Origin of the sequence: Variovorax sp. LjRoot175 (genome assembly GCF_964253805.1) — a bacterium.
GTDB lineage: Bacteria > Pseudomonadota > Gammaproteobacteria > Burkholderiales > Burkholderiaceae_C > Variovorax.
The window spans coordinates 390416-446160 of record NZ_CAXURY020000002.1; the positions used below are offsets into that span (position 1 = coordinate 390416).

The 55745-nt window shown below is 65.9% G+C and carries 55 protein-coding genes and 1 pseudogene (2 of these 56 running past the window's edge); 23 read left to right on the plus strand and 33 right to left on the minus strand.

Translation table 11 applies throughout. From position 1 onward, the window contains the following. From ACSQ89_RS31815 to ACSQ89_RS31855, 9 genes are all read left to right on the plus strand, one after another. On the plus strand, positions 1–1325 hold the 3' portion of the coding sequence (locus ACSQ89_RS31815; protein ID WP_436294355.1) for a heavy metal translocating P-type ATPase. The gene continues 1006 nt to the left of window position 1, outside the view; 1325 of the gene's 2331 nt are visible here — the last part of the coding sequence; its start codon lies beyond the left edge, outside the window; it ends in the stop codon at positions 1323–1325. Next, a complete protein-coding gene (gene ccoS, locus ACSQ89_RS31820) occupies positions 1325–1462 on the plus strand; it encodes a cbb3-type cytochrome oxidase assembly protein CcoS (RefSeq protein ID WP_093110219.1) in 138 nt (45 codons plus the stop codon). Before ACSQ89_RS31815 ends, ccoS begins: the two co-directional genes overlap by 1 nt. Before the next feature lie 65 nt (positions 1463–1527). Then, on the plus strand, positions 1528–2967 hold the full coding sequence (ccoN, locus tag ACSQ89_RS31825) for a cytochrome-c oxidase, cbb3-type subunit I (RefSeq protein WP_093110218.1): 1440 nt from the start codon (positions 1528–1530) through the stop codon (positions 2965–2967). Between the two features lie 11 nt (positions 2968–2978). After that, positions 2979–3605 (plus strand): cytochrome-c oxidase, cbb3-type subunit II, encoded by a 627-nt coding sequence (gene ccoO / locus ACSQ89_RS31830; RefSeq protein WP_436294357.1) that lies wholly within the window; start codon positions 2979–2981, stop codon positions 3603–3605. Positions 3606–3615: 10 nt separating this feature from the next. Further along, entirely contained in the window at positions 3616–3753 is a 138-nt protein-coding gene (locus ACSQ89_RS31835; RefSeq protein ID WP_093110216.1) for a cbb3-type cytochrome oxidase subunit 3, read from the plus strand. A 9-nt stretch (positions 3754–3762) separates the two neighbouring features. After that, a complete protein-coding gene (gene ccoP / locus ACSQ89_RS31840; protein ID WP_436294358.1) occupies positions 3763–4677 on the plus strand; it encodes a cytochrome-c oxidase, cbb3-type subunit III in 915 nt (304 codons plus the stop codon). Between the two features lie 7 nt (positions 4678–4684). Beyond that, positions 4685–6124: a cytochrome c oxidase accessory protein CcoG gene (gene ccoG, locus ACSQ89_RS31845; protein WP_436294359.1), complete on the plus strand. Its 1440-nt coding sequence runs from the start codon at positions 4685–4687 to the stop codon at positions 6122–6124. A gap of 20 nt (positions 6125–6144) precedes the next feature. Then, entirely contained in the window at positions 6145–6420 is a 276-nt protein-coding gene (locus ACSQ89_RS31850) for a FixH family protein (RefSeq protein WP_436294360.1), read from the plus strand. A gap of 5 nt (positions 6421–6425) precedes the next feature. Further along, positions 6426–6671, plus strand: a complete 246-nt coding sequence (locus ACSQ89_RS31855; protein WP_436294361.1) for a hypothetical protein — start codon at positions 6426–6428, stop codon at positions 6669–6671. Here the strand turns inward: ACSQ89_RS31855 and fnr are convergent. Further along, positions 6652–7368, minus strand: coding sequence for a fumarate/nitrate reduction transcriptional regulator Fnr (gene fnr, locus ACSQ89_RS31860; RefSeq protein ID WP_093110211.1), 717 nt, complete (start codon positions 7366–7368; stop codon positions 6652–6654). The genes ACSQ89_RS31855 and fnr overlap by 20 nt on opposite strands. Before the next feature lie 212 nt (positions 7369–7580). Between fnr and ACSQ89_RS31865 the strand changes: the two genes are divergently transcribed. Then, a complete protein-coding gene (locus ACSQ89_RS31865; RefSeq protein ID WP_436294362.1) occupies positions 7581–8294 on the plus strand; it encodes a sulfite exporter TauE/SafE family protein in 714 nt (237 codons plus the stop codon). A gap of 122 nt (positions 8295–8416) precedes the next feature. Beyond that, complete coding sequence (locus ACSQ89_RS31870; protein ID WP_436296820.1) at positions 8417–8914, plus strand: hypothetical protein; 498 nt, start codon at positions 8417–8419, stop codon at positions 8912–8914. Positions 8915–9466: 552 nt separating this feature from the next. Here the strand turns inward: ACSQ89_RS31870 and ACSQ89_RS31875 are convergent. Together ACSQ89_RS31875 and ACSQ89_RS31880 are read right to left on the minus strand one after the other, a co-directional pair. Then, the gene (locus tag ACSQ89_RS31875) at positions 9467–9682 is read right to left on the minus strand and encodes a YgaP family membrane protein (protein WP_436294364.1); all 216 of its coding nucleotides are present in this window, start codon (positions 9680–9682) and stop codon (positions 9467–9469) included. 69 nt (positions 9683–9751) lie between these two features. Next, the gene (locus tag ACSQ89_RS31880; RefSeq protein ID WP_436294365.1) at positions 9752–12430 is read right to left on the minus strand and encodes a bifunctional acetate--CoA ligase family protein/GNAT family N-acetyltransferase; all 2679 of its coding nucleotides are present in this window, start codon (positions 12428–12430) and stop codon (positions 9752–9754) included. Positions 12431–12542: 112 nt separating this feature from the next. Between ACSQ89_RS31880 and ACSQ89_RS31885 the strand changes: the two genes are divergently transcribed. Both ACSQ89_RS31885 and ACSQ89_RS31890 read left to right on the plus strand, forming a co-directional pair. Further along, the gene (locus tag ACSQ89_RS31885; RefSeq protein ID WP_436294366.1) at positions 12543–13895 is read left to right on the plus strand and encodes an MBL fold metallo-hydrolase RNA specificity domain-containing protein; all 1353 of its coding nucleotides are present in this window, start codon (positions 12543–12545) and stop codon (positions 13893–13895) included. A gap of 15 nt (positions 13896–13910) precedes the next feature. Then, positions 13911–15416 (plus strand): thymidine phosphorylase family protein, encoded by a 1506-nt coding sequence (locus tag ACSQ89_RS31890; RefSeq protein WP_436294367.1) that lies wholly within the window; start codon positions 13911–13913, stop codon positions 15414–15416. Between the two features lie 256 nt (positions 15417–15672). On the opposite strand, the gene ACSQ89_RS31895 is transcribed toward ACSQ89_RS31890, so the two are convergent. Beyond that, positions 15673–16380, minus strand: a complete 708-nt coding sequence (locus tag ACSQ89_RS31895) for a hypothetical protein (RefSeq protein ID WP_436294368.1) — start codon at positions 16378–16380, stop codon at positions 15673–15675. Between the two features lie 217 nt (positions 16381–16597). On the opposite strand from ACSQ89_RS31895, the gene ACSQ89_RS31900 reads away from it, so the two are divergent. Continuing rightward, positions 16598–17326, plus strand: coding sequence for a Crp/Fnr family transcriptional regulator (locus ACSQ89_RS31900; RefSeq protein WP_436294369.1), 729 nt, complete (start codon positions 16598–16600; stop codon positions 17324–17326). Here the strand turns inward: ACSQ89_RS31900 and ACSQ89_RS31905 are convergent. Beyond that, positions 17320–19365: a PAS domain S-box protein gene (locus ACSQ89_RS31905; RefSeq protein ID WP_436294370.1), complete on the minus strand. Its 2046-nt coding sequence runs from the start codon at positions 19363–19365 to the stop codon at positions 17320–17322. The genes ACSQ89_RS31900 and ACSQ89_RS31905 overlap by 7 nt on opposite strands. Continuing rightward, the gene (locus ACSQ89_RS31910; RefSeq protein ID WP_436294371.1) at positions 19365–20129 is read right to left on the minus strand and encodes a winged helix-turn-helix domain-containing protein; all 765 of its coding nucleotides are present in this window, start codon (positions 20127–20129) and stop codon (positions 19365–19367) included. The genes ACSQ89_RS31905 and ACSQ89_RS31910 overlap by 1 nt, the downstream gene beginning before the upstream one ends. Positions 20130–20207: 78 nt before the next feature. On the opposite strand from ACSQ89_RS31910, the gene ACSQ89_RS31915 reads away from it, so the two are divergent. Continuing rightward, positions 20208–20882: a response regulator gene (locus ACSQ89_RS31915; protein WP_436294372.1), complete on the plus strand. Its 675-nt coding sequence runs from the start codon at positions 20208–20210 to the stop codon at positions 20880–20882. Then, positions 20879–22219 (plus strand): ATP-binding protein, encoded by a 1341-nt coding sequence (locus ACSQ89_RS31920; RefSeq protein ID WP_436296821.1) that lies wholly within the window; start codon positions 20879–20881, stop codon positions 22217–22219. Before ACSQ89_RS31915 ends, ACSQ89_RS31920 begins: the two co-directional genes overlap by 4 nt. Positions 22220–22223: 4 nt before the next feature. Here the strand turns inward: ACSQ89_RS31920 and ACSQ89_RS31925 are convergent, their stop codons facing one another. The 8 genes from ACSQ89_RS31925 to ACSQ89_RS31960 form a co-directional block, all read right to left on the minus strand. Beyond that, positions 22224–22907: a tetratricopeptide repeat protein gene (locus ACSQ89_RS31925; protein WP_436294374.1), complete on the minus strand. Its 684-nt coding sequence runs from the start codon at positions 22905–22907 to the stop codon at positions 22224–22226. Between the two features lie 10 nt (positions 22908–22917). Beyond that, a complete protein-coding gene (locus tag ACSQ89_RS31930; RefSeq protein ID WP_436294375.1) occupies positions 22918–23760 on the minus strand; it encodes an SDR family oxidoreductase in 843 nt (280 codons plus the stop codon). Beyond that, positions 23757–24455: a TenA family transcriptional regulator gene (locus tag ACSQ89_RS31935; RefSeq protein ID WP_436294376.1), complete on the minus strand. Its 699-nt coding sequence runs from the start codon at positions 24453–24455 to the stop codon at positions 23757–23759. The genes ACSQ89_RS31930 and ACSQ89_RS31935 overlap by 4 nt, the downstream gene beginning before the upstream one ends. Further along, on the minus strand, positions 24452–25912 hold the full coding sequence (locus tag ACSQ89_RS31940) for an AMP-binding protein (protein ID WP_436294377.1): 1461 nt from the start codon (positions 25910–25912) through the stop codon (positions 24452–24454). Before ACSQ89_RS31940 ends, ACSQ89_RS31935 begins: the two co-directional genes overlap by 4 nt. Next, entirely contained in the window at positions 25909–26553 is a 645-nt protein-coding gene (locus ACSQ89_RS31945; protein WP_436294378.1) for a thermostable hemolysin, read from the minus strand. Before ACSQ89_RS31945 ends, ACSQ89_RS31940 begins: the two co-directional genes overlap by 4 nt. 286 nt (positions 26554–26839) lie before the next feature. Next, positions 26840–27958, minus strand: coding sequence for an IS110 family transposase (locus ACSQ89_RS31950; RefSeq protein ID WP_436296809.1), 1119 nt, complete (start codon positions 27956–27958; stop codon positions 26840–26842). Positions 27959–28171: 213 nt separating this feature from the next. Continuing rightward, entirely contained in the window at positions 28172–28594 is a 423-nt protein-coding gene (locus ACSQ89_RS31955; protein WP_436296822.1) for an Hsp20/alpha crystallin family protein, read from the minus strand. A gap of 519 nt (positions 28595–29113) precedes the next feature. Then, on the minus strand, positions 29114–29953 hold the full coding sequence (locus ACSQ89_RS31960) for a universal stress protein (protein ID WP_436294380.1): 840 nt from the start codon (positions 29951–29953) through the stop codon (positions 29114–29116). Positions 29954–30171: 218 nt separating this feature from the next. On the opposite strand from ACSQ89_RS31960, the gene ACSQ89_RS31965 reads away from it, so the two are divergent. Together ACSQ89_RS31965 and ACSQ89_RS31970 are read left to right on the plus strand one after the other, a co-directional pair. Beyond that, positions 30172–30492: an HPF/RaiA family ribosome-associated protein gene (locus tag ACSQ89_RS31965; RefSeq protein WP_436294381.1), complete on the plus strand. Its 321-nt coding sequence runs from the start codon at positions 30172–30174 to the stop codon at positions 30490–30492. A 136-nt stretch (positions 30493–30628) separates the two neighbouring features. Continuing rightward, a complete protein-coding gene (locus ACSQ89_RS31970) occupies positions 30629–30769 on the plus strand; it encodes a hypothetical protein (RefSeq protein WP_436294382.1) in 141 nt (46 codons plus the stop codon). Here ACSQ89_RS31970 and ACSQ89_RS31975 read toward each other — a convergent pair. The 14 genes and pseudogenes from ACSQ89_RS31975 to ACSQ89_RS32040 form a co-directional block, all read right to left on the minus strand. Next, complete coding sequence (locus ACSQ89_RS31975) at positions 30766–31113, minus strand: TraR/DksA family transcriptional regulator (protein ID WP_436296823.1); 348 nt, start codon at positions 31111–31113, stop codon at positions 30766–30768. The two genes, ACSQ89_RS31970 and ACSQ89_RS31975, sit on opposite strands and share 4 nt — an antisense overlap. A gap of 264 nt (positions 31114–31377) precedes the next feature. Further along, positions 31378–34035, minus strand: coding sequence for a magnesium-translocating P-type ATPase (gene mgtA / locus ACSQ89_RS31980; protein WP_436294384.1), 2658 nt, complete (start codon positions 34033–34035; stop codon positions 31378–31380). Positions 34036–34081: 46 nt separating this feature from the next. Then, positions 34082–34297: a hypothetical protein gene (locus ACSQ89_RS31985; RefSeq protein ID WP_436294385.1), complete on the minus strand. Its 216-nt coding sequence runs from the start codon at positions 34295–34297 to the stop codon at positions 34082–34084. A 161-nt stretch (positions 34298–34458) separates the two neighbouring features. After that, complete coding sequence (locus ACSQ89_RS31990) at positions 34459–35283, minus strand: formate/nitrite transporter family protein (protein WP_436294386.1); 825 nt, start codon at positions 35281–35283, stop codon at positions 34459–34461. A 306-nt stretch (positions 35284–35589) separates the two neighbouring features. Next, positions 35590–36276 (minus strand): acyl carrier protein, encoded by a 687-nt coding sequence (locus ACSQ89_RS31995; RefSeq protein ID WP_436296824.1) that lies wholly within the window; start codon positions 36274–36276, stop codon positions 35590–35592. A gap of 436 nt (positions 36277–36712) precedes the next feature. Next, complete coding sequence (locus ACSQ89_RS32000; RefSeq protein ID WP_436294388.1) at positions 36713–36943, minus strand: hypothetical protein; 231 nt, start codon at positions 36941–36943, stop codon at positions 36713–36715. 34 nt (positions 36944–36977) lie between these two features. Continuing rightward, positions 36978–37502, minus strand: coding sequence for a CBS domain-containing protein (locus tag ACSQ89_RS32005; protein ID WP_436294389.1), 525 nt, complete (start codon positions 37500–37502; stop codon positions 36978–36980). Between the two features lie 52 nt (positions 37503–37554). After that, entirely contained in the window at positions 37555–37977 is a 423-nt protein-coding gene (locus ACSQ89_RS32010; protein ID WP_436294390.1) for a hypothetical protein, read from the minus strand. 236 nt (positions 37978–38213) lie between these two features. Further along, a complete protein-coding gene (locus tag ACSQ89_RS32015) occupies positions 38214–38411 on the minus strand; it encodes a hypothetical protein (RefSeq protein ID WP_436294391.1) in 198 nt (65 codons plus the stop codon). Positions 38412–38454: 43 nt separating this feature from the next. Further along, positions 38455–39743: pseudogene (groEL, locus tag ACSQ89_RS32020) on the minus strand (chaperonin GroEL); the annotation flags it as partial. Positions 39744–39804: 61 nt separating this feature from the next. Then, positions 39805–40143: a hypothetical protein gene (locus tag ACSQ89_RS32025; protein WP_436294393.1), complete on the minus strand. Its 339-nt coding sequence runs from the start codon at positions 40141–40143 to the stop codon at positions 39805–39807. A 20-nt stretch (positions 40144–40163) separates the two neighbouring features. Then, positions 40164–40394 (minus strand): BON domain-containing protein, encoded by a 231-nt coding sequence (locus ACSQ89_RS32030; RefSeq protein WP_436296825.1) that lies wholly within the window; start codon positions 40392–40394, stop codon positions 40164–40166. A 445-nt stretch (positions 40395–40839) separates the two neighbouring features. Next, positions 40840–41157 carry a hypothetical protein gene (locus ACSQ89_RS32035; RefSeq protein ID WP_436294395.1) on the minus strand — a complete coding sequence of 106 codons (318 nt, stop codon included), beginning with the start codon at positions 41155–41157 and terminating at the stop codon, positions 40840–40842. 171 nt (positions 41158–41328) lie between these two features. Then, entirely contained in the window at positions 41329–41535 is a 207-nt protein-coding gene (locus ACSQ89_RS32040) for a hypothetical protein (protein WP_436294396.1), read from the minus strand. 373 nt (positions 41536–41908) lie between these two features. Here ACSQ89_RS32040 and ACSQ89_RS32045 point away from each other — a divergent pair, with 373 nt between their 5' ends. Further along, on the plus strand, positions 41909–43477 hold the full coding sequence (locus tag ACSQ89_RS32045) for a phospholipase D family protein (protein WP_436294397.1): 1569 nt from the start codon (positions 41909–41911) through the stop codon (positions 43475–43477). A gap of 20 nt (positions 43478–43497) precedes the next feature. On the opposite strand, the gene ACSQ89_RS32050 is transcribed toward ACSQ89_RS32045, so the two are convergent. The 5 genes from ACSQ89_RS32050 to ACSQ89_RS32070 all read right to left on the minus strand — a co-directional run bounded on the left by ACSQ89_RS32050 (position 43498) and on the right by ACSQ89_RS32070 (position 50963). After that, on the minus strand, positions 43498–43890 hold the full coding sequence (locus tag ACSQ89_RS32050; RefSeq protein ID WP_436294398.1) for a CBS domain-containing protein: 393 nt from the start codon (positions 43888–43890) through the stop codon (positions 43498–43500). Beyond that, complete coding sequence (gene ppsA, locus ACSQ89_RS32055) at positions 43887–46331, minus strand: phosphoenolpyruvate synthase (RefSeq protein ID WP_436296826.1); 2445 nt, start codon at positions 46329–46331, stop codon at positions 43887–43889. The genes ACSQ89_RS32050 and ppsA overlap by 4 nt, the downstream gene beginning before the upstream one ends. 224 nt (positions 46332–46555) lie before the next feature. Continuing rightward, positions 46556–49177, minus strand: coding sequence for an ATP-dependent chaperone ClpB (gene clpB / locus ACSQ89_RS32060; RefSeq protein ID WP_436296827.1), 2622 nt, complete (start codon positions 49175–49177; stop codon positions 46556–46558). Positions 49178–49187: 10 nt separating this feature from the next. Next, positions 49188–50360, minus strand: coding sequence for an IS4 family transposase (locus tag ACSQ89_RS32065; RefSeq protein WP_436296828.1), 1173 nt, complete (start codon positions 50358–50360; stop codon positions 49188–49190). Positions 50361–50723: 363 nt separating this feature from the next. After that, positions 50724–50963 carry a hypothetical protein gene (locus ACSQ89_RS32070; RefSeq protein WP_436295885.1) on the minus strand — a complete coding sequence of 80 codons (240 nt, stop codon included), beginning with the start codon at positions 50961–50963 and terminating at the stop codon, positions 50724–50726. Between the two features lie 214 nt (positions 50964–51177). On the opposite strand from ACSQ89_RS32070, the gene ACSQ89_RS32075 reads away from it, so the two are divergent. The 4 genes from ACSQ89_RS32075 to ACSQ89_RS32090 form a co-directional block, all read left to right on the plus strand. Then, complete coding sequence (locus tag ACSQ89_RS32075; RefSeq protein ID WP_436295884.1) at positions 51178–51387, plus strand: hypothetical protein; 210 nt, start codon at positions 51178–51180, stop codon at positions 51385–51387. 451 nt (positions 51388–51838) lie between these two features. Next, positions 51839–52504: a DUF6064 family protein gene (locus ACSQ89_RS32080; RefSeq protein WP_436295883.1), complete on the plus strand. Its 666-nt coding sequence runs from the start codon at positions 51839–51841 to the stop codon at positions 52502–52504. A gap of 165 nt (positions 52505–52669) precedes the next feature. Continuing rightward, positions 52670–53389, plus strand: a complete 720-nt coding sequence (locus ACSQ89_RS32085; RefSeq protein WP_436295882.1) for an ABC transporter ATP-binding protein — start codon at positions 52670–52672, stop codon at positions 53387–53389. A 7-nt stretch (positions 53390–53396) separates the two neighbouring features. Next, positions 53397–55745 carry the 5' portion of an ABC transporter permease gene (locus ACSQ89_RS32090; RefSeq protein ID WP_436295881.1) on the plus strand. It continues 42 nt past the right edge of the window, so the window shows 2349 of its 2391 coding nt (coding positions 1–2349); it begins with the start codon at positions 53397–53399; its stop codon lies off the right edge, out of view.

A 55745-nucleotide genomic window follows, 5' to 3' on the forward strand; every position in this document is an offset into this window, starting at 1 on the left:
CCTGCGGCGCTCGCGTGTTGGCCGGCAGTCACAACCTGTCGTCGGCGGTGCAGATGCAGGTCGAATCGCTGGGCCAGAACACGCGCTTCGCGCAGATCATGGCGCTGATGGAGAGCGCGTCGCTGCAGAAGCCGCGGCTCGCTCGGCTCGCGGATCGCGCGGCGCGGCCCTTCCTGGTGGCGGTTCTGACTGCCGCCGTCCTTGCCGCAGCGTTCTGGTGGCCGGTCGATTCGGGCAGGGCGTTGATGGTCGCGGTGGCGGTGCTGATCGTGACCTGCCCCTGCGCATTGTCGCTCGCCACGCCGGCGGCGATGCTCGCGAGTGCGGGCTTCCTGGCCCGTCGTGGCGTTGTGGTGCGCAATCTGCAGGCGCTCGAGGCGCTCGCCTCGGTCGACACCGCGGTCTTCGACAAGACCGGCACGCTCACGCGCGATGTGCCCCGACTCGAGCGCGCCTATTGCCGGCAAGGCCTGCGCCCGGGCGACGCGGTGGAACTCGCCGCGGCGATCGCCGCGCAGTCGCTGCATCCCGCAGGCCGTGCCCTTGTCACGGCGTGGAGTGCCCAGTTCCGCACCGCGCCGGCGTGGGAGATCCTTCAACTGACGGAGTACGGTGGGCTCGGAGTCGAAGCACGTGTTCGCCGAAAAGCGGCGATGGACGACACCGCGCGTTGCGTGCGCCTCGGCTCGGCAGCCTTTTGCGGGGTACCCCCGCTGGAGGTCGAGGCGGTGCAGGTGCATCTGAGCGATGCGCAGGGCTGGCTGGCGAGCTTCGTGCTGGCCGAGGATCTTCGCCCCGATGCGGGCGTCGCGGTGGCTGCGCTGCAAGGGCAGGGCGTGTCGGTGCAGCTTCTCTCCGGCGACCGCGACGCAGCCGCGCGCGAGGTCGCCGCCCGCGCCGGCATCGAGCAAGCCAGTGGCGACTGTGCGCCCGAGGAGAAGCTGCGCGTCCTGCAGGCGCTCCAGGCGAGCGGTCGGCGCGTCGCAATGGTCGGCGATGGCCTCAATGACGGCCCCATCCTGGCGCACGCGCATGTCTCTTTCGCCTTTGGCAACGCCATTCCGCTGGCCCAGGCGCGAGCCGACTTCGTCGTGCTGGGCGGTTCGCTTGCCGTCATTGCGCAAGCGGTCGCGCAGGCACGCCGCACGCTGCGGGTGGTGCGGCAGAACCTCTGGTGGGCCGCCGGCTACAACGCGCTGTGCGTGCCGCTGGCCGTCGCAGGCTGGCTGCCGGCCTGGCTCGCCGGGCTCGGGATGGCGGCGAGTTCGCTGCTCGTGGTGCTCAATGCGGCGCGCCTGGCCAGGCCCGTTGAGGAAGGGCGCTGATGGACATCCTGTTTCTCCTGATCCCCTTCTCGGTCGTGCTCGTGCTGGTGATCCTGGGCGGGCTCTGGTGGGCCGTCGAGCGTGGCCAATTCGACGACGTCGAAGGCGAGGGCGAGCGCATTCTGCGCAACGATTGATCTGCATCAAACCGTCTCGCATGCCGCGCCGGGACACTGACCGCAATCCACGAGAAGGCCAGAAGATGCAAGTATCCAATCCTCCCGCAGCGGTCTACAGCGACACCGTCGTGCGGCAACTCGCCCTGATGTCGGTCGTGTGGGGGGTGGTCGGCATGCTCGTCGGCGTCATCATCGCCTCGCAGCTGGCCTGGCCCGAGCTCAATCTCGGCATTCCCTGGCTCAGCTACGGGCGGCTGCGGCCGCTGCACACCAACGCGGTGATCTTCGCCTTCGGCGGCTGCGCGCTGATGGCCACCAGCTTTCACGTGGTGCAGCGCACCTGCCAGGTACGCCTGTTCGCGCCGGCGCTCGCGTCCTTCGTCTTCTGGGGCTGGCAGGCCGTGATCGTGGCTGCCGCCATCAGCCTGCCGATGGGCTACACGAGCGGCAAGGAATATGCGGAGCTCGAATGGCCGATCGACATCCTGATCGCCCTCGTGTGGGTGGCCTACGCGGTCGTGTTCTTCGGGACCATCGGCACGCGCAAGGTCCGGCACATCTACGTGGCCAACTGGTTCTACGGCGCCTTCATCATCGCGGTCGCCCTGCTGCACATCGTCAACAGCGTGGCGATCCCCGCCGGCTTGATGAAGAGCTACTCGGCCTATGCCGGCGTGCAGGACGCGATGGTGCAGTGGTGGTACGGCCACAACGCGGTCGGCTTCTTCCTCACGGCCGGCTTCCTCGGGATGATGTACTACTACATCCCCAAGCAGGCCGGCCGGCCGGTGTATTCGTACCGGCTCTCGATCGTGCACTTCTGGGCGCTGATCTTCACCTACATGTGGGCGGGGCCGCACCACCTGCACTACACGGCGCTGCCCGACTGGACCCAATCGATCGGCATGGTGTTCTCGCTGATCCTGCTGGCGCCGAGCTGGGGCGGAATGATCAACGGCGTCATGACCCTCTCGGGCGCCTGGCACAAGCTGCGCACCGACCCGATCCTGCGCTTCCTGATCGTGGCGCTCTCGTTCTACGGCATGGCGACCTTCGAGGGGCCGATGATGTCGATCAAGACGGTCAACGCGCTCTCCCACTACACCGACTGGACCGTCGGCCACGTGCATGCCGGCGCGCTCGGCTGGGTGGGACTGATCTCGATGGGCTCGCTTTACTACCTGATCCCGAGGATGTACAGCCGTAGCGAGATGCACAGCGTCAAGGCGATCGAGCTGCATTTCTGGATGTCCACCATCGGCATCGTGCTCTACATCGCCGCCATGTGGATCGCCGGCGTCATGCAGGGCCTGATGTGGCGCTCCATCAACCCGGACGGCACGCTCACCTACACCTTCGTGGAGAGCGTGAAGGCCACCTATCCCTACTACGTGGTTCGCCTGATCGGCGGTCTGCTCTACCTGGGCGGGATGCTGGTCATGGCATGGAACGTCGTCATGACCGTCATCTCGGGACGCTCGGTGCGCGCATCCATTCCGCTGCCGGCAGCCGCCCACGCCTGAGAAAGAAAAGCATGAGCTCGAACCCTCCCAAGACCGGCTTCTCGCACGAGAAGATCGAGACCAACAACTTCCTGATGATCGTGCTGATCCTGCTGGTCGTCGCCGTCGGCGGCCTGGTCGAGATCGTGCCGCTTTTCTTCCAGAAGTCGACCACGCAGGCCGTGGCGGGCATGCAGCCGCCGAGTTCGCTGCAGGTGCTGGGCCGCGACGTCTACGTGCGCGAGGGCTGCTACAACTGCCACTCGCAGATGATCCGCCCCTTCCGTGCCGAGACGCTGCGCTACGGCCACTACTCGGTCGCCGGCGAGTTCGTCTACGACCACCCGTTTCAGTGGGGCAGCAAGCGCACCGGCCCTGATCTGCAGCGCGTCGGCGGCAAGTACAGCGACGAGTGGCACCGCATCCACCTGAACAATCCGCGCGATGTGGTGCCCGAATCGAACATGCCGGGCTACGCCTGGCTCGAGAAGGCGCCGCTCGACGGAGCCGAGGCTGCGGCGCACATGCGTGCCCTGCGCCGCGTCGGCGTGCCTTTCACCGATGAGCAGGTCGCCGCCGCGGCGGCCGAGGTGAAAGGGAAGACCGAGATGGATGCGCTGGTGGCCTATCTCCAGTCGCTCGGGCTCGCGGTCAAGTAAGGAGCACGCCATGGACATCACCACCTTGCGGATCGTCGCCACCTTGATTTCCTTCGCCACCTTCATCGGCATCCTCGTATGGGCCTACTCGCGCCGCAACGCGAAGGCTTTCGAGGGTGCAGCCCAATTGCCGTTCGAACAGGACTGAGAGAGCAACATGAGCGATTTCTTCAGTGACTCCTGGTCGAACTATGTCGCCATTGCCTCGCTGGGCAGCATCCTGCTGTGTGCATTGCTGCTGTGGCTCGTTGCCCGCGCGAAGGTTCCGGGCGGGACCGATGAAACGACCGGACATGTCTGGGACGAAGACCTGCGCGAGGCCAACAATCCGATGCCGCGCTGGTGGGTCGGCCTCTTCGTGCTCACGATCATCTTCGGCCTGGCCTACCTGGTCGCCTACCCTGGGCTGGGCAGTTACCAGGGCGAGCTCGCCTGGAGTACCGAGAACGAGTATGCGAAGGACCTTGCCAAGGCCAAGCGCGAACTCGAACCCGTCTACGCCTCCTACGCGGCCATGCCGGTGGAGCGCGTGGCGGGCGAACCCGCGGCGGCGGCGATCGGCGAGCGTCTGTTCCTCAACAACTGCGCGCAGTGCCACGGCTCGGACGCGCGCGGCAGCAAGGGCTTCCCGAACCTGGCCGACCGCGACTGGCTGCACGGCGGCGCACCGGAGAAGATCAAGGAATCCATCGCGATGGGTCGCACCGGGGTGATGCCGCCGATGGCCGCGGCGGTCGGCACCCCGGAGGATGTCAAGAACGTCGCCAACTATGTGCTGAGCCTGTCGGGCAGCCCGCACGATTCGGTCCGCGCCGGCCTGGGCAAGAGCAAGTTCAGCGCCTGCGCGGCGTGCCACGGCATCGGCGGCGTCGGCAACCCGGCGATGGGCGCGCCCAACCTGGCAGACAAGGTCTGGCTGCACGGCTATGGGCAGGAGGCGATCATCTCGATCATCAACACCGGCAGGACCAATCAGATGCCGGCCCAGCAGGACCGCCTGACCGAGGCCCAGATCCATGTGCTGGCCTCCTATGTCTGGGGCTTGTCGAACAAGCCTGCCGCTGCGCCCTAGGGCTGTCATGAAGGATGCCGCTTCCGCGTCGACCCCGGTGAGGCGCCGGGTGATCCCGATCGCTGCCGCCCAGTCTGGCGCCGGCCTGTTCGCTGCGCACCAGAAGGTCTACCCCCGCACGGTGCGCGGCGTCTTCGCGCGCTGGCGCTGGGCGATGGTGTTCCTGACGCAGCTCGTGTTCTACGGCCTGCCTTGGCTCGAGTGGGGGCAGCGCCAGGCGGTGCTGTTCGACCTGGGCGCGCGGCGCTTCTACATCCTCGGCCTCGTGCTGTACCCGCAGGATCTGATCTACCTGACCGGGCTGCTGGTGATCTCGGCACTGTCGCTCTTCCTCTTCACCGCGGTGGCGGGGCGGTTGTGGTGCGGCTATGCCTGTCCGCAAACGGTCTACACCGAGATCTTCATGTGGGTCGAGCACAAGATCGAAGGCAACCGCATCGCGCGCATGCGCCTGGACGAAGGCGACTTCTCGCTCGAGAAACTGGTCAAGAAGTGGTTCAAGCACATCGTGTGGCTCGGCATCGCGCTGTGGACCGGCTTCACCTTCGTCGGCTACTTCACCCCGATTCGCGAACTGGGCCTGGAGTTCCTGCAGACGCGCATGAGTTCGTGGGAGGTGTTCTGGGTCTTCTTCTATGGCTTTGCGACCTACGGCAATGCGGGTTTCATGCGCGAGCAGGTCTGCATGTACATGTGTCCCTATGCGCGCTTCCAGAGCGCCATGTTCGATCGCGACACGCTGATCGTGAGCTACGACAGCGAGCGCGGCGAACCCCGCGGCGTGCGTTCCAAGAACAACAACGCCCGCGCGCAGGGGCTTGGCGACTGCATCGACTGTTCGTTGTGCGTGCAGGTCTGCCCGACCGGCATCGACATCCGCAAGGGGCTGCAGTACGAGTGCATCGGCTGCGGGCTCTGTGTGGACGCCTGCAACACCGTGATGGACAAGATGGCCACACCGCGAGGTCTGATCCGCTACGCGACCCAGGCCGGCATGGCCGGCCATTGGACGCCGAGGCAGGTGCTGCGCCGCGTGCTGCGCCCACGGGTGCTGATCTACACGGGCTTGCTCGCTGCGCTGACGATGGGCGTGCTGGCGAGCCTGGTCGTGCGCATGCCGCTGAAGGTCGACGTGGTGCGCGACCGGGCTTCGCTCGCGCGCATCGTCGAGGGCGGTCAACTCGAGAACGTCTATCGCCTGCAGATCATGAACGCGACCGAGCAGGTGCAGCGCTACCGCATCGAAGCCAGGGGGCTGGAAGGCTTGAGCGTGTCTCCGCCTGATCCGGTCGAGGTCGGTTCTGCGCAGTCGCGCTGGGTCGCGGTGCGCCTGCAGCTCCCCTACGGCAGCGCCACCGCGGGTTCCCACGTCGTGCACTTCGACGTGCGCTCGGCCGACGGCAGCGCGCAGGTGTCGGAGAAGGCGACCTTCCTGGTGCCTCGTTGAGTTCGCAAAGAGGAGACAAGATGGACGATCATGCGATGACTTCCCCCAAGAGCGAACCCTGGTGGCAGTTCCCGCTGCTGTGGATGGTGATGGCCGGGCCCGCTGTGGTCATCGTCGCCAGCTTCGTGACGCTCTGGCTCGCCCTGCGCACGCCCGATCCGGTGGTGGCGCCGGACTACTATCGCCAGGGCATCGAGATCAACAAGCAACTGGTCGAAAAGAAGCTGATGCCCGCGCTGGCGGGCCGCAATCATGCGGCAACGCCTGATGCCGACCTGCCCGCACCCAGGCGCTGATGGCCATGAAGACGCGCAACTGGATGTCGATTCTCTGGCCCGCCTTTCTGCTGGCGAGCGCGGCCGAACTGCTGGTTTTTGCGCTGGTCGACCCCGGCGACCTCCACTGGCGCGGCGAGGCCGTCGGCCTGTCGCGCCAGGCGGTCTATGCGGCCGGCTTCTTCGTCTTCTGGCTGCTGGCGATAGGGTCGAGCGCGCTGACGCTGCTTCTGACCAGGTCGGCCTCCGAGATCAACAGCCGGGAGGATTGACGATGCGCCGGAGCGCCTCGGCGTCGACGATGCGAAGATTGCGCTTCTCCACCTCGACGATGCCATCCTCCATGAACTTGGAGAGCGTCCGGCTCACCGTTTCGAGGGTGAGCCCGAGGTAGCTGCCGATCTCTTCGCGCGTCATGCGCAGCACGAACTCGGAACGCGAGAAACCGCGCGCATGCAGGCGCTGCACGAGGTTGAGCAGAAAAGCCGCGAGGCGTTCCTCGGCCCGCATGCTTCCCAGCAGCAGCATCACCCCGTGCTCGCGCACGATCTCGCGGCTCATGATCTGATGCACGTGGCGCTGCAGCGCCGCGACCTCGCGCGACAGTTCCTCGATTCGGTGAAAGGGCATCACGCAGACCTCGGCATCCTCGAGCGCGACCGCGTCGCAGGTGTGCTGGTTGTTGACGATGCCATCGAGGCCGATGATTTCGCCGGCCATCTGGAAACCGGTGACCTGGTCGCGCCCATCCTCGGTCGCCACGCGGGTCTTGAAGACACCGGTGCGGATCGCATAGAGCGAGGTGAAGGGCTCGCCGTTGCGAAAGAGCGTCTCGCGGCGTCGGACCTTGCGCCGCGTGGCCACGATCTCGTCGATGCGTTTCAACTCGCTCGGCTCCAGCCCCGCGGGCATGCACAGCTCGCGCAGGGTGCAACTGGAGCAGGCGACCTTGATGTGTTCGGCTTTCATGGAGGGCGTCGAGGGTTGCAGTGATTCTGTGACGCGGTGCGCCGCCCAGGCTTGATGCACATCAAGGATGACGGGTCGACCTGCCCGCATAGTGGGTCATTGCTTGCCAGACCCACCGCCGCAATGAACACATCTCTCGCCCTCGCCCCTGCCGATTCATCTCGCGTCCCGGCCGAGCACAACCGCACGCGCTTCTCGCGCATCGTCTGATCATGCAGACTGCGCTCGCCAGCACTGCGCTCCTGATGGGATTGGTCGGCGGGCCCCATTGCGTCGCGATGTGCGGTGCTGCCTGTGCCGGCGTGATCCGCATCGTGCGCGTGCCGGTGGATGGTGGTGTGGCGCCGCTTTCGGCGAGCCCTCCGGCTGTTTCCGCATCCGTCGCCTTCCATGCGGCCCGTATCGCGGGCTATACGGCTGCCGGGGCGGCCGCCGCAGCGGCGATGCAGAGCCTCGGGTTCGCAAGCGAACAGGTCGCGGCGTTGCGTCCTCTGTGGGTGCTGCTTCATGTGTTTGTGCTCGCCTGGGGCCTGGTGCTCGCCGCACTCGGGCGACAGCCACTCTGGGCGCACCGTATCGGGCGCGCGCTCGCGACGCGCCTGCGGCCGCTCACCGGTTCGATGGCCGGCGTGCTCGCGACGGGTGCGCTCTGGGTCTCCATGCCTTGCGGTCTGTTGTATTCCGCGCTGATGCTTGCCGGGCTGGCCAACGGACCGGCGCAAGGCGCACTGACGATGGCCCTCTTTGCCGTGGGCAGCGGCGTGTCGCTGGTTCTGGCCCCTTGGCTGTGGCAGCGCTTGCGTTCAGGTGCCAGCATTGCGCGCAAGGAATGGGGAACCCGGCTTGCCGGCGGCCTGCTTGCGGCAGTGGCAATTCAGGCGCTGTGGATCGACCTGAGTCATCAGATCGACATATGGTGCCGCTGAAGGGAGACACCATGAGACGCAACATGATCGCGCTGATCGGACTTTCGGCCGTCTGCGCCGCGCTCATGAGCCCTTGCGCTGCCCAGCAGCGCCCCGCGCAGCCAGACCTTCAGATGCAGGGCATGGCCGCCCATGACGTTGCATATCAGGCGGCTCTCGACGCAGCCTCGGCCACGCGAAACGCGTCCAAGGACGCCGCTGCGGCGTTGCTCAAGGCAAGAAGGTATGCAGCTCGGCCCTCTGATCGCTGCGTGAAGGCGGCCGGCGAAGCGGCACGAAAGACCGGGCTGTCCGCCCATCGCGCTTGGCAAAGGGCGCTTGTTGCAGCCGATCGCGCGACAAGCCAAAGCAAGACAGCGGCCGAGCATGCGGCGCAGGCGAGCGAACAAGCCTCTGTCGCCTGGAATCGGGCGCTCGAGCAGATCGAGGCGGCGTCCGACCAGTTCGCTGGGGCGAGCACGGCGCAAGCCAAGAGCGCCGCGAGCGCTGTCTACGAAGATCTCCGGACAGCGCGCGATGCCTTGCGCATGGCAGCAAAGGCGAGCCACGAGGCCGCTGAGGAATCATGGCGGGCGAAAAGGCGGGCGCTGAGCGGAGAGACAGCTTCGGCCGCACCTTAGCGCCGGGTTAGCGCCTTCAATGGAGCACAAACCAGACGGCAGCGGCCCATGTGCATGCGAGGTTGGCAAACAGGGCGGCGGCGATACGCAGCGCGAAGCTGCAACCCCCGCGATGGCGGCCAGGGTACATCGGGTCACCGTGTTGGCGCTGACCGCGACCAAGGCGCCGCGCACGAAGTGATGGTCGGCAAGCGCCCGCCTATACTGCGACGGCGAAGGTGCGCAGGTCTGCGGCGGCGCGACGATCACCGTCGCCCTTGCGACCCCTTGCGACGTTCGCGCTCGAAGCCGAGCAGGAGCCCGATGCCCAACGCCACGGCCAGGCCGACGACCGCGCCTGGCCGGGCGAGTTGCTCAAACCTTCACTGTCGCTTGAAGCTGCGCGTTCGCCGAGCCGCCGGCGCGCCAGGGATATCGCGAAGCATCAATCCAGGGTGATCCAAGCAATCAGCGCCTGGAGGGCGAGCCACAGCAGCGCCGCGCCGAGCAGCACCAAGACCGCGACGATCATCCACATGGAAGATCTCCCAAGGCGCCTCGATGGGCCGACATTCACGGTCGTCCTGGCCGGCCCCGAGGGCTGTCGCTGGCACAGGTGCTGACGCCGAGCAGCGCGTAGGCGGGGCAGGCGCCGAAGAGGCCTGTCAGCAGGGGCACGATGCCCAGATATCCCCATGGCCCGATCGTCCCGGCAGCCGACAGGCCGATGAGCGCGGCACCCACCATGATGCGCAGCAGGCGATCGGCAGCTCCAACATTCCGCTTCATTGCGCACGCTCCTTGTGGCTTCAATGCATCCATCGTGCGCCAGACATGGGCGGGCGTCCTTGCGATGGATCAAGGGGTGATGATCGGACTGTTCAATGTCCTGACCACGCGCCGCACGCCCGAATCGGCCGGTTCCGCCAGATCGGCCTCGAAGCCCATGGCGCGCGCCAGGTTCAGCATCCGGGTGTTCTCGCGCAGGATGATGCCCACGAGACGGCCGATTTCGCGGCTCCTGGCGTGCTCGATCAATTGCGCGAACAGCAGCTTGCCGAGCCCGGCGCCCTTGAGATCGGAGCGCACGATAATGGCGAACTCGGCCTCCACCCGGTCGGGATCGCTCACGGTACGGGCCACGCCCAGCGTCTCGGGTGCGCACTGCGCGTCGGAGCCTTCGGCAATGAAGGCCATCTCACGGTCGTAGTCGATCTGGGTGAGGCGGGCGAGCTCGCTGCGCGGCAGCTCACGCCTTGTCTGGAAGATTCGCATGCGGATGTCTTCCGGGTCGAGTTGCTCCAGAAAGCGCCGGTGCTGCGCCTCGTCCTCGGGGCGGATCGGCCGCAGCGTGATCTCGCGGCCGTTCCAGGTCAGGGTGCGGACCCATTGCGAAGGATACGGAAGGATCGCAAAGCGCTCCGCCCCGGCGACCGGCCGCGCGGCGACGCGAATGCGGGCATCGAGAGCGATGGCGCCCGATTCGTCGACATGCAGCGGATTGATGTCGAGTTCCGCCAACTGCGGCAGGTCCGCGAGCATCTGCGACACGGCGATCAGCACGTCGTAGAGCGCGTCCAGCTGGGCCGGCGGATGGTCGCGGTAGCCGGCCAGCAGGCGCGACACGCGCGTGCGCGAGACCAGCTCGCGCGCCAGGCTGCGGTTGAGAGGGGGCAGGGCGACGGCGCTGTCGGCGGTGACCTCCACCGCGGTGCCGCCCTGGCCACAGAGGATCACAGGGCCGAACACGCTGTCGATGCTGGCCCCGACAATGACTTCCTGGGCATGAGGCCGACGCACCATCGGCTGCACAGTGAACCCGTCGATGCGCGCATCGGGCCGGGCGGTCCGCACGGCCTGCAGCATCTCGCTGACCGCATGGTCCAGCGATGCCCGGTCGCGCAGGTCGAGCCGGACGCCACCGACGTCGGATTTGTGCGTGATGTCGCGCGAGACGATCTTGAGCGCCACCGGGTAGCCGACTTCTCGCGCCGCTGAAAAAATGGCCTCGGCCGAGGCGGGAACCGCGAGCGTGGGCACCACCGGCACGCCATAGGCCTTGAGCACGGCCTTGGCCTCCTGCTCGCCAAGCCATTCGCGACCTTCGGCGAGCACGGCGTCCAGCTGGCGGTGTGCCGAGGCGACATCGGGCACCGGGTTCTCGCTGGCGCTCGGTGCCTCGATCAGGGTGTCCTGGTTGCGTCTGTAGGTTTGCAGCATCGCGAAGGCGCGAACGGCTTCCTCCGGCGTCGGGTAGTCGGGTATGCCGGCCTGTTCGAACAGTTGACGCGCCTGGGCGACGGCGGCGTCGCCGAGCCAGGCGCTCATGACGCGCGGCCCGGTTGTACGCAGCAAGGGCAGACAGGCGCGCGCGATGTCGTCGCTGCGAACGATCGCGGTCGGCGCGTGGACGAACAGCACCGCGCCGGCCGCCTCGTCGGCCAGCAGGGCCGACAGCGTGTCGGTGTAGCGCTCGATCGGTGCATCGCCGATGATGTCGATCGGGTTGGCGTGCGACCAGTTGGCTGGCAGCACCGCATTCAAGCGTTCCAGCAGCGCCTCGTTCGGCTCGGCGAGCGTGATGCCGGCCCGCGCGGCCGCGTCGGCTGCCATCACGCCGGCGCCGCCGCCGTTGGTCATGATGGTCAGCGATTCACTGCGGTTGCCGCGAAAACGCGCCAGGGTCTCCGCCGCGATGAACAGGTCCTGCAGCGTGTTGACACGCAACATGCCGGCTCGGCGGATGGCGGCGTCGTAGACGGCGTCCGAACCTGCCAGCGCACCGGTGTGCGAGGCGGCGGCGCGCACGCCGTTACCGGCGCGCCCGGCCTTCACGACGATCACCGGCTTGTTGCGCGCCGCCGCCCGCGCGGCGGACATGAACTTGCGCGGCGACTCCACCGATTCGACGTAGAGCAGGATGGATCGCGTGCGCGCGTCGCTCGCCAGATGGTCGAGCAGATCGCCGAAATCGACGTCGCAGTGGTCGCCGAGGGAGACGAGGTGCGACAGGCCGATGCCGCGGCTCTTGGCCCAGTCAAGTACCGCGGTGACCAGCGCGCCGGACTGCGACACGAAGGCCAGCTCCCCCGGCAGCGCGTCGGTATGGGCGAAGCTGGCATTCAGCCCGATGTGCGGGCTCAGGAGGCCTATGCAATTGGGACCCAGCAGGCGCATCAGATAGGGCTTTGCCGCATCGAGCGCTGCCTGCTTCTGCGCTGCACTCAGACCGGCGGTCACGATGATGGCCGCGCGGGTGCCCAGCGCGCCGAGTTCGGCGATCAGTTGCGCCACCGTGTGCGCCGGCGTACACAGGAGGGCGAGATCCGGTGCGCCGGGCAGATGGGCAGCCTTCGCGAACACGGGCGCGCCATCCAGCACAGCGTGCTTGGGATTGACGGCATAGATCGGACCCGCGAAATGGCCGGCGCGCAGATTGCGCCAGACGGTGGCGCCGACACTGCCTTGGCGGTTCGAAGCGCCGAACACGGCGACCGAGTTCGGAGACAGCAAGCGGTCGAGATGGCGAATGGTCAAGGGGGCCTCCGGCGAAAAGCCGATCATGCGCAGCCGAGCATGCTCCTACCTTGACGAACATCAAGCCGAAGCGTGCGTCTGCTGCCAAGCTCCGACTCAACAAGGAGAAACAATGCGCATCGAATTCCTCGGTGGCACGGGCACCGTCACCGGATCGAAATACCTGCTGGAACACGAGGGCCGCCGGCTCTTGGTGGACTGCGGCCTGTTTCAGGGCCTGAAGCAACTGCGTCTGCGCAACTGGGAGGCCTTGCCGGTCAAGGCCTCCGAGATCGACGCGGTGCTGCTCACGCATGCGCACATGGACCATAGCGGCTTCGTGCCGCGGCTTGTCAAGCTCGGCTTCAAGGGCCCCATCTACTGCACCGGGGCAACGCGCGACCTCTGCGAACTGCTTCTGCCCGATTCGGGCCGGCTGCAGGAGGAGGAAGCCGACTTCGCGAACCGGCATGGGCATTCCAAGCACAAGCCGGCGTTACCACTCTATACCGAGGAGGATGCCCGCGCTGCGTTGAAGCGCTTCGAGGCGATCTCCTTCGACAAGGAACACTCGCCATGGCCAGGCTGGTCGTGGCGTCTGAAGCGCGCGGGACACATTCTCGGCGCGGCCAGCGTGCACCTCACCTGGACCGGCGGCAGCATCCTGTTTTCCGGCGACCTTGGCCGCAGCGACGACCTGGTGATGCGCCCACCCGAATCTCCCGAGCCGGCGGACTATGTCGTCGTGGAGTCCACCTATGGCGATCGCCGGCATCGCGACGTCGACACGCTCATGGCGCTGGCCGACGTGGTCAACCGCACCGCGGCGCGCGGCGGCGTTGTCGTCATCCCTTCCTTCGCCGTCGGGCGCGCGCAGACCATCCTGCACTGCATCCACCTGCTCAAGAAGGCGCACCGCATTCCCGACATGCCGGTGTATCTGAACAGCCCCATGGCGGCCGATGCCACGCGCATCTTTCGGCATCACCTCGACGAGCACCGGCTGAGCGCCGAGCAGTGCGCAGCCATGAGCAAGGAGGCCACCATCGTCAACACGGTAGAGGAATCAAAGCGGCTGAACACATTGACGTTGCCTTCGATCATCGTTTCCGCCAGCGGCATGGCGACCGGCGGACGCGTGCTACATCACCTGAAGGCCTATGCGCCGGATGCGCGCAACACGATCCTGTTCGCCGGCTTCCAGGCTGCCGCAACGCGCGGTGCCGCCTTGGTGGGTGGTGCGGAATCGGTCAAGATCCACGGCGTCTATGTGCCGGTGCGTGCCGAAGTGGCGAATCTGGACACCTTGTCGGCCCATGCGGACCGCGAACAGCTGCTGGTCTGGCTCGGCGCGCTGCGTGCGCCGAAGCGGGTTTTCGTGACCCACGGCGAGCCGGTGGCCGCCGATGCGCTGCGGCTGGCCATCGAGGAGCGTCACGGCTGGCCGGTCACGGTGCCGGAGTACCTCGAATCCCGCAAGCTCTGAAGAACGATCCTCGCCATGTCCTTCGAACACCTGCGGGCACGCCGGGCCGGCATCGACACCTATCAGCAGCCCGTGGTGTACATGCGCGGCGACTGCCCTGTCTGCCGGGCGGAAGGCTTCGAAGCGCAGGCGCAGGTCGAGGCGATCGCCAACGGACACCATCTGCTCGCAATCCTGAACCACGTGAGCAGCGACTGGCTTGGCAGCGACGAGATCGCGTTGTCGGAAGTCGCCTGGACCTTGCTGGGCGCGGCAGCAGGCGATGAAGTGGAGGTGCGCCATCCGCCGGTGCTCGCCTCGCTTGCGCACCTTCGCGCCAAGGTTCACGGCGGCAGGCTTGGCTATTCCGCCCTGCGCGAGCTCATGGAAGACGTGAGCCGTGGCCGGCTTTCCGACATTCACCTCGCGTGCCTGGTGACGGTCTGCGCTGGCGGCGGGCTCGATCTCGACGAGACGGTCGCGTTGACGCGGGCCATGGTCGACGTCGGCGAACGCATCGACTGGGGAACCTCGCCAGTGATGGACAAGCACTGCATCGGTGGCCTCCCAGGCAACCGCACGACGCTGCTGGTGGTGCCGATCGTCGCTGCGTGCGGCGTGCTCATGCCCAAGACCTCCTCGCGCGCCATCACCTCCGCGGCCGGAACTGCCGATGCGATGGAGACACTGGCGCCCGTCGAGCTGGACCTGGTGGCGCTGCGCCGCGTCGTCGCAAGGGAAGGGGGGTGCATCGCATGGGGCGGCGCCACTCGCATCAGTCCCGCCGACGACATGCTGATTCGCGTGGAGCGACCGCTGAGTCTGGAGAGCGAAGGCTTGCTGGTGGCCTCCATTCTCTCCAAGAAGGCGGCGACCGGCTCGCAGCGCGTGCTGATCGATCTGCCGGTCGGCCCGTTGACCAAGGTACGCGGCACAGCCGCAGCAGAACTTCTGTCGCACAGCCTGGTAACGGTAGGCGCCGCATTGGGGCTGCAGGTGCGCACGGTGTTCACTGACGGCACGCAGCCTGTGGGTCGCGGCATCGGGCCCGCGCTGGAGGCCATGGACGTGATGGCAGTGCTGCAACGCAGCGCTGATGCGCCGGAGGACCTGCGCGAGCGTGCATTGCTGCTTGCTGGCTTGCTGCTGGAAATGGCCGGAAAGACTGCCCTCGGTAGCGGGCAGGCGCTGGCGCGCGAGGTGCTGGACGATGGGCGCGCGCTGGCCAAGTTCCTCGCGATCTGCGAAGCGCAGGGCGGCTTGCGCGTGCCGCCCAGGGCGGCGCACACCGAGGATGTGATTGCGCATGCCTGTGGCACAGTGTCTGCGATCGACACACGGCTCATCTCGCGCGCGGCCAAACTGGCTGGCGCTCCGCGCGATCCGGCGGCCGGGGCAAGAATGCATGTGCGTGTACGGGATCCTGTCGAGTTGGGTCAGCCGCTCTTCACGTTGCATGCCGGCAGCCCTGGGGCGCTCCAGTACGCTTTGCGCTTCCTGCGTTCGCAGCTGCCTGTCGTTCAGATCGAGGCGCCGCCATGAGCGCGAGCGGCGGCGGCGCGGACAGGCTGCCGTCGACCGGTCAGCTCCTGCACCGTTCGGACCCAGCTGCTGGGCGTTGCCAACGGCCGCGCTGAGCCGAGCGCGCGTTGGGTGCGCAGCCCTGGGTGTTCGGCGCCTTTCCCCAAGGGGCAGGGCACGGTGGAGGTATGCGCTCATTGCCGTAGCGTCGAAGCCGGCCATGCCGCGCGCAGAGGGGCGGTTCAGCGTGTCGCCGCCGTGACGCCCGGGCGATCGGTCAACCGTGCGCGACGGTATCGAGCAGTACCGTCTGCATCACGAAGCGGTGATTCTCGCAACGCCAAGCTTCGTCCAGCGGGCCGTTCGGCGAAAGCAGCGACCAGTGCCCGGCGTTCGTCGCATCGACCACACAAGTCGCATCGTTCGAAGCCGCCTGGCATTGGCCTCCCATCTCCACCTCGAAACCTATCTCACGGGCGGCGGACAGGAAAGCGCTGCCCCGCATGGTCAGCGGATCGCCGAGGAAGAGGATCGACGCGCGGGTCGTTGTCGGTGGCCGATGCTCGCACAGCGCCATGAGATCCGCCAGCGCCCGGGCTGGGTGGTCGTCCATCCCCAGTCCCTGGTAGACGGGCACCCCGGCTTCCCTTTCCAACTGACGGGCGGCTGCCGAAGGCATCGTTCCGCAGTCAATCGCGTCGTACATGCGGCCCAGCATCCGTGCCAGCGTGCGAATGTCGCCGTTGGAATGCGCTGATTCTGCAGGCTCGGCGAACCTCACCTCGGCGACGTGCGCCCCAAGCTCCAACGCCGCGCCATGGAGCGCCGACCTTTCTCCCTCGGACGACGTGCCGATCAGCAGGGCGATGTTCTTGCCGCGCAGGGGCTTGCCGACCGTACCCGCTTTCGCCGCGGTCCTCAGTCGCCGGGCGGCGGCGAAGACCGCGAGGATACGGCCGGCGCGCAGTGGCTCGCGAGGCGACAAGCAGTGCGAAGGGATTGAGAGGCGAGATTGCACACAGCGAAGGTATAGCCTGTCGCCATCTCGACCTTGATCGCCGTCAACGATCAGGCGTTCTGTGGGCGTCGCTACCAACGAGACACAAAGCATTCACCCACTGTTACCGAGACAGCCGTCACGTTGGCGTCGCTGTTGCACTGGCTTTCTAAGCTTCAACCATCGATTCGCAAGGAGCAAGAAAGTGAAAACGACGAGCGTTCCCAGGTGCACCCGGTCCACCGTCCAACGCATTGCGGACATGCTGCAACTGCTGCAGGACAGCCTGCCGATCCAGCGGCGCATCGTGCGCACGGGGGACACGATCTATCAGGCGGGCCAGCAGTTCGGGTGCCTTTACATCGTGAATTCAGGCTTCTTCAAGATGGTCAACCTGTCCAGCGAAGGGCGCGAGCAGGTGGTCGGTCTTCATTTCAAGGGCGACTGGCTGGGCCTCGACGGGATCGCCATGTCACGGTATGGCTGCGACGCGGTCGCGATGGACACCGGCGAGGTCTGGGCCATCCGCTATGACGCCCTGCTCCAGGCGGCGGTCCGCACCCCTGCGCTGCTGACTGCGCTGCATGAGGCCATGAGCCGCGAGCTCACGCGCGATCACGATTCGATGCTGTCCTTGTGCACGCTGCCTGCCGACGCCCGCGTGGCCGGTTTCCTGCGCTACTGGGCCGACGCGCTCTCGCAGCGCGGCCTGCGTACCGACCAATTCACGCTGCGCATGACGCGCGCCGAGATCGGCAACTACCTCGGCATGACGCTGGAGAGCGTGAGCCGTGCGCTGTCGCGACTGGCGCGTGGCGACGTGATCCGTTTCACCGAGAAGGGTCGGCGCGACATCCACATCCCGCAGGTGGAGGCGCTCACGAGCTTCATGCAGGGCCTCGCCACACCGATGAGCGCCGCCGCCCTTCACTGAGCTGCGTTGAGGACCCTCACGATGGCATGCTCGAGCTCGGTGCGCGTGTAGGGTTTGCGCAGCAGCTCCCAGCCCTGGGGCTCATCGAGCAGTTTGCTGGAATAGCCCGACATCAGCAGCACCGGCAGGCCGGGAAACTGCGTGCGCACCGCATCGGCCAGCTCGGTGCCGCGCATGCCGGTGCCGAGCAGGATGTCGGTGAGCAGCAGCCCGATGCCGGGTTCCGATGCGAGCAAGCGCAATGCTTCTTCGGCGTTCGCGCAGGCGACGACCTCGCAGGCCATCGAAGCAAGGAACTTCTCCACCACGCTCAGGACCTCGGGATCGTCCTCGACCAGCAGGACACGCAGGTTCGCGGGCACGCTGCCCGACGCCGTAGCGTCGAAATCCTCGTCGGCAGAGCCATCCTCGTCCACGCGCGGGAGATAGAGCGTCACCGTGGTGCCAGCGCCGGGCGCGCTGCTGAGACCGACGGCGCCGCGTGATTGCTTGGCGAAGCCGTAGACGGTCGAAAGGCCAAGGCCGGTGCCGCGGCCGCTTTCCTTCGTGGTGAAGAAGGGTTCGAAGGCGCGCTCCTTGACGGCCTCGGGCATGCCCGAGCCCGTGTCCGAGATGGAGATTGCCACGTAGCCGGCCTCGTTGGCCTGCCCGCGCTCGGCATCGAGACTGGCCGGCAGCGAGGGAGCGGCGCGGCAGACAAAGGCCAGTGTGCCGCCCTGCGGCATGGCGTCGCGCGCGTTGATGGCGACGTTCAACAGCGCGGATTCGAGCTGCCCCGGGTCCGCCAGGCACAGTGCCTCTTCGGCATCGAGCGTGATGACGATGCGCTGATCGAGCGCGCGGCGCAGCATGTCGGTCAGGGAGTGCAGCAGCGCAGTGGCGTCGACGACCGTGGGTTGAAGCACCTGGCGCCGCGAAAACGCGAGCAGCTTGCCCGTCAGCTCGGCGCCTCGGCGTGTGGCACGCGCGGCGGCGCCGACGAGTTGCTGGATGAACGGATCGCCGGCGCACGCAGGAGCGTCCTCGAGCACCTGCAGGTTGCCCGAGATGATGGTCAGCAGGTTGTTGAAGTCGTGCGCGATGCCGCCGGTCAGCTGACCGACGGTCTCCAGCCGCTGGGCATGGTTGAGCGCCTCCTCGCTCTGCGCGCGCTGCAGGACGGTCCCCAACAGGCTCGATAGCGAATCGAGAAATCGAACTTCGTCGTCGCCGAAGCGGCTGGGCGTGCTCGAGCGCACGGCTAGGACACCGATGGTGCGGCCGCGATCCGACAGCGGCACGGCAAGCTCGCTCGGCAGGCCTTCCATGTCACGCGAGGCCGGTTCGAAGCGGGTGTCCCGCGCGTGGTCGGCCACCAGAACCGCCTTGCCGTCGGCCGCAACGCTGCCGGCAGGCGAGGTGGGCGAATTGGGAACTCGATCCCCGACGGCGAGATCCTGCAAGACGCCGGTGATGGCAGCGACCCTGAATTCGAGGCCGTTTGGCTCCAGCAGGAGGATCTCGGCCGTCTCGACCTGGAGTGCTTCGGCCGCGATTGCCGGCACGCGCTCCAGAAGTTCCTGCGACTCGCGCGCATCGACCGCGAAGCGGCCGAACTGGGCGAGATGCTCGGCATACCGGGCTCTTTGCAAGGCCTGCTTGACGCGCGGATAAGCGCTCACGCCGCGAATCGCAGCCACGACATACGGCAGGCCGTGGTCCTGCAACGGACTCAGCGCGATCTCGACCATCACCGTGCTGCCGTCGCGCCGTTTGGCGACCAGGTCCATCTGCATGCCCATCGGGCGCGTGCGCGGGTGGTCGGCATAGGCGTTGCGATAGGCCGCATGGCGCGGCCGGATCGCTTCGGGCACCAGTTCGTCGACCGAAAGTCCGACGAGTTCGTCTGCCGAATAGCCCAGCAGATCGAGCGCCGCCGGATTGGCGAGTCCGATCACGCCCTGAAGATCGACCAGCAGAAGCGCGTCGGGATAGGCAGCGAAGAGCGAGCGGAATACCGCCCCGTCGTCGAATCCGGGAACGAGGGATTTCTGCTTCATCAACCCGCCTCGACCTTGGGGACCAGAATGTAGCCGGCGCCACGCACCGACTTGATGATCTGTGGATTGTTCGGGTCGGCTTCCAGCTTTTTGCGCAGCCGCCCGATCTGGACGTCGATGGTGCGGTCGAAGGGGCCGCCGTCGCGGCCCCGGGTGTGTTCGAGAAGGAAGTCCCGCGACAGCACGCGGCCCGGGTGCGTCGCCAGCGTGTTCAGCAGATCGAATTCGCCCGTGGTCAGGGGCACCTCAATTCGGTCGGGATCCAGCAGGCGCCGTGCCGCGGTGTCGAGCTCCCACTGCGCGAAGCGCAGCAGCGTCGTCGCGGCTTCGGCGTTCGCTTTTCCCTGGCCTTGTTCACCAGGTGTAAGGCGGCGCAGCACCGCTTTGATGCGCGCCAGCAATTCGCGCAGATCGAAAGGCTTGGTGACGTAGTCGTCGGCCCCGACCTCGAGGCCGACCACCTTGTCGACCGCATCGCCGCGGCCGGTGACGATCACCAGCCCGCAGCGCCAGTGCTCTCGCAACTGGCGCGCGATGGCGAAGCCGTCCTCGCCGGGCAGGCCCAGGTCGAGCAGCACGAGCATGGGCGCGTCGCGTGCCATCAGGTCCATGAGCGCTGTACCGGAATGCAGCTGGCTGACGCGAAAGCCATGGCCTGCAAGGTAGTTGGCGAGCAGCATGGTGATGTCTGCTTCGTCGTCGAGAACTGCGAGATGGATGGAGGTGGTCACCCGGGTGATGTTAGTCGGGTGGCCACGGACCATCAACAGGGGCTGGGCCGGGCGGACTCGTTTGCATAATGATCCATCGCACGCCCTCGATCGCACGACGCCAGGCCACCCATGCGCATTCTCATCGTCGAAGACGACATCCTGCTCGGCGACGCCCTGGCGTCCGGACTGCGTCAACTGGGCCAGGTGGTCGATTGGTTCGGCAGCGGCGCCCAGGCTGACGCGGCGCTGGCCGATGCGCCCTTCGATGCGGTGGTGTTGGATCTCGGCCTGCCCGGCGGCGACGGCATGCATTGGCTGGGCCGCTGGCGTGGCCGCGGCCTGAAGCTTCCGGTGCTCATCCTGACCGCGCGCGACGCCGTCGACCAGCGCATCGCCGGACTGGACGGGGGGGCGGACGACTACCTGGTCAAGCCGATCACCATCGACGAACTTGCCGCGCGCTTGCGTGCGCTGGTGCGCCGCGCCTCCGGTCATGCCCAATCGGTGTGGCAGCACGGCGCGCTGGAATACGATCCGGCGGCCAAGCTGGTGCGTTGGAAGGGAGTGCCGGTCGATCTTACCGGTCGCGAGCTGACCCTGCTGGAGGCGCTGCTGACGGATTCTCAGCGCGTCCTGTCCAAGGCCTATCTGCAGCAAAAGCTCTACGACTGGAGCGGCGGGGAACCCGAAAGCAACACGCTGGAGGTCCACATTCATCGCCTGCGGCGCAAGATCGATCCCGGCATCGTGCGCACGGTGCGCGGAGTCGGTTACGCGCTTGGCTCCGGGGAGGCCGCCCCATGAGCCTTCAGCGCCGCTTGCTGACGTACCTGGTGGTGTGTGCCCCACTGGTATGGGCCGTCGCGTTGTTCGTGTCCGTCGACCGCGCGCGACACGAAGTCAACGAACTTTTCGATACCGAGTTGATCCGTTTGGCCCGGCAGGTCCACGCAAGGCTGCCAGGGACGGCCGCTGTGCTGCCGCCTGCGCCGGCGCCGGGGAGCGTGGGATCGGGCGAAGCCGACGTGCGCGACCTTGCGATCGCGGTGTGGGACGCCGACGGGCGCCTGATGCTGGCCGACGGGGAGGGTGCTCAGTTTCCGCGGGTCGACGGCGCCGGTTTCGTGGACGAGCGCATCAATGGGAATCTCTGGCGTGTCTACTACCTCCGGTCGCTCGCCGGGGAAGGGATGGTCGCAGCGGGGCAAAAAGCCTATGAGCGTGACGAACTCGTTTTCAGCCTGACGGCGAGCCAGGTGGTGCCCTGGCTGCTGGTGCTGCCGCTGCTGCTGGTGATCATGGCCTGGGCCGTCCGACGGGCGCTGGCGCCCGTGCACCAGCTCACGGCAGAACTGCGGAGTCGCCGCGCGGACGATCTCCAACCCGTGCCCAAGGGCCAGGCGCCGGCCGAACTCAAGCCATTGGTGGACGCGATGAACGGCCTGTTCGCGCGCATCGAGGCGATGCTGGCGCGCGAGCGCCGCTTCACGGCCGATGCTGCGCACGAGCTTCGCACGCCCCTGGCCGTGCTGCGCGTTCAATGGGACGTGGTGCGCCGTGCGGCGAGCGGGCTCGAGCGCGCGCAGGCCGAAGCCAAGTTCACCGCAGGGATGGAACGCATGAGCCGCCTCGTCAGCCAGATGCTGGCCCTGTCGCGCCTGGAGGCGACCCACGCGGCATCGCTGACGACGGAAGTGCAATGGCCGACCATCGTCGAGCACGCGGTGAACGATTGCCTGGTCCTGGCCGAACGCCGCCGGATCGATCTGGCCTGCGAATGGCCCCCGCGGGGCCGACATCCGATGCCGTTGCTGGGTGACGAACACCTGCTGACCGTGCTGCTGCGCAATCTGCTGGACAACGCCGTGCGCTACGCGCCGCGAGGTACGGCCGTGACGCTGCGCGTCGCAGAGGAGCAACTCGAGATGGAGAACGAGGGGGAATCTTTGTCACCCGAACAACTGCTTCGACTGGGGGAGCGTTTCTACCGGCCCGCCGGACAGCAGGAAGGCGGCAGCGGCCTGGGTGTTTCGATCGCGCGGCGCATCGCCGAGCTGCACGGACTGGAAGTGATGTTCGGTGCGGGCGCGAACGGCAAGGGCGTGCGCGTCGTGCTGCGCTTCGACGCGGCGCACCGTTGAGTGTCTACTTGTTCTTCGCTTTTTCGAGCAATGCGCGCGCCTCTTCGCGCCGCCCCGCATCGGCCACCTGGCGCCCGGGGCGGGCAGGTGCCTCTATCGCGCGCTCGAGATATGTCACGGCCTGGTCGGGTTGCTTGATTTCGAGCAGGTACTCGCCATAGAAATAGTTGGGGTCGATGCCCTTGGGATTGAGGGCCAGGGCCTTCTGCAGCAACTCCTTGGCCTTGGCCTTGTCGCCGAAGCCCATCGGCCAGCCGGGTACCTTGTAGTAGAGGACGCCGAGGCTGTTGTAGGCCGAGCCGTCCAGCACGTCGCCATCGATGCGGATGGCCTCTTCGTACAGCGCCTTGGCCTGCTTGACCAGGCCGAGCGCGCCAAGACCGCCGCGCTCGCCGGCCCAGGAGCTGACGATGATGCCCTCCCAGACCAGCGGCTCGCTGCGGCCCGGATTGGCTTCGCTCACCTTGCGCGCCTGGGCGGCCAGCGCCTCGAAGCGCTTCTCGCGCTCGGTGGGCGGCGTCTGGTAGCGAATGACTTCCCACTCGCGCTGCAACGTGGCGACGGATTCTTCGACGCCCGCGGCGCCGGCTGCCAGCGGCAGCAGCTGGGCGAAGACGGCAGCAGCCAGCATGGCGGTCATGCCGCGGCGGGACAGCGCCGCGGCGGCGGTCTTGGGCGTACGGGTCATTCGGTGGTCCTCATAGAACAGTATTGAGCGGGGGCGAGTCGGCCTTGGGGCCCGCATGCGAGGCGGCGGGCAGGCTGTTGCGGTGCTTGACGAAGGCGGCGTCCATCGGGATGGGCGCGAGCCCGTTTAGGCGCACGGCCAGCTTTTCCGGAAAGCCGAGGAAACGCTCGGCAGCCTCGCTCTCCATCAGCTGCAGCATGGCGTGCGCCACCACTTCGGGGCTGTCCATCGCGGTGCCAGTGGCGCGGTTGTAGGCCTCCGCGTCGGCCGAGTTGAAGGCGGTGCGTGTGCTGCGCGGGCCGAGGTATTGCACGCGCACGCTGGTGCCGCCCAGCTCGCGGCGCAGCGCCTCGGCAAAACCGCGCAAGCCGAACTTGCTTGCGCTGTAGACGCTGTAGCCCGGCAGGCCGATGCGTCCCAGTACCGAACCCACGCAGATCACCTGGGCGCGCGGCAGGTCGCTCAGGTGAGGCAACAGCGCCCGGGTCAGCAGCATCGGGGCGAGCAGGTTGGTGTGCAGCACCTGGACGATGTCGTCCGGGCTCAGCGATTCCAGCCGACCAAAGCTCGGGACCCCCGCGCCGTGCACGAGCACGTTGCATCCCCAGGTGGAACCGGCCTCGCTCAGTTCCGCGAGGCCGGACACCTTGTTCAGGTCGGCGGCGTGCCACGCCACGCGCGGCGTCCGGACGTCGCAGTCGCGCGAGAGCGCGCGTGCCTGGGTCGACAGCCGCGCCGGCGATCGGCCGACGAGCATCACCGATGCGCCGGCCTTCAAGAAGGTCACGGCCGCCGCCGTTCCGATGCCGCCGGTGGCGCCGGTGAGCATGATGCGGGCCTCGGTAGCCTTCATGCCGTGGCCCCGATGGAACCGGCCGCCGCCAGGCCCGGCCGGACCTGCGGCAGGGGCAAGCTGCGGAACACATCGCCGTACAGGCGGTAGAAAGCACGTGCGGCATGCACGATGTCGGCCTGATCCTGTGGATCCTCGATCCGGTCCATCAGCAGCGCGAAGTGTGCGGCGTGCTCCTGGTCGAGCGTGCCATGCGAACGCAGGTAGCTGAAGGCCGCATCCGGCAGCTGCAGCGGCTGCTGAATCTGCTCGGCTGCGAGCAGCGCCAGCGACACGCTGGTGCCTTCGAGTACGTGCACCATGCCGAAGAAGCCCAGTGGATTTCGGCGCGCGATGGTGTCGTACGCATAGGCCACCATGACCTCGGTGGCGTGGCCCGGGAGGCCTTCGCGCACGGCCTCGGCATCGCCGCCGGCAGCGCGGATGTCGTCGAGGATCCACTGGTCATGACCCTGCTCCTCATCGATGTACTCGTCCAGTGGCTCGCGCAGCCAGTCGTTGCGCGCGGGCAGCGCGGCCTTGCAGGCTCGCAGCAACGGCACGGTGTGGCGCACATGGTGGTAGGCCTCGCGCAGGAAGGCCAGGTAGCTGGGCCGCGACACCTCGCCGCGCAGGCAACCCTGGATGATGGGTGTGCCGAGCAGCCCCATGCGGGCGTCGGCGGTTTGTTCGAGCAATCGGGCATGGAAGCTCATGAGCAATCCTGGGAGGTGGGGTGGTCAGAGGGGGCGATGCCCAAGGCATCGGCGTGTTCTTGCAGGATCGCCGCGCGCTGCGGGCGCCCGTTGGGGGTGGCCATCCCGGATTCCGGACTGAAGGCTGCGCGGGCGCGTGTCCAGCGCTGCACGCGCGCGTAGTCGGGCAGCGCTGCGTTGGCGGTTTCCACCGCAGCCTGTAGCGCCGCGTCGGGCACGCTCGGCTGCACCGGCCACAGCACGGCGCTCAGCGCCGCCTGCGCGTCGCCGAACACCACGGCCTGGCCGATGGCGTTCTCATCACGCAGGGCAGTTTCTACCCATTCCGGCGAAACGTTGCGGCCGAATGCGGTGATGAGCACCAGCTTCTTTCGCCCCTGGACGTGGACGAAGCCATCGGCGTCGATCGTGCCGAGGTCGCCGGTGGGCCACCACGGTGGCGTCGGTTCGGTGCTCCCGAGATAGCCTGCGAACAGGCTGCCCGCAATCTCGATCTCGCCGTCGGCCGCCACGCGCAAGCGGGCATGCGGCAGGGCGCGTCCGGCGGTGCCGATGCGGTCGGCACCGGGAAGGTTGAGTGTCTGGACCGAGGCGCCCTCGGACAGGCCGTAGCCTTCGTAGGCCGGAATCCCCAGCGCGCGTGCGCCGTGGAGCAGCTTGGCGCCGACGGCCGCGCCGCCCACGGCCACCATCCGGAGTGAGGCGGGCGCGCGCTGCCCGCTTGTCATGAGATGAGCGGCCCAGGCGCGCAGCATTTGCGGCAGCAGGATGATGCTGTGCGGCTGGTGCCATGCAACGGCAGCCTGAAAGCGAGCGGCATCGAAGCTGGACGACCCGGTCAATCCCAGCTCCTGCAGCGGCAGGACGATGCAGGTGGCGCCGCGCGACAGCGGCGCCATGACACCGGCGATGTTCTCGAGCAGTACGGCGAACGGCAGCGCGCACAGGTGGCGCCGGATATCCAGCGGCGCCATCGCTTCCACCAGTGCGTCGGATACCCGCCGCATGCCATCCGCGGCGAGGCACACGCCTTTCGGCGCGCCCGTGGTGCCGGAGGTGAACGTGATCTTCGCCGTATGCGGCGGCATCGGGACGGGCTCGCAGGGCAGGCGCACACAGGCGAGCGCCTGACTTGCCACCTCGCACGGCGCCGAGGGCGCCTGAGGCCATCGGGCGGCCAGCGCCGGGAGCGCGAGCACGGTGTCGACGCCCGCGGCGCGCAGGACATGGGCGATCTGCTCCCCGGTGAAGAAGAGCGGCAGCGGCACGTGCACCACACCCGTCTGCGCGGCTGCGAGATCGGCCACCACCCAGGCGGGGGAGTTGTCCATCAAGGTGGCGAGAACGTGCGTGCGCTGCGCTCTGAGGTGGTCGACCAGCCAGTCCACCTCCTGGCCGAGCTCGGCGCTGCTCCACGTGCGCTGTCCATCGTCCAAGGCACCGTCATTCGCCATCATGCGCGGCCCTTCGTGCCGCCTGAGCGGCGCACCAGGTGCCGCAGCGCCTGCTGAAGATGGCCCGCGAGTACCAAGGGGCGATGATCGTAGTAGCTGCCCCAGTGCCCGGCCTCTTCGCCGAGCGCGGCCGGGTCGGCCGTTCCCAGCACCAACGGCGTGACGCCGATGCGAACGAACAGATGGCGAAGTTCCTCGGTGAGCGTGCCCACCACCCACTGGAAGCGCTGTGCGGCCAGATGCGGGCCCAGCAGGAAGATGAGGCGCCGGCCTTCGCCCGCGCGTGCCGCGGCAAGGTGGCCGACCTCGACGATGCGTTCGCGCTGGGGCTGTGCATCGCCGTGCGCGGCCAGCAGCGACTCCACCGGCGCATCGAGGTAGCGTTCGAGAAAGAGCGGCGCTTGCGCCGCGTGCCGGTAGCCTGCCGCGGCGACGATGCTTCCGCCATGGTCGCGCAGGCTCACCAGAACCGGCGCGAAATCCGAGACGCGCGCACCATAGCGCCGGGCATAGATGCGCCGCACGAATGCCTCGACCTCGCGGCGGCGGGGATCGTCCGGCGGATGAATGGCAAACTCCGAGCGACCCGCCACCAGGCCTGCGCCAGGTGCCGGGTCGGCGTCAAATACGGGGGACGGGGCCATGAACATGCACACTCCTCATATGGTCGCCACTGTCAATAGCGCTACTGCATGGTTATGGGGTGTAGGTGTGTGTTGGGATCGATCGGGTGATGCGACACGAGAGTTGCAGCGACGATGAATCAGACTCATATCCGCGGATTGGTTACCAGCACTTCATCGATTCGTCGCGGGCCTGCCTCGCTCTAGCGTCGGGGATCTGCCTTGCGGTGCCCTTATAGGAGTGCCGAGGGTTGCCCTATCGTGGCTCGTATCGCATCGCCAGATCGATCCGGGTTTCTGCGTTTCTTCAGGTTGCCTCGACTTTCTCGCGCTGCGCCTGCATGCCGATGGCCCAGACGAAGCCGGCCAGCTCTCTGGCGACCGCGACGCAGGCCTTGTTGGCTTGCAAGCCACGCGCATTCAAAGCGGCAAACCGCTGGGTCAGCCGCAGCTGCGCCGTCCAGGCCATCCTTCGTATCGGTTCGGACAAATCTTGTTGTCGAATCTGCGCCTGTCTGCAGATGCGCGCCTTGAAGCGATAGTTCCAGGCGGCCTCGGTCAGTAGCCGGCGTGCATGCGCGTTACCCGTCTTGGTGATGCTGCCGCGGCTCGTGCGCTCGCCGCTGGAATGCTCAGATGGAACCAGCCCGAGATAGCCCATGAGCTTGCGCGGATGTGCAAAGCGCCCGAGGTCGCCGATCTCGGCCACCAGGCCAATCGCCGTGATCGCGGCGACACCCCGCAGTGCCTGCAGCGCACCGACCACCGGCTCGAAGCGCCAGCCAGCGATCGAGGCCTGCAGCGCCTTCGTCAGCCGATCGACGCGATCGTCTGCCGCCGTCACGGCTTGCCAGTATTCGGTGAACGCGGTCTGGGCGGCGCCGGCGCCGAAGTTCAGCGTCCCCAGCCAGCGGTAGTAGGCACCGCACCACGAGGTCTTGCCCTTGTAGCGCACGTCGTGGCGCAGCAAGAAGCCCTTGAGCTGATGGCGGGCCTGGACGCGACTGTGGACCGCGTCTTCGCGCGCCCGCGACAGGTCACGGATCGCTTCATCGTCTGGATCGGGGATCCACACGGCGCTCAACTGGCCGGCGCGCGAGCACTCGGCCAGTTGAACGCTGTCGCGTGTGTCGGTCTTGACTCGGTCGCCTGGACGCCGCGGAATCTGCGATGGGGCAATGATCTCGCAGACGTAGCCCTTGGCCTTTAGCGCTCGCTGCAAACCGAAGCCCGTCGGGCCGGCCTCGTACACGATGTGCAGTTGCTCGGCGGTGCCGACCTTGGCCAGCACCTTCAGCAGCTTGTTCACGTCGTGCGGGACCTTGCCGATCAAGCGCCCGGGCGCTCGATCTGGCTCGGCCGCCGCCACGCTGATGCTGTCCTTGTGGACATCCAAACCCACGTGAATCTTGCTACGCTCTTCCATGGTCGGTCTCCTTTGTTGCTGACGACGCAAGTCACAGCATGTAGCTCTACGTCTTTGGACGCAATCTACGATGTTGGAGACCGGCCGCCTGCTATGGGACGGCGACCATGATGTCTAGAGATGCCCGCGAGCCCGCGGGCAGATCCGGATGGATGTTCGGCGCTGTCGATGAACGCCGCCTTAAGCTGCCGGGCAGGACCCGGCGGTTGGGAGTTACTCGATCTTCAGATTGCGGCTGGCGCTACTCTCCCGCTTGGGCAATGTCAGGCGCAGCACGCCGTCCTCGAACTTGGCGACGGCCGTTTTCTCGTCAACATCGCTGCCCAGCGTAAAGCCGCGCGACACGCTGCCGTGATAGGTCTCCTTCACCAGCGTGCGCCCGTGCGTGTCCTCCTGCTCCTTCTTGATCTCGGCGGCGATGGACACGTAGTTGCCTTCGATGGAGACGCGAATATCGGCCTTCTTCGCGCCTGGAATCTCGGCACTGACCAGGTACTCCTTGTCGTTTTCGCTGATGTCGACCCGGATGTCCGACGGCAAGGCAACGTCATCCAACAGTTGGAGCGGTCGGGCCCAGCGGCGCAGCATTTCCGGGAACAGGTTGTCGATTCGTTCGAGGCGTGTCAAAGCATTCATGTGAATCTCCAGGTTGGGTGGAACGTTGCATCGATCGGCGGGGCAGATGCCGAGTCGTCGACGCATCCAGTCTAGGAGTCGCTTCATTTCACGATTTGCGCTCGATCAAGAATGACAAAGGAAAGAACGCGCTCGGGAATCTGCCGTCGGCGAAAAGTTCGGTCCAGGGGGTGCAGAAGTCTTTCGCGGACTCGACTTGCCTCGCGCCCACGAACTGGCAGAGGGATGACGCGGCGATTCGATGTGTGCAGCGGCGATGCCCACACCCTGCGCGCAGCGGTGAACGGGCGGCTGCACGAGCCGCCCCCCCCCCGCGGTGCCGCCGATCGGCTTGGAACGCTGGATCACGCTCTTCGAACGCGTGCATGCAGATGTCGGCGACGTCTCCGGCCAATGCCGAGCCGCAGCGAGCGCATGCCGTGCTCAGACAACAGGCCTGATCTGCGCGTTCTGAACGCATGCTGGGAAGGGAGCGGAAGGCGCACGAGGGGGATGCGCCTTGTCGCGACGACGGAGCGCTCAATGCGCCATCAGTACCGGTGCGGTCATCGACTCCAGTACCGTGCGGGTCGCTCCGCCCAGCACCAACTCCCGTGCGCGGCTGTGTCCATAGCAGCCCATCACGATCATTTCGGCGCCGGTGTCAGCGGCCAGGGCCAGCAGTTCATTGCCGGCATCGCGTTCGGAGAGCCACCGGTGCTCGCGCACGTGCTCAATGCCGTGCAGGCGGAGGTACTCCGGGACCTCCAATGGTGCCGATTCCATGTAGTCGGCGTTTTCCTCGGCGCAGACCAAGTAAACCTGCTTGGCTCCTCGCAGGAAGGGTAGCGCGGCGGTAAGCGCGCGGGCGGATTCTCGCGTGGGCTTCCAGGCCACCAGCACGACCTGCGGCGCGGCGGTTGCCTCGCCAGCGTAGGGAATGACGAGCGCGGGCTTGCCACTGTCGATGATGACACTCTCGACGAAATCACCAGGCACGTCGAAACCAGTTGCATCGGCCGGATCGCGCTGCCCAAGTACCAACAGGTCCGACGCCAGCGCCCGCCGTGCGAAAGTGCTGATCACCGGCTCGCCGCTCAACTCCAGCCATTCGCTCTCCGGCGCTGCGGCATCCCTCGCTCTTTCGAACATGGCCAAGGCATGGACACGGTGAGCCAGATCGATGTCTGTGGGCGACGGCGTGGGCGACGGCGGGACGCCTCCCGCCAAGGGCAGCAGGGGCAGGTAACGCGGGGCGACTGCGAACAGCGCGGTCACCTTTGCTTGATGGACGCCCGCCAGCTGATGCGCAAGGCGCAACCGCGCCTCGGCGCGCACCGTGCCGTCCAGGTGAACGAGAAGGGACTTGATGGAGTTCATTGCGATCACCCAGGCGACAGATTCAGCGATCTTGCGTGGCGCGCGGCTCCAAGGGCTTGCGCCAGCGCAAGAATTGGCAGGTTGCGCTGTCTGCGCGGCTGCCGTGCCCTCGGCCGCATTCGAGCGATGTTCGTGACTATTGAGCTACATCAAGGTGTCCGATACGCCTCTGCGCGATCCTGACTACCAGATCCAGCAATCCGATAACACCTCTTCTGATGAAGCTACCTCCAGAGATCCAGTTTCTTGGCCTCAATCCGTCGCCAGCCATCGAGTCCGTGGCGCGCGAAAAGGCGCTGAAGCTGGATGAGTTCTGTGCCGATATCGAATCCTGCAGGGTCTGTATCGACCTGACGCACAAACACCAGCATCAGGGGCGTCCGTTCGCAGTGCGTATCAACCTCACCCTGTCGGGGCACGAGTTGACCATCAGTCGCGTGCACGACGAGGACCCGTACATCGCCGTGCGCGATGCTTTCAACGGCATGAGAAGACAGATTGAGGATGCGGTGCGGCGTTCGCGGCACCGACGTGCATGAGAAGGCTACTGCGACGGAATGAATCAACCCTGGTCGTGGAGAGCTGCATGCCCAATGAAATTTCCCCCTCTCTTCGCTTCCCGATGGCCATATTCGATCAGCCCTCGACTGGCAGGCCGCGTTGATTGAGATCCCGATGCAGGTGCAGCGCAGTCAGTTGCAGATGATGTCCGCGTGGCAGACGTCGCTGGGCGCCGTCAACCAGGACTTGTGGGATCGATGGGTATGCCGCTTCGCCGGCGGCGTGCCGCTCGACGGCTCAAGCCATTCTGTCTAGGGGCGGCGGAGCTTGTTCTCGGCCGCGGTCTGGCATGCGGCGCAACGGATAGCGGTGGGTTGCGCCAGCAGGCGCTCGCGCGGGATGGCGTCGCCGCAGTCCGCGCAGACTCCATAGCGCCCGTCGGCCATGCGCTGCTCTGCCTGCTCGATGTCGAGCAGCCTGGCCCGATCAATCTCGATCTCGGCGAAGCGAACGTCGCCGAGGCGTTCGGCTTCGGCTTCGTCGGCGTGGCTTTGGACCTCATGATCCTGAGGCTGAAGACTGGTCTTGACGTCGGCGGCAGTGCCGCGGATTTCATCGAGAGCTCTGCGCTTCATGGCCTGCAGCTGATCGGCCAGCATGTTGCGGTCGGCATCAGTCAAGTGTTTCATGGGGACTCACAAGAAGTAGGGAGGAATGGCGTGGATCGTCGCTGCCGAATGGCTGGATGACCTTGACATCCGTCAACTGAACGCCGAGCAGGAGCACTATTTCTGATGGCTGCGGCCGTGGGGGCGGGATTGTCGAAGCGCGCGGGGGACTGCTGACGGGGCGTCAAGGGCCTCGGCGCGGCCGCCCCAGCGAATCCTCAAGGACAAGAATCCCTCAGCCAGCGAACCTTCGTGTCAGCGCTGAGATCGTCGTCTTGACGCTCGCGCGCGCTTGCGCCGGCTCGACGGTGCATTGAAGCGATGCTTGACGAACTCGGTCGCGGCCACGTAACCGAGGACGACGAGAATCATGCCGCCCAGCAGCCCCGGTGGGAGCGGGACCAAGCCAAAGAGGGCGGCCACCGGCGGAATGAAGGGCAGTGCAACAGCGATCACGGCCACGAGCATCGTCGTCGTCCACAACAACGTGCCGGGCCGACTGTTCCAAGCCGGCCGGTGAGTGCGTAGCACGAGGAGGACCGCGAGCTCTGTCAGTAGGGAGACGATGAACCAGGATGTCTGGAACAGCGATTCGGAGGCATGGAATACCTTCAGCAGCAGCCAGAAGGTCAGCAGATCGAACAGGGAACTTGTCAGACCGAACACCAGCATGTAGCGCCGCAATTCGTGGACGTCCCAATGCTGCGCGCTGACGAGCCGGTCCTCGTCGACCCGGTCGGACGAGATCGCGATGGAAGGTAGGTCCGAGAGGAAATTGTTGAGCAGGATTTGCTTGGCGGACAGCGGCAGAAAGGGCAGCAGCGGAGCGGCCAGCGCCATGCTGATCATGTTGCCGAAGTTGGCACTCGTAGTGATGCTGACGTACTTGAGCGTGTTCGCGAAGGTACGGCGACCTTCCTGCACGCCCTGGCACAGCACGTCGAGGTCAGGTCGAAGGAGCACCACGTCGGCGCTTTCGCGGGCCACGTCCGCGGCATCATCGACCGAGATGCCCACGTCGGCGGCATGCAGCGCCGGCGCGTCGTTGATACCGTCGCCCAGATAGCCCACCGCATGGCCGCGATGCTGCAGCGCGCGCACGATGCGTTCCTTCTGCTGAGGATCGACTTCGACGAACAGCACGGTCTTCTCGGCGCGATGCCACAGCGCCTCGTCCTTCATAACGTCGATCTGCTCACCGGTGAGCATGGCCCGGGCGTCGAGGCCGACGCTCTCGGCCACGTGGGCGGCGACGTAGCGGTTGTCGCCGGTGACGATCTTGATACCGATGCCGTACCCGGCGAGCGTCTTCAGCGTACTGCTGGCCGTAGCTTTCGGTGGGTCGAGGAAGAGCAGGAAGCCTGCGAAGGACATGTCGGCTTCATCGTCATGCGTGTAGCTCCTGCGCGGCCCGATCTCGCGCGTGGCCAGCGCCAGCACCCGGAAGCCGCGGGTGCCCTGCTCGCGAAACCATGCGTCCAGTCGCTCACGCTCCTCGTCGTCCAGCGGCACCGAAGCACCCCCGCGCGCGATCCGCGTGCACGTCGCGAGCACGTTGGCGAAGGCGCCCTTGGTGACGATCAGATGCGCACCCTCGGTCTCTGGTGCGATCACAATGGTCAGGCGTCTGCGCAGGAAATCGTAGGGGATCTCGTCGACCTTGCGCAGGCCGGCCGCGCTCAGCTCCGCCTTGACACCGGCGGCCACGAGGGCAGCATCCAGCGGGTTGACGATGCCCGTCTCGAACGCGGCGTTGAGATAGGCCAGGCGCAGCACTTCAGGCGAGGCTGTGCCATCGGGAGCGACAGCGGCCTCGAGCGTCATCACGCCTTCGGTGAGTGTGCCGGTCTTGTCCGTGCACAAGAAATCCATGCTGCCGAGGTTCTCGATGGCCTCGAGGTGGCGCACGATGACGCCTCGAAGTGCCATCCTGCGCGCGCCCGTCGACAGTGTCACGCTCACGATGGCGGGCAGCAGTTCTGGCGACAGCCCGACGGCCAGTGCGACGGCGAAAAGCATCGACTCGATCCATGGACGTCCCAGCCACTGGTTGATGATGAGCACGAACAGCACCATCACCACCATCACCCGGACGAGCAGCACGCCGAACTGCTGGACGCCGCGCGCGAACTCCGTCTCGGGCGGCGTGGCGCGTAGCCGCTGCGCCACGGCCCCGAAGGCAGTGTGCTCGCCGGTGTGGACAACCAGCACCGTGGCGGTGCCGCTGCGTACCGACGTGCCCAGATAGACGCAATTCGTGCGATGAGCGAGGGGCGTTCCCTCTGCCAGTACCCCAGGTTGCTTTTCCACTGGAAATGACTCGCCGGTGAGGCTGGCTTCGGTCACCAGGAAGTCGCGGGCCTCGAGCACGATCCCGTCGGCCGGAACCAGGTTTCCAGCCGAAAGCATGACCATGTCGCCCGGCACCAGCTTGCGTGTCGGTACCGCGTGCTGCACCCCGTCGCGCAGCGCGGTCACTGTCAGGGCGAGTCTGTTGCGCAACCGGGCGACCGCCTTCGAGGCGCGGTATTCCTGCAGGAAGCCAAGGCCGCAGCTGCCCAGGACCACGGCGAGGATGATCGTGGCGTCGAGCCAGTCGCGAAGGATCGCCGACACGGCGCCGCCGAAAACGAGGATCAGCACCAGCGGACTCTTGAATTGCCCGAGGAGGAGCCGCACGACCCCTCTGTCCGCCTCTTCGTCGATGGCGTTGATCCCAGCCGTCTTCAGGCGTTGGGCCGCCTCTGCTGACGACAGGCCTTCGATGCCGCTGCTCAATTCGGCCAGCAAACCGCAGGCTTCGCGGCTCCAAAACGCCGACTGGTCCAGGGAGGCAGGGCTTCGTGCCGGCAGCGTGCCTGCGTCGCGGCGACGCGGGCCCGAACGTCGGCGGTGCGTCCTTGCGGTGGTCAATCGGCGCTCAGGGTCCGCCACGATGGTGGTTTGACCACACGAAGGGTCAGCCGTCGAGCGGTACACCGCCGCCGAAACGGCACACCCATTGATCCCACAAGTCCTGGTTGACGGCGCCAAGCGACTTTTCCCACGTAGCCAGTACCTGGCACTGATTGCGCTGAGCCTGCATCAGGAAGCCGACGAGCACGCTCTGCCAGGCAAGGTCCGACAGGAGGTAGCCATCGCGAAGCGGCGATACGGGCGGGGCATCATCGGCCATTGCAGTTCTCCTGCGAGAGTGGTTGTCGTCCATCAGCGGCTGCCGGGATCAGTGCTCAGACTTGCATCGGTCGATGGCTGGAGGTCATCGTACGTGCGGTCGCCAGAAGAAGATTGACGTACATCAAACGGCGCTGAATCGGTTCGGCGCAACAGGACGGCCTATCTCAGTTCCGCCGTCCGCCGATAGATGACGTGATACACCAGGCCCACGAGCACGCTGCCGCCGACGATGTTTCCGAGCAATACCGGAACGAGGTTGCGCAACATTCCTCCCAGCGTGATGGGAATGGTGCTGGCCGCCACACCATCGAAGGCCTGTAGCAACATGGCCAGAGGAATGATGTACATGTTGGCGATGCTGTGTTCGAAGCCGGCAGCAACGAAGGCGGAGATCGGAAAGACGATCGCCACGACCTTATCGACGACGCTTCGTCCTGCAAGCGCCATCCAAACCGCCATGCAGACCAGCACGTTGCAGAGAATTCCTCTGAAGAAGGCCGTCCAGAACGGCAGGGCCACCTTGGCTGCGGCAACCCGGAGATACTCCTGCGCAACCGCGCCGCCGCCAGATTCATGGTGGCCCGAAAGAAAGACGATCAGCGCCAGCCCCGCGGCGCCGATGAAGTTACCTGCGCAGACAATCGTCCAGTTCCGCAAGAGATCGCGCGTGGAAATCTTCCCGTCGGCCCAGGCCATCGCCAGCAGATTGTTTCCGGTGAACAACTCGGCACCCGCCACGATCACGAGGACCAACCCCAAGGAAAAGGCCACGCCACCGAGCGCCTGCTTGGCGGCAAACCCCAGAGTTGGGTCGGATCTGATCAACAGGAAATAGAGCGCACCCAAGCCGATGAAGGCTCCGGCGAGAACGCTCAGCATGAGCGCGGAAAGCAACGGCAAGTGCGCCTTGGCCGCGCCGACCGTGTCGACCCGCGCCGCGATTTCCTTCGGTGAGAAGGCGTCGAAACCGAAGACTTCAGACATGGCGTACCTTTCCGGACCGGGGCCCATTGCGTGAGCGCAGCCGCCTGCACGGGTCGAGAGGCGCGGGCAGCGAATCTCGTTGAGCGTACTGGCCCGTCCCTCTCCGCGATCCTCACATTGAGGATCGGTCCGGTCATGTGGCGAACGTCGGTTGGCCGCGTTCGCTGTCCCGATGCTAGGTATCGACGCTCGATTCGCGGTTGATGGGGATCAAGTGGTATGCCGAGCTTGCACGGTGGAACCGCCTTGATGGCCGCGTGTTGCGCGGCACCGATCGAACCCATAATGTCAGCTTGGACACCGCATTTAACCGGCTTCCTGCATGACATCTGCTTGTTGATGGAACTTGTGAACAGCCTTTCCCGACGCCGTTTCATCTGCGCGCTGGGGGCGTCTGCGTTCGCCGTGGGACCGCTCGAGGCGCAGGCCGGCGTTGCCAGGCGCGACGCCAAGGCGCTGTAGCGCCACGGCTATCGTACGCGCGTGCTCGAGCAATGCGCTGTGGTCGAGCTCCTGTGGCTCCTGGCCATCGCGCAACAGTGCGGCATGGCGCCGCGTGCCGGCCCTGTCGGCATGCCACTGCAGAACGTCGAGCAGCGTCTGCGCCTGGTATGGGAAGTCGGCTGCGCCCGGTCCGAGCGGCGCTAAACCAACCGCGGCGGGCGTGGCGGGACGGATGCTGCTGCGCAGTGGGGCCGCGGCCAGTGCGCGCAACAGGTCGCGCGGCGTCTGCGCGGCCTGCATTGCGGCTTCGGGCATGCGCACGTCGAACGCCTGCTCGAGGCGCAGCATCAGCTCCATCCGCGCGAGGCTGTCGATCCCAAGCATGCGCTGCAGGTCGTCGTCCAGGTTCGGGGGCGCTGCCTCGCCGCCGCGCAGTTCATGCAACAGCGTTTGAATCACCGACGTCAGGCGCGCCGGTGTCACATCGGGCCTGCCAGGCGCCGCTGACGTGACGGTAGTGTCCGACCGTTCTTCCATCCTGAAGACCATAGGTGGTCAGCGGCCGGTTCCATTGCGCTGGCGCAAGACAGCGACATGTTCCAGTTTGGCGGCTGCAAGTTGACATCTTCGATGTGGCTTTGCCCTAGCCGGGTGCGACCCGCATTCATGCAGCTGAAGAAAGAAGGCCCACCATCCCTTGCGAATGGCAGGCCCTGGTGAAGGACCCCTCCCGGGCGCGTTCGCGCCCGGGCAGTCTGAGGTTGCGTTCATCCCCACGGCGCCGGGGCGGCGCCATGAACTCCCCCGAAGGGGAACCCCCGCCGTCGTCTCTGAATGTCCGACATTCGCCTTTCATTCATATCTGTCATCGGACACCGAGGCATGATTTGATCTGGCGCAGAGCACGGCGCACGAAAACTGTTGGCGCTCTGCACCTTGAGGAGATCGGCGATCTCGTCGAAGACCGCAGCCACGTCAGCGTTGACTACGATATCTTGCACACGATCTCGGGCCAGAGCGCGCTGGATCCCGGGTTGTAGTGCCAGAGGATCTTGGTGATCTTCGCCTTGCCCTTGGCCTCTTGCTCGACCTTGGCGTCCTCGGGGATCACGATGGTCTGTCCGACTTTGGGAAAGGGCCCCGCGTATGGGTGGTGCGTCGTGCCGACCTGCACCTCGTAGGTTCTCTTCGCAGAGGTATGGATGGTGATCTTCATGAGGACTTCCAGCCTGCCGAGCAGGATCTGGCCATCAGGCCATCACGGTGTTCCAGCCCGCGGTCCCGATGGCGGGACCGCGTAGCGGCAACGGCTTCGGCGGCGGCGTGCCCTTGGACTCAGCGACCTCGCGTTCGATGCCGCTGCGAATCACCGTGGCAAGGCCGGTCAGCTCCTTGGCGCATGCGTCCAGCAGATCGTCAAGCGAGACGATGCCGGTGACGCGATTCTCGCCGTCGGTCACCAGCACTCGCCGTACGCCATGGGCCTCCATGACGGCCAGCGCGTCAGTAATGTCGGCCGCTTCAGGGACGCTCGCGATCTTGTCGCTTGCCAGGTCACCGATCTTGATTCCTGCAGGCTCGAGGCCACCGGCAAGGACGTCGATCACCAGGTCACGGTCGGTGACGATGCCGGTCACGCAGGGTCCCGCTGCCGTCTGGCCGGTGACGATCAGCGCGCCGACGTGATGTTCGCGCATCAGGCTGGCGGCTTGGGCGAGGGTACTGCTGCAGTCCACGGCGATCATGCGCCGCGTGCAAATGGAGCCGATGCTCATGTGTGTCTCCTTGATGCAATGTTGGGAGGTGGCGTGCCGGCGGGGTGCCTGTTCACAGCTCGTTCGCGACGGGCCAATAGAGGGTCGCCTGCGTCACTGCTCTGCCGACGCGAATGGTCTTAGTGCGCGTGAGGCCGGCGTAGCTTGCACTGACGCGGTAGACGCCGGGACTCAGCGCCACATAGAACAACGGACCGCAGTCCGCAAACGGACCGTATGAAGCACTCCGGTCGGCCGCCTCGACCGAGACGGTGACGCCTGCAACGTAGGCGCCGGTCTGGGCCTCGGCAAAGGTCAGCCGCAGGTTGTACAGGTCCTGCGTCGCCTGCATCTCCTGCTGGCCTTCGTAGCTGATGCCTCCGCTGGCATGCGCGCCAGGCACCAGTACGGGCGATACGGCGATGGCCGGTCCCGAAACGCCCTGCAGAGCGACGAGCATCGCGGCGCCGAGGCGGGCGGATGTGCGCGTGTTCATGGGTGTACCTGTTCCGAGTAGCTGTATGTGCTGTCATTCTGGAAAGGTCAGCGCCGCATGTGCTTGTGCTGGATCAACAATGTGCCATGGCAGCGGCAGATGGGGCGGCGCGTGCGCAAAAAGCGCGGCCAACGTCGTTCCATGAATGCCGGCGAGTTGTGCGCAAGGTGCAGCCGGGCTTCGGCGCGAAGTGTGCCATCAAGAGGAACGATGCGTGGTCGACTGATGGAGATCGGTCAGCAGCGCACGCATTGCCGATCCGCGACCTCATGACGACGAGCCCACTCCTTGGCCTTGGCGATCCCGATGCGGATGGCCTTGCCGTCGTCGCAACCTTCGTCCAACGAGGCGTTCGCGATCTCGACCGCCTTCTGCCGCACGGACGGTGGAAGCCCGTGCATGGCCGCTGGGCAGTTGTCGAAAGTCCAGGGCATGCTCTACTGCTGCGTCGACGACCGGGGAGGGAGTAACTCGGTTTCAGTACATGCCGGGCTCGGCGTCCGCGCGCAATCCGCCCGTTGCCTTTTTCGGCGCGTTGGCGACCATGCAGTCGGTGGTCAGCACCAGGCTGGCGATCGAGGCAGCGTTCTGTAGCGCGAGGCGCGTCACTTTGGAGGGGTCGATGACCCCCATCTCCAGCATGTCACCGTACTCGCGTGTCGCCGCGTTGTAGCCGAAACTGCGTTGGGCGGATTCGTCGACCTTGGCCAGCACGATGGAGGGCTCGTCAGCCGCGTTGCCGACGATGCGGCGCAGTGGCTCCTCGAGCGCACGCTGCACGATCTTGATGCCCGAGGCCTGGTCCAGATTGGGCGCTGGAAGATCTGCCAGCGCGCGCCGCGCGCGCAGCAGCGCGACGCCGCCACCGGGAACGATGCCTTCCTCGACCGCGGCGCGGGTGGCATGCAGCGCGTCCTCCACGCGCAGCTTGCGCTCCTTCAGCTCGGTCTCCGTGGCTGCGCCTACCTTGATGAGTGCCACGCCGCCCGACAGCTTGGCGAGGCGCTCGTCCAGCTGCTTTCTCTCGTAGTCGCTGGTCTGCGTCTCGCGTTCCTTGCGAATCGCGGAAACACGGTCGCGTATGACTTGGGCGTCGCCCGCCCCGCCGATGATCGTCGTGCTGTCCTTGTCGATCACCACGCGGCGTGCACGGCCCAGATTGTCAAGCGTCGCCTTGGCGAGGGTCAGCCCGAGTTCGCTCGAGATGACCTGCCCACCGGTCAGAATGCCGATGTCCTGCAGCATCGCCTTGCGGCGGTCGCCGAAGCCGGGCGCCTTCACGGCACAGGTTTTCACGACACCGCGCACGCTGTTGATGACCAGCGCGGCCAATGCGTCGGCCTCCACGTCCTCGGCGATCACCAGCAGCGGGGCGCCCGACTTCGCCGCGGCTTCCAGCAACGGCACCAGATCGTTGATGGCCGAGAGCCTCTGGTCGCACAGCACGACCAGCGCGTTCTCCAGAACCGCGGCCTGTTTCTCGGTGTCCCGTTAATGAAGTAGGGCGACAGGTAGCCGCGGTCGAACTGCAGGCCTTCGACGATCTCCAGCTCGCTGACAAGCCCCGAACCGTCCTCGATCGACACGGCGCCCCCTCGGCCCACCTTGTCCATCGCATGGGCGATGAGGTCGCCGGTCGAGCGGTCATTGTTGGCCGAAATGCTCGCTACGTGGGCAATCTCCTGCGAGGTCGCACACGGCTGGGAGATCGTCTTCAGCTCGCGCACCTTTACCGCATCGGCGAGCGTGTCCACACCGCGCCGGATCTTGTCGCGTGCATCTTCGCGGAAGAGAAGCTGTTTGGCTGTCATGTCAAGTGATCCGTCATCAAGAGGCGTATGCCGTTCCGAACAGTAAGGCGCTCGATGCGGTGCCGGTTTGATCGGGCGCAAGCATCGCGACGATCGTGTGGTGCGCATCGAGCTCGAGATGTCGGGCCATGAGTTGACCATCAGCCGGGTGTTCGACAGAGACGAATACATTGCGTTGCGCGGCGCAATTGATGGCACGAGGCGTCGGTCGAAGTTGCCGGTGCGGTTGCCGGTGCGATGCGGCCGGCGCCGATGCGAACGTTAGATCGATCGTCGACCGTGCTTGGTGGAAGACCGGCATGCAACCGCGTTCAAGGAAGAAAAGGCGCCGTCGCGAGAGTTCATGGGCCTGCATCAATGTCGGCCTGCGTCGCCTCAGGACTTCTCGGGTACGGAACGCACGGTCAGTTCGTTCACTAGGGACTTAACGCTCTGCACTCGTCGCACTGCGCATTCGACGGCATGGCGCATCGCAAGACCGGTGACCTGGCCGGTCAACGTGACCACGCCGTTCTCGACACGCACGTCGACATCGGCACCGCTGACTGCCGGGTCCCAGTTCAATACCGCGAAGACTTCGTGTCTCAGTTCCATATCGGGGTTCATGGCGGCCCTTTCGAGTCTTGGCGGATTCGTCACTCTAGGCGCTGTTCGGGGCGGCGTGTTTGCGATGTATCAAGCCATGCAGCTCCTGCGTCGTTGGAACCTCCTGGGCGCGCGGATCTGCGGCGGATCAGGAACAGAATGCGCATGGGGACCCGACGGAAATGATGGACGCGCCAATGAGCGAAGGACAGCCAGTGGACGAAAGTGCCGGTGAGGACTCCTTATCGGAGGGGAGTTCATGACTTCGACTCCGACGACGTGGGGCGCCGTGGAAATGAAGGCAACTTCTGATCGCCCGAGCGTCCATGCGCCGGGCGGGGAACTTCACCGAGCCCTGCCTTTCGCGAGGATGGACCTGCTTTTCCGCCCTTGCTGATCGGCGGCGTCTGCGCCGCGTCACGCGCCGACTGGCCCGGTTCGCAGTGAAACTCCTCGAATTCGCCGTTCAGGGATTGAGGACTGCCCCATTGAGGTGCCGGACCCATTCGACGTGCGCTTGCAGGAATATATCGATCTCCTGCAGCACGTCCAGCAAAACGCCGTCCGTGCGCGGGTTCTCCGGCTGTCTGGCGCGTTGACCGCCTTCCCGGATGTGGACGCACACGTGTGTTGAATCCATGCCCGAACTGATGCGGACCTCGTGCCCGCTCAGATCGAACGGTGCCAGGTGATGGTCGTACCGCAGGTGATTGCTGCAGGCCGGTCGTCGCGTGTTGGTCGTGGGACGGATCGCGCGAATCGGCGGTGGCGATGCGCGCGGCACTGCCGCTGCTGCTGACCAGGGCGGCTGGCGCGAAGCTCGTGTTCTTCCGACGCTGCGACGAGCCGCAAGACGAGGCCTGGCCGCTCGTTCCGAGATGATCCGATGGCTTCAGCAGCACGGCATCCAGGCAGTGGCCGAGCAGGACGCGACCGACATCGGGGACCACAGGGCTCACTTCTTGTCCGTGCCCGCCGGCGGGCGACCCTTGGGACTGGTGGCTTCGCGCGTCCTGCTGGCCGCATCTTTGGCGGCGGCGTCTCTGGTCTTCTGAGCGGTGGTTTGCGGTGGGCTCAGCCGGCCTGGTGGCGTGTTGTCGACGGCGAAAGACGCTGCGCTGACTGCGATCGCCAGCAGGGCCAGCAGCTTCTTCGAACTCATGAGATCTCTCCCCGAAGTTGATAAAGGTGCCGGGGATGCGGCCCGAAGAGCGTCGATGTGTTGCGCCGGTGCAAGAAGTTCCGACGTCGCATCCGCAATGGTGAGGCCGCGTTCGTCTTATGGTGCGTGATGCGCTTCAAGGCGCACAGCCGAACACGCGCAAAACTGATGCCTGGCTGTCTCGGCGCCACCCTTCACCGCTCGCGGGCCAGGCGAGGCACGGGTGTCGCGACTGGCGAGTTCGAGCTAGCGGATCAGTTGGTAGCGCTTGAACTCGTCAGGCTCGACAAGTTGGTGTGCGCTTCAATTTGCCTTGAGGTTGCGCAAGACGCGACGCGGGCCCCCGTGGAGACAATCGGCGATGGATGCTGCAATGAAGCGCCTGCACGCAGGCCTGATGATCGCCCTCGCGGCTGCCGCGCTACTGAGCGGCTGCGCGACGGTGCCGATCGAGGTGCCGCGGCCCGAATCCCATGCGATTGACCATCCGGAACAGACATTTCTGGGTCGCGCTTTTGCCGGCCAGCTCTCGGCGACGCCCGGGGATTCGGGCTTTCGATTGCTCGTGTCCGGCGAGGAGGCCTTTGCGGCGCGTGCGGCGCTGGCGGACGCGGCGCAGCAGTCGCTGGATCTGCAGTACTACGTTATCGAGCAGGATGCCACAGCCACGATGCTGATTTACCGGACGCTGCGCGCAGCCCAACGTGGCGTGCGCGTGCGCCTGCTACTGGATGACTTGTATGCGGCCGGTCGCGATCTCGACCTTGCCACGTTGGCGACCCACCCCAATGTACAGGTGCGCGTGTTCAATCCCTTCCCACGCCGCGGTCCTCCTGGCGTGCTGCAGTGGCTGGACTTCCTCGGCGACGGCGCGCGGCTGAACCGCCGCATGCACAACAAGCTATGGATCGCCGACAATGCGGCCGTGGTGCTCGGCGGGCGGAACCTGGGCGACGTTTACTTCAACCTGCGCGGGACGAGCGATTTCGCGGATCTCGATGTGCTCGCGGCAGGGCCCATCGTCGCGCAGGTTTCGCACAGCTTCGACGACTACTGGAATAGCGCATCGGCCGTACCGATCGCCACGTTCCTGGGCGGTCTGCCTGAGGCCGGGCAGGCGCAGCGGCACTTCGCCGAGATGGCGGTGCAAGCAGAGCGCTTTCGCGAGACGGACTATGCGCGACGCTTGCGCGCCATGGACTTCTGGCGCGAGTTGCGAGGCGGCAAGCTGGCGCTGGTCGCGGCACCCGGGACCGCCCTCTACGATACGCCGGCCAAGTCGAAGGTTGGCTCCACGGGCGGCGGACAAATTGCCGTTGGCATGCGTCCGATCATCGAGGCGGCGCGTCGAGAGGTGCTCCTGATTACCCCGTATTTCGTACCGAGCGATCGAGGTGTTGCGGTTCTTTGCGCGCTCGCGCGCAAGGCCGTGCGGGTCAGGGTGCTCACCAATTCCCTGGCGTCGACCGATGTTCCGTTGGTGCACGCAGGCTACGCGCGCTACAGGCCTCGATTGCTCGAATGCGGGGTCGAATTGCACGAGTTTCGTCCGGCCCTGGCCTCGTCCGGCAATGCGCGCCCCGGCTTGTCGTCCGGCGCCAGCCTGCATGCCAAGGCCGTCGTTGTCGATCAACGGTGGGTGCTGATCGGGTCCATGAACCTGGATCCCCGTTCGCGGTCTGCCAACACCGAAATCGCGGCCTTGATCGAGAGCGACACGTTGGGCGGACAACTCGAAGCCCTGTTTGCGGAGGCGACCGCACCCGGCCTCGCTTACCGGGTCGAGCTTGCAGAGCCCGAGGACAACGGCGCCGCGCAGCTCATCTGGCATGGCATCTTGGACGACAAGCCGGTGCACTACCGCAGCGAGCCGCTGGCCGGCGGCTGGCGACGGTTCGTCGCCGGCTTGTTGGGACGGTTCGCCCCGGAGGAACTGCTTTGAGCGCTGCCGGCGGTGGGCTGTCAAGCGTTGTCGCCGCAACCAAAGGCCCGCACGAAGTCCAAGGACGACACCACGCCGGCGATTCCATTGCCGTCGATCACGATGACATGATGAATCCCGCGTTCCACCATGAGCGCCGCCACCGTGGCGACCGGGGTTTCCGAGTCGACGACGATCGGCTTGTAGGAACACATCTGCCAGGCGCGCGTCGCGGCAGCGTCTCGTCCTTGCGCATGGAATCCGACAAGATCCGAGGCGCTGATGACACCGACGATTTCACCTCGTGCCGGCTCCAGGACCGGCACCCACGACAGGTGCTTGCTGGCAAGCAGGGCTTCCACCTGTGCCACGCTGTCTTCCATGCTGACACTGCACACCGGACGCTGCATCAGGGAAGTGATGGGTCGACTCATGATGTTGCTCCTTCTGATTGCTGACGCGGCGAACGCCCGAGACGTTGTTCGACGGCAAGGACGTCGCGCGTGATCTTGAGCAGCGTGTCTGGCGTCACGCTGATGGCGTCGATGCCGAGTTCCACCAGGTACGCGGCCACTTCCGGGTAGTCCGAAGGCGCCTGGCCGCAGATACCGACATGGCGACTGTTGCGTCGCGCCCCTTCGATGGTCTGCCGGATCATCGCCTTGACGCCTTCGTCGCGTTCGTCGAAGTCGAAGGCCACCATGCGTGAGTCGCGGTCGACGCGCAGCACGAGTTGTGTCAGGTCGTTGGAACCGATCGAGAAGCCATCGAACAGTCTGGCGAAGGCGTCGATCTGGATCACGTTGTTCGGAATCTCGCACATGACGTAGATCTCGAGGCCGTCCAGACCGCGTTGCAAACCATGGGTGGCCATCGCCTCGAGCACGCGCTCAGCTTCGTGAATGCGGCGGCAGAACGGGATCATCAGCTTCACGTTCGCGAGTCCCATCTCTTCTCGCACCCGCTTCATGGCGGCGCATTCGAGCGAAAAGCCTTCCGCATAGGCCGGATGCGTGTAGCGCGAGGCACCACGAAAGCCGATCATCGGGTTCTCCTCTTTCGGTTCGAACCAGGAGCCGCCGACCAGACTGGCGTACTCGTTGGTCTTGAAGTCGGACATGCGAACGATCACCGGTTTCGGATAGAAGGCCGCGGCGATCATGCCGACGCCTTCCGACAACTCGCGCACGAAGTAGTCGGCCGGCCGCTCGAACGACTGCGTCAAGCGCGCGATCTCGGCGCGCACCGCGGGGTCGTCCACCTTCTCAGGATGGACCAGTGCCATCGGGTGGATCTTGATGTGTTCGGCGACGATGAACTCCATGCGCACCAGGCCTACGCCGTCGTTGGGCAGCAGCGCCGTCTGGAATGCGCTGTCGGGATTGCCCAGGTTGACCATCAGGTGAGTCTGCGGTCGCGCGAGCGTCGACAGATCGACGCCGGTTTTCTCGAATGGCAGCGCGCCTGCGTAGACACGGCCCTCGGCCCCCTCGGCGCAAGACACGGTGACTTCGTCGCCGCTACGGATCCTCACGGTGGCATCGTCGCAGCCGACGACCGCGGGAATGCCCAGCTCGCGGGCCACGATGGCCGCATGGCAGGTGCGCCCGCCTCGGTTGGTGACGACCGCAGCCGCGATCTTCATCACCGTGCCCCAGTCGGGCATTGTGGTGTCGGCCACCAACACCTCGCCAGGTCGGAACTGGCCGAGCGCCATGACATCGGAGATCACGCGGGCTTTGCCTACCGCGATCGTCGAGCCTACGGCCCGGCCGGTAAGCAGGGGAGGGGCAGGCGCATCGAGGCGATACTCGTCGACGCGGTGCAGCGGCTTGCAGGAGGCGACCGTCTCGGGCCGGGCCTGCACGATGTAGATGCGCCCATCGACGCCATCCTTGGCCCATTCGATGTCCATTGGCGTCGGTCGGCCCACATGGCGGCTGTAGTGGTCTTCAATTGCCACGGCTGCGTCGGCCAGCGCCAGAACGTCGGCGTCGTCGATGCAGTATCGAGCCCGGTCTTCCGGCGCCGTCGGCAGGTTGCAGGTCGTTTCCCGACCAGCGCCCTTCGAATACACCAGCCGAACATCCTTGCTGCCCAGCTTGCGCCTGAGTACGGCGCGGTGGCCCAGTTTCAGGGTCGGCTTGAAGACGTAGAACTCGTCGGGATCCACGGTGCCTTGCACGACGTTCTCCCCGAGCCCGTGGGCGCCGGTGATGAAGACGACGTCGCGGAATCCGCTGTCGGTATCGAGCGTGAACATGACGCCGCTGGCTGCGCGGTCAGAGCGCACCATCTGCATGACGCACACCGACTGGAGGATCTGGAAGTGGTCGAATCCATTGTCGACACGGTAGGCGATGGCGCGGTCCTTGAAGAGACTGGCAAAGCAAAGGCGTACGGAGTCCAACAGCCGGGCCTCGCCGGAGATGTTCAGAAAGGTCTCATGCTGCCCGGCGAAGCTCGCAGTCGGGAGGTCTTCCGCCGTAGCTGAGCTGCGTACCGCTACCGTCATATCGGCGCCGTATTCTGTTCGCAGTCGCGCATACGCTGCGCGAATCTCGGCCGTCAACTCTTCGGGGAGGGCGGCGGCATAGATGATTTCGCGTGCGTCCCGCGCGCGCCGCGCGAGGTCATCGACGTCCTTGACGTCCAGACCGGCCAACGCCGCTCTCAGGCGCGGCAACGCGCCGGCGAGTTCCAAGGTAAGGCGATAGGCATCGGCTGTGATCGCGAACCCGTTGGGCACGTGGACACCGAGTTGGCTCAGTGCGCGGTACATCTCGCCGAGTGACGCGTTCTTGCCGCCCACGGTCGCGACGTCATCCGCGCCGAGTTCAGAGAACCAGCGGATATAGGTCGATTGCGGGTTCATGAGTGTCTCCTAGTGCCTCGGCTGTACACGCGTGCATCAACAGGTGCGATTCAGTCTAGGAATCTCCCGCTGATTCGATTTGCGCTCGATCAAGGAAATCCTCGATGCCGCGCGGCGGATGGCTATCGGCGATGGGCGCCTCACGGCTGCGCGAGTGCGTGAGACGTCGAAGCTCGTTCATCGTGCAGGCGAAAATGAGCGGGGCGCCGAGTGAGCATTTGCGCTCATGCAATGTCAATAGCTAGCTCTGCTTCGGCATTGGAGAAAATGAACTTGCCCGGCGCCCGGATCGGGTCGGTGGTGACGACGATCGTATCCTTCGGCCCGAAGCTGCCGTCGAGCAGCAGCTTCGAGAGCGGGTTCTCGATGCGCTGCTGGATGGCGCGCTTGAGCGGCCGGGCGCCGAACACCGGGTCGAAGCCGACCTTGGCGATCTCCGCCAGCGCCGCCGGCGACACCTCGAGCCCGAGGTCCATCTTGACCAGGCGCTCCTGCAGCACCTTGAGCTGGATGGCCGCGATCGCCTCAATATTCTTGGCGTCGAGCGCATGGAACACCACGGTCTCGTCGATGCGGTTCAGGAACTCGGGGCGGAAGTAGTTCTTCAGCTCGTCCCAGACCGCGTCCTTGATCTCTTCGTTCGGCCGGCCCACCATCGCCTGGATGATCGGCGAGCCGATGTTGCTGGTCATCACGATCACCGTGTTCTTGAAGTTCACGGTGCGGCCCTGGCCGTCGGTCAGGCGGCCGTCGTCAAGCACCTGCAGCAGGATGTTGAAGACGTCAGGATGCGCCTTCTCGACCTCGTCGAGCAGGAGCACGCTGTAAGGCTTGCGGCGCACCGCTTCGGTCAGGTGGCCGCCCTCCTCGTAGCCCACGTAGCCGGGCGGCGCGCCGATCAGGCGCGCGACCGAATGCTTCTCCATGAACTCGCTCATGTCGACGCGGATCAGGTGGTCTTCGCTGTCGAACAGGAAGCCCGCGAGCGCCTTGCACAGCTCGGTCTTGCCCACGCCCGTGGGGCCGAGGAACAGGAAGGAGCCGGTCGGGCGGTTCGGGTCCGCGAGGCCCGAGCGCGAGCGGCGAATCGCGTTGGCGACCGCGCCGATGGCCTCGTCCTGGCCGACCACGCGCTGGTGCAGCTTCTCTTCCATCATGAGCAGCTTGTCGCGCTCGCCTTGCATGAGCTTGGCCACCGGAATGCCGGTGGCGCGCGCCACGACTTCGGCGATCTCCTCGGCGCCGACCTGCGTGCGCAGCAGCGTGGGCGCGCTGGACTTGCCCTTGTTGGCCTCGGTGTCCTGCGCTTCCTTCAGGCGTTTCTCCAGGCCCGGCAGCTTGCCGTACTGCAGCTCGGCGACCTTGTTGAAGTCGCCCTTGCTGGTGAACTCGGCGATCTGGAACTTGATCTTGTCGATCTCCTCGCGGATCTGTGCGCTGCCCTGGGCCTGCGCCTTCTCGGCCTGCCAGATCTCGTCGAGATCCGCGATTTCCTTCTGCAGGCGCTCGATCTCGCCTTCGATCAGCGCCAGGCGCTTCTGCGAGGCCTCGTCCTTTTCGCGCCGCACGGCCTCGCGCTCGATCTGCAGCTGGATCAGGCGGCGATCGAGCCGGTCCATCACCTCGGGCTTGGAGTCCATCTCGATCTTGATCTTGGCCGCGGCCTCGTCGATCAGGTCGATGGCCTTGTCGGGCAGGAAGCGATCGGTGACATAGCGGTCGGACAGCTCCGCCGCGGCGACGATCGCCGGGTCGGTGATGTCGACGCCGTGGTGCACCTCGTACTTTTCCTTCAGGCCGCGCAGGATCGCAACCGTCGCCTCCACGCTGGGCTCGCCCACCAGGATCTTCTGGAAGCGGCGCTCCAGCGCGGCATCCTTCTCGATGTACTTGCGGTATTCGTCGAGCGTGGTGGCGCCCACGCAATGCAGCTCGCCGCGCGCGAGCGCGGGCTTGAGCATGTTGCCGGCGTCCATCGCGCCCTCGGCCTTGCCGGCGCCGACCATGGTGTGCAGCTCGTCGATGAAGACGATGGTCTGGCCCTCGTCCTTCGCGAGCTCGTTGAGCACGGTCTTCAGGCGCTCCTCGAATTCGCCGCGGTACTTGGCGCCGGCGAGCAGCGCCGCCATGTCGAGCGAGAGCACGCGCTTGCCCTTGAGCGACTCGGGCACCTCGCCGGCGACGATGCGCTGCGCCAGGCCTTCGACGATGGCGGTCTTGCCGACACCGGGCTCGCCGATCAGCACGGGGTTGTTCTTGGTGCGGCGTTGCAGTACCTGGATGGCGCGGCGGATTTCCTCGTCGCGGCCGATCACCGGATCGAGCTTGCCGAGGCGAGCGCGCTCGGTGAGGTCCAGGCAGTATTTCTTGAGCGCTTCGCGCTGGCCCTCGGCATCGGCGCTGTTCACGCCCTGCCCGCCCCGAACAGCATCGATAGCGGCTTCGACCGATTTGCGCGTCACGCCGTGGCTGCGCGCCAGGTTGCCGATCTCGGCCTTGCTGTCGGCCAGCGCGAGCAGGAAGAGCTCTCCGGCGATGAACTGGTCGTTGCGCTTGATGGCTTCCTTCTCGGTCGCCTGCAGCAGCTTGCCCAGCTCGGGGCCGACCTGAACCTGGTCATGGCCCTGCACCTGCGGCAGCTTCTTGATCGCCGCTTCGGCGGCCTGCAAGAGGCCCGGCACGTTGGCGCCGGCGCGCTCGAGCAAGGCGCGCGGGCCGTCGTCCTGGCGCAGCATGGCCACCAGCAGGTGGACCGGTTCGATATAGGGGTTGTCGTTGCCGAGAGCGAGCGATTGCGCGTCGGCGAGGGCTTCCTGGAATTTGGTTGTGAGTTTGTCTTGGCGCACTGCTGTCCGGTTAAAAGTTGAACAAATTCAACTGGTTAGCGGTGTTGGGTAGCTCGGTTTGGGACAGATCGGCCTGCAGGGCGCATGAAAGCTCGGTTTTCTCGAAGACGGAGACCGACAAGATCTGTAGACAAGTGTAGAGAGAGGCGTCGAGTTGAAGCTCCTTCTTGACAATGGCGATGAGCACGTAGGTGGCCACGGCGCACCAGACCTGCGTCTTGACCGCGTTCTCGCTGTTGCCCATGAAGTGTTTGATGCGCAGGTGCTGCTTGATCCACTTGAAGAACAGTTCGACCTGCCAGCGGCTCTTGTACAGCGCGGCGATCGTCAACGCCGGCAAGGCCATGTGGTTGGTCAGGAAGATCAGCGTCTTGCCCGATTCGGGGTCCTTGAATCGAATGCGCCGCAGGTGCTGGGGATACTTCTTGGCCGAGTAGTGCCCATTGAGCATGACCTGCTGGTCGCTGATGATGCCAGTGCTGCGATCGGTCGGCGCCGAATAGACTCGCCTGGCATCCATTGGCGACTTCGCACGCGTGACGAAGAAGGCGCCGGCCTGAGTCAGTGTATGCAGCCTCTCGAAATCGACGTAGCCGCGATCCATCACGTAGAACGCGCCGGGCTCGAAGACCAGCATGTCCAGCACGTTCACGTCGTGCAGCTTGCCGTCGCTGATGTGGATGAATGCGGGGATGGCCCCGCGCAGGTCCAGCAGCGTGTGCAGCTTGATCGCCGCCTTGGTGGAGCGGAACGGCGCCCAGGAGAACAAGCTCAAGCACAGATCGATGGTGCTGGAATCCAGGGCATAGACCGTGTTGTCCAATTCCACGCCGAGCACGGAGTCGCCCAAGTAGAGCCTGCGCGCACGCCGAATGAGCACAGCCGCAAGATCGGACCAGATGCGCCAATCGCGCGATTCGTTGGCATCGGCCAAGGTCGAGCGTCTGACGGCCGAGCGAAAGCCCATGGCATAGAGCTTGTTGGCGTTGGCCGAGAGGCTGGCCTCGATATCGCGCAGGCTCTCTCGCCACGTCAGCTGAGCAAACGCCATGGTGCGGAACTGCTCGGCGCAAGACAGCGTGCGCACGCCCGAGTTGCCGCCGTAGCGTTGCACGATGCGAGCGAAGCTGGTCCATGGCACGAACTCCATGACTTGAGCGAACAAAGTCTTGCCGATGTGCACACGCTCTCCCCGGGGCTGCCAAACCGGGGAAAGTACGCGGTTCTTCGTGATCGAAGTTCAAATCGGCACCAAACAAAATCGGCCTGCAGCCCGCGCCAATGCTTGATCTCAGCCCCGCAGCGGATCATTTAACCGGACAGCAGTGGTCTTGGCGCATGAATGACTCCGATTCCCTGGATCGACCTAGAACTCCAAGGAGTCTGTGCGGTGGCGCGCTCGCCGAACTTGAGCTAGATCAACCGGCACAGCGACCACCTCGACAGCAGAAGGTGCAGTTGCCGAAATTCCGCCAGCTCGCAAATGTGGCCTTCATCGGCTGCGGGTCCTCCTTCTGAACGCGACGGAAGAGGACGGTAGTTCTTGTCAACATGCATCCTTCAGCCGAGCAAGTCCGACAGATACCGCGCCTGCGGCCTCGCGCGCTTCCTTCCATACGATCAGGTATGTACGCCAGAGGTGAGCGATCGATCCCGCGTCGGGCTGCACCAGGGCACGTCGGCCGCTTTCGATGAAGGTGCCGTCGGCGGAAATCTCGCCGGCGGGGCCTGCCGTCGTGAAGGCCGCATTCGACATGACGCGGCGTTCCTGGTCGAGTTCCAGCACGATCGCCGTGGCCTCGGTCGGGCCTTCCAGCCTAGGGGCGCGCGCTCGAGTGAGGCGCCGCGACGTATGGCGATTACGGAAAGTTCACACTGCGTTTCAGATCGATGCACCACGTTCACGGTCCAGTGGCGCGGCGCGCCCACATTGGAATCGTGCAGTCGCCTCTGCTTCCAAATCCTCCGCGGAGTCCGGGATGCGCATCAAGGAGACAGTGATGAACGCATCCCATGCATTCGCCGGTTACGAACTCCGCTTTCGTCCTCTGACGGCTGGAGGCCGCGACTACAGGTTTCCCTGCGACGCGCTAGGCCAGGTCGACATGGATTCACTCAGCGAACGCGCGCGCCTCAACTATCTCTACGCGCGCGCAGTCCGGGACTTGGAAGTCGAGAGACCCGACGTGCGGCCATGCCGGCTCAACTAGAGCCAACGCGGTGGAGGTGAACGCGGGGGCGACATCGAGCGAACGCAGCCGGCTAGCGATCGCACCGGATTTCCCAACGGATGACACGCGGGCCAATCTTCACTCGGACGAATGCGCGCCTGGCTAAGTCGAGAATGCGGTGGGCTACGTCAAGCCAAGACTCTGACCCCGCACCGCAGTTCCCGCGTCGGAACCCGTGCATCAGCGGCCGAAGCGGTTCTTTGCCCTCCCTCAAGGAAGCGGAAGATCTCGGGACGAAGCCATAGGCATTACTGAGGAAACCGAAGTTGGTCCGGGAAGCTGCTCTCGAAGGCCTCGTCACCGGAGCGTGGTCGTTCTACTGCACCGACGTTTGCCGCCTTGACCGGTAGTTCGAGATCGCGCTCAGTCTGCTCAGCATTTTTGATGTGGATCAAACGCTGTTTCGAGCGCCTGTTCCATTGTCGGCCTCATGCTTCCGTTCACTCGCGATCAGTTCTTCGCCCTCTTTGGTGCGTACAACGAAGCCGTCTGGCCGGTACAGGTTTTGAGCTACGTCCTCGGTGTGGCCATGGTCGTTCTGGTCGTTCGGCCGTCACGCGCGGGCGGCCGCGTCATTGGCTTGGCCTTGGCTCTGATGTGGGTCTGGACCGGCATCGCATATCACGGGCTATTCTTCTCGAGCATCAACAAGGCGGCGCTGCTTTTCGGCGTTCTTTTCGTCGTGCAGGGCGGGTTGCTGTTCTACGCGGCAGTCTGGAAAGGACGCATGGCCTTTGGCGTCGGGCGTGTTTCGGGCGCATGGCTGGGATGGGCCTTTGTCGTCTATGCCGCGGCCATCTACCCGCTGCTTGGAATGTGGATGGGCCATCGCTATCCCGAGATGCCGATGTTCGGCATTAGCCCTTGCCCGGTCACGATCTTCACTTTGGGCCTGCTGTTGCTCACGACAACACCGGTCTCGCGCTGGCTGTTTGTCATTCCCATCCTCTGGTCACTGGTCGGCGGCAGTGCCGCCATTCTGCTGGGCGTAGCGCAAGACTGGCTCTTGCTTTTCAGCGGCGTTGCAGTTCCGCTCGTCGTCCTGCGCAATCGCAACCTCCCTCCGGCCCCGAGGGCCGCGCGACGTTCCATATAAGTTGCTCATGAGATCGGGCGTGGTGCATTGGTCGCCCGGCTCGATGCGCTGGGCGCCATGGACTGGAGAGCGGGCACAGTTCGCCGCGCAGTTCTCCTGCAACGTGACGTTCAAGGGTTGACCGGCGTCAAATCGCGCCAGCCGACTGCAGTGCAGGATCGAGACATGACTGCAGATCCACCGCTGACTGTTTTTCACGCCCGCGGCCTGGGCAAGACGTACCGTGCTGGAGATGTGGCCGTTGTGGCCCTGCGGGATGTCGATCTGGATATCGTCTCCGGCGAGTTCATGGTGCTGCTCGGGCCGTCGGGAAGCGGCAAGTCGACACTGCTCAACATCCTTGGAGGGCTCGAGGTCGCGAGCACCGGCAGCCTGAACTACCTGGACCACGACCTGGTTGAGGCGAACGACGATCAGCTGACCCGCTATCGGCGCGACCATGTCGGATTCGTGTTCCAGTTCTACAACCTCATCCCCAGCCTGACCGCCTACGAGAACGTCGCGCTGGTCACGGACATCGCCGCCAACCCGATGCCGATCGACGATGCGCTGGCGCGTGTGGCACTGTCCGCGCGCCGCGATCACTTTCCCTCGCAGCTCTCGGGCGGCGAGCAGCAGCGCGTGGCAATCGCGCGCGCCATCGTCAAGCGGCCCGAGGTGTTGCTGTGCGACGAACCCACCGGCGCGCTCGACTACGCCACCGGCAAGTTGGTGCTCGACGTGATCGCCCGGATCAACCAGGAACTCGGCACCACGGTGCTGGTGATCACGCACAACGCGGCGATCGCGAGCATGGCTGACCGCGTGGCATATCTGGCCGATGGCCGCATCCAGAAGATCGAGCGCAATGCGCGGCGCATGGCGTCGGCAGAGCTGTCCTGGTAGCTGCCCCATGAAGGCGCTCGACCGCAAGCTGCTTCGCGATCTGCGCGCGATGTGGAGCCAGGCGTTGACCATCGCGCTGGTCGTGGCCAGCGGCGCCGCTGGCTTCCTGACCAGCCTGTCGGCGGTGGATTCGCTGGCCGCGGCGCGTGACACCTTCTACGCCGAGGGGCGCTTCGCCGACATCTTCGCCACCGTCAAGCGCGCACCGGCCGCATTGGCCGACCAGTTGCGCAACCTGCCCGGCGTGGCCGACGTGCAACCGACGATCGAGCAGGTGGTCCGAATCCAGCTCGATGGCAGCAGCGACCCCGTGCTGGGGCAGCTGATCGGCGTCGACCGCCTGCAACCGCCGCGATTGAACCAGGTGAGCGTCGCGGCCGGTGCCGGCCTGTTCGACGCGGCCGACGGCACCGGTGCCAGCCGGGATACGGTCGACGCCCTGGTCTCCAAGGGCTTCGCCGTTGCACGCGGGCTCAAGCCCGGCGACACGGTGGGTGCGCTGATCAACGGTCGTCATCGGCGCTTGCGGGTCGTGGGCATCGCCCTGTCGCCCGAGTTCGTCTTCGCCGGCCTCTGGGGCATGCCGGATCAGCGTGGCTTTGGAATCTTCTGGGTCGATCAGGCGGTGCTCGCCGCTGCCTACGACATGGAGGGCGCCTTCAACACCTTGGCGGTGCGCCTGGCACCTGCCGCGGCGCGGCGGGTTTCCGACGCCGAGGTCATCGACGCGCTCGCGCAGCCGCTGGCGCGCTATGGTGGCGCGACACCCCGTGCAAGGGTGGACCAGACCTCGCACGCGATGCTGGAGAACGAAATCAAGGAGCAGCGCGTCATCGGCACGGTGCTGCCGTCGATCTTTCTCGGTGTGGCGGCCTTCCTGCTGAACATGGTCGTTTCGCGACTGGTCGCCACGCAGCGCGAGCAGGTCGCTGCGCTGAAGGCGCTGGGCTATGCCAATGGGACCATCGCTGCCCACTACCTAATGCTGGTGCTGGTCATCGTCGCGGTCGGACTGACGCTCGGCGTCGCTCTGGGCGACTGGCTCGGTGCCCAGCTCGTCGGCCTCTATGCCGAGTTGTTCCATTTCGCGCACTTCGAGCAAAGGATGGATGCGGGCCTGGTGCTGCTCGCCGGCGGCGTCACGTTGACCACCGCGGTCGCAGGCACGCTGTCAGCCATCCTCGCGATCGTGCGGCTCTCTCCTGCCGAGGCGATGCGGCCTTCGGCGCCGGGGCGCTACCGCCGCACGCTTGCCGAGCGGCTGGGGGTCGCCGGGCTGAGCCCGGCGCTGCGGATGATCCTGCGAAACATGGAGCGGCGTCCGCTGCGCAGCGGCCTGTCGATCGGCGGGGTCGCGGCGGCAGTGGCCATCGTGGTGATGGGCAATTTCTTCCGCGACGCCATCGAAGTTGTCGTCGATACCACGTTCGTGCTGTCCATGCGCAGCGACGTTTCGGTGTGGTTGACCGAACCGGCCGACAACGGCGTTGCGCTGCAACTGGCGCGCTTGCCCGGCGTGCTGGCGCTGGAATCGTTGCGGGACGTGCCGGTCACCCTGGTCAACGGGCACCTGCGCCAGCGCGTCATGGTCCGGGGCGAGCCGGTGAGAAGCGAGCTGTTTCGCATCATCGATGTCGACGGGCGGCAGGCGATGCCGCATGGCGATGGCCTGCTGCTCACTGACCGCCTGGCCGACAAGCTGGCTCTTCGGGTCGGCGATCGCGTTCGGGTAGAGGTGCAGGAGGGCCGCATGCTGAGTTTCACGTTGCCCGTGGACGGCACGGTGCGCGAGATGATGGGACTGAACGCCTACATGAATCGCGCTGCGTTGAACCGCGCTCTGCGCGAGGGCGATGTGGCCACCGGTTTCGTGTTGGCGCTCGAGCGCGGCAGCGAAACGCGATTCCTGCAGGCCACGCAAAGCCTTCCGCGCGCGGCCGGTGCCTTCAGCAAGGCGGCCATGCTGCGCAACATGCAGGAACTGACTGCGCGCAACATTCTGATCATGAGCACAGTGCTCACGCTGTTCGCCTGCGTCATCGCCGTCGGCGTGGTCTACAACAACGCGCGCATCGCGTTGGCCGAGCGAGCCTGGGAACTTGCCAGCTTGCGCGTGCTGGGCTTCACGCGCGCCGAAGTGTCCGGTTTGCTGCTGGGCGAGATGGCAATCGGCATTGCCGTTGCGCTGCCGCTGGGCATGTTGGCAGGCTATGCCCTCGTGCACGGCGTGACCGGACTGCTGAAGTCCGACCAGTTCTTCTTTCCGGTGGTGATCCGTCCGCGTACCTATGCGCTGGCGGCGTTGGCAGTGCTGGCTGCTGCTGCTGCGAGCGCGCTGGTGGTGCGACGTCGCATC

Bases quoted from the DNA above. Each gene is read 5' to 3' on its own strand.
- ACSQ89_RS32005 (WP_436294389.1), bottom strand. From the start codon at position 37,502: ATGAGCATCGGCTCCATTTGCACGCGGCGCATGATCGCCGTGGACTGC.
- ACSQ89_RS31915 (WP_436294372.1), top strand. From the start codon at position 20,208: ATGCGCATTCTCATCGTCGAAGACGACATCCTGCTCGGCGACGCCCTG.
- ACSQ89_RS32030 (WP_436296825.1), bottom strand. From the start codon at position 40,394: ATGAACCCCGATATGGAACTGAGACACGAAGTCTTCGCGGTATTGAAC.
- ACSQ89_RS31995 (WP_436296824.1), bottom strand. From the start codon at position 36,276: ATGGTCTTCAGGATGGAAGAACGGTCGGACACTACCGTCACGTCAGCG.
- ACSQ89_RS32045 (WP_436294397.1), top strand. From the start codon at position 41,909: ATGAAGCGCCTGCACGCAGGCCTGATGATCGCCCTCGCGGCTGCCGCG.
- ccoO (WP_436294357.1), top strand. From the start codon at position 2,979: ATGAGCTCGAACCCTCCCAAGACCGGCTTCTCGCACGAGAAGATCGAG.
- ppsA (WP_436296826.1), bottom strand. From the start codon at position 46,331: ATGAACCCGCAATCGACCTATATCCGCTGGTTCTCTGAACTCGGCGCG.
- ACSQ89_RS31870 (WP_436296820.1), top strand. From the start codon at position 8,417: ATGGCCGCCCATGACGTTGCATATCAGGCGGCTCTCGACGCAGCCTCG.
- ACSQ89_RS31955 (WP_436296822.1), bottom strand. From the start codon at position 28,594: ATGAATGCTTTGACACGCCTCGAACGAATCGACAACCTGTTCCCGGAA.
- ACSQ89_RS31925 (WP_436294374.1), bottom strand. From the start codon at position 22,907: ATGACCCGTACGCCCAAGACCGCCGCCGCGGCGCTGTCCCGCCGCGGC.
- ACSQ89_RS31930 (WP_436294375.1), bottom strand. From the start codon at position 23,760: ATGAAGGCTACCGAGGCCCGCATCATGCTCACCGGCGCCACCGGCGGC.
- ACSQ89_RS32025 (WP_436294393.1), bottom strand. From the start codon at position 40,143: ATGCAGGCCCATGAACTCTCGCGACGGCGCCTTTTCTTCCTTGAACGC.
- ACSQ89_RS31970 (WP_436294382.1), top strand. From the start codon at position 30,629: ATGCAGGTGCAGCGCAGTCAGTTGCAGATGATGTCCGCGTGGCAGACG.
- ACSQ89_RS32000 (WP_436294388.1), bottom strand. From the start codon at position 36,943: ATGAAGATCACCATCCATACCTCTGCGAAGAGAACCTACGAGGTGCAG.
- ACSQ89_RS32085 (WP_436295882.1), top strand. From the start codon at position 52,670: ATGACTGCAGATCCACCGCTGACTGTTTTTCACGCCCGCGGCCTGGGC.
- ACSQ89_RS31935 (WP_436294376.1), bottom strand. From the start codon at position 24,455: ATGAGCTTCCATGCCCGATTGCTCGAACAAACCGCCGACGCCCGCATG.
- ccoG (WP_436294359.1), top strand. From the start codon at position 4,685: ATGAAGGATGCCGCTTCCGCGTCGACCCCGGTGAGGCGCCGGGTGATC.
- ccoS (WP_093110219.1), top strand. From the start codon at position 1,325: ATGGACATCCTGTTTCTCCTGATCCCCTTCTCGGTCGTGCTCGTGCTG.
- ACSQ89_RS31910 (WP_436294371.1), bottom strand. From the start codon at position 20,129: ATGGTCCGTGGCCACCCGACTAACATCACCCGGGTGACCACCTCCATC.
- ACSQ89_RS31855 (WP_436294361.1), top strand. From the start codon at position 6,426: ATGAAGACGCGCAACTGGATGTCGATTCTCTGGCCCGCCTTTCTGCTG.
- ACSQ89_RS31875 (WP_436294364.1), bottom strand. From the start codon at position 9,682: ATGAAGCGGAATGTTGGAGCTGCCGATCGCCTGCTGCGCATCATGGTG.
- ACSQ89_RS31890 (WP_436294367.1), top strand. From the start codon at position 13,911: ATGTCCTTCGAACACCTGCGGGCACGCCGGGCCGGCATCGACACCTAT.
- ACSQ89_RS31940 (WP_436294377.1), bottom strand. From the start codon at position 25,912: ATGATGGCGAATGACGGTGCCTTGGACGATGGACAGCGCACGTGGAGC.
- ACSQ89_RS31960 (WP_436294380.1), bottom strand. From the start codon at position 29,953: ATGAACTCCATCAAGTCCCTTCTCGTTCACCTGGACGGCACGGTGCGC.
- ccoN (WP_093110218.1), top strand. From the start codon at position 1,528: ATGCAAGTATCCAATCCTCCCGCAGCGGTCTACAGCGACACCGTCGTG.
- ACSQ89_RS32050 (WP_436294398.1), bottom strand. From the start codon at position 43,890: ATGAGTCGACCCATCACTTCCCTGATGCAGCGTCCGGTGTGCAGTGTC.
- ACSQ89_RS32075 (WP_436295884.1), top strand. From the start codon at position 51,178: ATGAACGCATCCCATGCATTCGCCGGTTACGAACTCCGCTTTCGTCCT.
- ACSQ89_RS31835 (WP_093110216.1), top strand. From the start codon at position 3,616: ATGGACATCACCACCTTGCGGATCGTCGCCACCTTGATTTCCTTCGCC.
- ACSQ89_RS31945 (WP_436294378.1), bottom strand. From the start codon at position 26,553: ATGGCCCCGTCCCCCGTATTTGACGCCGACCCGGCACCTGGCGCAGGC.
- ACSQ89_RS32015 (WP_436294391.1), bottom strand. From the start codon at position 38,411: ATGCCCTGGACTTTCGACAACTGCCCAGCGGCCATGCACGGGCTTCCA.
- ACSQ89_RS31885 (WP_436294366.1), top strand. From the start codon at position 12,543: ATGCGCATCGAATTCCTCGGTGGCACGGGCACCGTCACCGGATCGAAA.
- ACSQ89_RS32080 (WP_436295883.1), top strand. From the start codon at position 51,839: ATGCTTCCGTTCACTCGCGATCAGTTCTTCGCCCTCTTTGGTGCGTAC.
- ACSQ89_RS31965 (WP_436294381.1), top strand. From the start codon at position 30,172: ATGAAGCTACCTCCAGAGATCCAGTTTCTTGGCCTCAATCCGTCGCCA.
- ACSQ89_RS31905 (WP_436294370.1), bottom strand. From the start codon at position 19,365: ATGAAGCAGAAATCCCTCGTTCCCGGATTCGACGACGGGGCGGTATTC.
- ACSQ89_RS31950 (WP_436296809.1), bottom strand. From the start codon at position 27,958: ATGGAAGAGCGTAGCAAGATTCACGTGGGTTTGGATGTCCACAAGGAC.
- ACSQ89_RS31990 (WP_436294386.1), bottom strand. From the start codon at position 35,283: ATGTCTGAAGTCTTCGGTTTCGACGCCTTCTCACCGAAGGAAATCGCG.
- ACSQ89_RS31920 (WP_436296821.1), top strand. From the start codon at position 20,879: ATGAGCCTTCAGCGCCGCTTGCTGACGTACCTGGTGGTGTGTGCCCCA.
- ACSQ89_RS31865 (WP_436294362.1), top strand. From the start codon at position 7,581: ATGCAGACTGCGCTCGCCAGCACTGCGCTCCTGATGGGATTGGTCGGC.
- ACSQ89_RS31975 (WP_436296823.1), bottom strand. From the start codon at position 31,113: ATGCTGGCCGATCAGCTGCAGGCCATGAAGCGCAGAGCTCTCGATGAA.
- ACSQ89_RS32040 (WP_436294396.1), bottom strand. From the start codon at position 41,535: ATGAGTTCGAAGAAGCTGCTGGCCCTGCTGGCGATCGCAGTCAGCGCA.
- ACSQ89_RS31850 (WP_436294360.1), top strand. From the start codon at position 6,145: ATGGACGATCATGCGATGACTTCCCCCAAGAGCGAACCCTGGTGGCAG.
- ccoP (WP_436294358.1), top strand. From the start codon at position 3,763: ATGAGCGATTTCTTCAGTGACTCCTGGTCGAACTATGTCGCCATTGCC.
- fnr (WP_093110211.1), bottom strand. From the start codon at position 7,368: ATGAAAGCCGAACACATCAAGGTCGCCTGCTCCAGTTGCACCCTGCGC.
- ACSQ89_RS32010 (WP_436294390.1), bottom strand. From the start codon at position 37,977: ATGAACACGCGCACATCCGCCCGCCTCGGCGCCGCGATGCTCGTCGCT.
- ACSQ89_RS31985 (WP_436294385.1), bottom strand. From the start codon at position 34,297: ATGGCCGATGATGCCCCGCCCGTATCGCCGCTTCGCGATGGCTACCTC.